The organism is Streptomyces sp. NPDC037410 (assembly GCF_055602235.1).
Genome location: NZ_JBVJWR010000007.1, coordinates 281,729 through 339,399, shown reverse-complemented (window position 1 = coordinate 339,399; position 57,671 = coordinate 281,729). Strand labels below are relative to the sequence as shown.

Sequence of the window (57,671 nt, the reverse complement as noted above, 5' to 3'; positions counted from 1 at the left end):
GGGCGGGAGGGGGTTGATCGCGTCCGTGACGGTTGAGCCGTTTTCGGCCTTCCGGCAGAGGTCAGAGGTTGTCGTGCTGGGTGAGGTGCGAGCGCCCGAGGGGCGGCCGGTCGCGCCACAGCTGGAGGCCGATGTCGACGAGTTCCACGCGGGCGAGGGAGGGCACGGAGTCGAGCGGGTGCCAGGCGGCGAGGTCGGTGGAGCCGCCCTCCTCGTTCCGCAGGTCGCCGCCCGTGATCCGGGCCTCGTACAGGACCCGCAGCCCCTGCCAGTCGCCCGGGATGCCGAGGCGGCTGAGCCAGGAGCGCCGGATGGAGTCGATGCCGAGGAGCGCGGTCGGCTCGGTCAGATAGCCGGTCTCCTCCTCGACCTCGCGGACCACGGTGTGGACGGGATCCTCGCCGTGGTCCATGCCGCCGCCCGGCAGCGTCCACCGCTTCACGCCGTCCTTCGCGACCCAGCGGGCCAGGAGTATCTCCTCGCCCCGGACACACACGGCGTAGGCCGCCACCCTCAACTCCTGCTGCATGGGAAGAGGTTAGAACCAGGAGGCGGGGTACGTCCGCCCGGTTGTCCGGCCCGCCGCGAGCCCGGCGGCGACGAGGCGGCGGGAGGCCGGGCCGAGAAGGCCGAGAAACGACCAGAACCGTTCATTTACTCTTGAGGGGTTAGTTCCTCGAGGAGGGTGTCCGCCATGACCGTCATCGACCCCCGGCCGCTCACCGGCGAGCCCGTCTCCCTTGACCTGCTCAACACCCGCTGGAACGAGGAGGGCGTCCGCCGGGACCTGCTCGCGGGCGTCGAGGGCCTCGCCGTCTGGCTCGCCGCCCACGGCCTCGCCGAGCGGTTCGGCGCCGACGCGACCACCCTGCGCCACACCCTCGCCGCCCGGGACGCGCTCGCCGCGCTCGTCGACCACCCCGGCGACCCCGCCGCCACCGCGCGCGTCGACGCCGTCCTCGGCCACGGCCGCATCCGGGCCACGCTCACCACCGAAGGCCCCGGCGAGGAGGCCGAGTTCGCCGATCAGGCCTGGGGTCCCGGCTGGACCGCCGCCCGCGACTACCTCGACCTGCTGCGCACCGCGCCCGACCGGATCCGGGCCTGCGCCCACGAGGCCTGCACCCTCCACTTCTTCGACACCTCGCGGAACGGCACCCGCCGCTGGTGCTCCATGGCGGTCTGCGGCAACCGCGCCAAGGCCTCCCGCCATTACGCCCGTACGAAGGAGAGCTGAGCCCACCCACTCAAAACCAAAAACGGAATTCAACTTTCCTCGAATATGTCGAGTCGACTTGGGGCCATAGGGACCCGGGCGTCCGCTTTCACCACCCATGAACCTCAGATCTACCTCAGGGCTGCCAGAAATCCCCATCTCCGCCCCTGAATTCGTCTAACGTTCTTCTCGTCCAGCCCACCCAGGGTCGACAAAGGGGAGGGAAATCTGATGGGAATCAACATGAGGCGCGGGCCGCTCATCGCCGCGATCGCCTTTGTCGCCGTGGCGGGGATGGCCGCCCCGGCGACCGCGTCCGCCACAGTCCTGACCGCTCCCGGTCTCGTCGCCGAGGAGCCGACTCCGGTCGACACCACCCCCGTCGAGGAGCCGGTGAACACCGCACCGCCCGCAGAGCCGGAGGAGACCGGCCTGGAAGCGCCTGTCGACCCGGAGCCTGAGCCGATCGTCACCGGCAAGCCGCCCATAGATACCACCAACAGCGAGTACTGCGGCCCCACCCAGCGGATCTACATCCCCACCAGCAAGGGCGGGACCTACCACTCGGGCGTCGGCCCCACCAACGCGAACTACAACGGGACGTCATAGATTGTCCGCTCGACCTTCACCTCGGAGGTCACCGGATCGGTGGGCGTTTCCGTCACCGCCGGCCTCGCTCCCAGCGTCGGCGTGATGCTCGCCAAGATCGAGGCCAAGTACGAGGTGAACCTGTCCGCCAGCCTGACCGCGAAGCTGGGCAACACCATCGCCATCAACACTCCGCCCCGGAGGACGACCAACGCCAAGTATGGCGTCTACCGGCTCAAGAACACCGGTACGAGCTACTCCGTCTACAGCAACTGCTCGACCAGCCCCACGAAGACCGTCACCAGCTACTCACCGCTTAAGGTCGGCTGGTACGTATGGGAGAGCTGATCTTTCCCCGCGCGGGAGCGGCTTTGCTCGCCGGAACAGCACTCCTCTTGGGAACCGTCGGCTGCACCGGCAAGGGCGGCGAGCAGGCCTCGCCTCCACCTTCCGCTTCCACGTCCGCCAAGCCCAGTAGCACCCCGAGCAGCACACGAGCGGAACACATCGAGGGAGAGAGCGTCACCCAGGCCCCCAAACCGGTGAACGGAGCCGTTCTCCTGAGCGCGGCGTCACGGACAGGGAATGCGGCACTGCCGCTCGGCAAGAAGATCGACAAGGGACGGCTGGCCGTTCAGGTCAACTGCCAAGGCAAGGGCACACTCACGGTGTCGATCACACCTGCGGGCCTCGACTTCCCGCTCAGCTGTGTCGACGGCGAGGTGAGCAGCACCTACAACGAGTTCCATCTGAAGCGTTCACGCGATGACGGGACGATTCGAATATCAGCGCCGTCGACGGTTCGCTGGGCCCTGACGGTGGAGCAGTAAGGCAGGCAGAAATCTTCCGGAGAAGACGCCTGAAAATATTCGACGATTCCCAAGCTCCTAGGACCGGCCGCGAAATCCCGCAGGTCCTATTGAATTCACGCGCTCACAGCCCCCGGCGTGCGCACTCTCATCTAGGGACGCACGCCGGGGCTTCTGTGCTCCGGACCGCAACCGAAGCGCCCGCCGCAGGTGTGCACCCTCCTACGCCGTCCCGGTCATCGTCCCGTCCCTTGGACAATGGATTGGACAAGGCGGCCCGGGACATACGCATCATGGACCGGCAACACCCTGCACATACGTACGGAGGAGTCCCCGTGAAGGTCGGAATCGTCGGAGCCACCGGTCAGGTCGGCACGGTCATGCGCAAGATCCTCGCCGAGCGGGCTGCCACATCCCCTATTGGCCCGGTCGACGAGCTGCGCCTCTTCGCGTCCGCGCGCTCCGCCGGCACGGTCGTCGACGGCATCACCGTCGAGGACGCCTCCACCGCCGACTACACCGGCCTCGACATCGTGCTCTTCTCCGCCGGTGGCGCCACCTCCAAGGCCCTCGCCGAGAAGGTCGCCTCGCAGGGCGCCGTCGTGATCGACAACTCCTCCGCCTGGCGCCGCGACCCCGAGGTCCCGCTGGTGGTCTCCGAGGTCAACCCGCACGCGGTCAAGGACCGCCCCAAGGGCATCATCGCCAACCCGAACTGCACCACGATGGCCGCCATGCCGGTCCTCAAGCCGCTCCACCAGGAGGCCGGCCTCACCGCGCTGATCGCCACCACCTACCAGGCCGTCTCCGGCTCGGGCGTGGCCGGCGTCGCCGAGCTGCGCACGCAGGCCTGCGCCGTGGCCGAGCAGGCCGACCGGCTGGCCTTCGACGGCGAGGCCGTCGCCTTCCCCGAGCCGACCGTCTACCGGCGCCCCATCGCCTTCAACGTCGTCCCGCTGGCCGGCAACCTCGTCGACGACGGCACGCACGAGACCGACGAGGAGCAGAAGCTCCGCAACGAGTCCCGCAAGATCCTGGAGATCCCGGAGCTCAAGGTCTCCGGCACCTGTGTGCGCGTCCCGGTCTTCTCCGGCCACTCGCTCCAGGTCAACGCCCGCTTCGAGCGTCCGATCAGCGTCGAGCGCGCCTACGAGCTCCTCAAGGACGCCGAGGGCGTCGAGCTCTCCGAGATCCCGACCCCGCTCCAGGCGGCCGGCAAGGACGCCTCGTACGTGGGCCGCATCCGCGTGGACGAGACCGTCGAGAACGGCCTCGCGCTGTTCCTCTCCAACGACAACCTGCGCAAGGGCGCGGCGCTGAACGCCGTGCAGATCGCGGAGCTCGTCGCGGCGGAGCTCAAGGGCTGACCCGCACGACCCCTCGGAGGGGCGGCTTCCCTTTGCGGGGAGCCGCCCCTCCGACGTGTCCGCCCGTGCCAGAGTTCCCCCATGACCCAGATATCCAGAGGGGCCGACGTCCCGGTGCCCCCGCAGGCCCTTCATGTCGCGGTCAGCTGGCGGACCGGGCCCGGGGTGCCCGACGTGGACGTCTCCGCGCTGCTCCTCGGGGCCGGGGAGCGGGTGCGGGGCGACGCCGATCTGGTCTTCTACAACCACGCCGAGCACCCCTCGGGGGCCGTCCGGCACCTGGGGAAGTCGGCCCCCGGCGCGCCCGGCAGCCCGGCCGCGGACTGGCTGTGGCTGGACCTCGCGCGCGTGGAGCCCGATGTGGGGCGCCTGGTGATCGCCGCCTCGGCCGACGGGGGCGCCTTCGGGCAGGTGCCGGGGCTCGACATCCTGGTCACGGACGCGGCCGGCACCCCCCTGGCGTACTGCCCGATCGGGAACGCGACGACGGAGACGGCGTTCGTCTTCGGCGAGTTCTACCGGCAGGACGGCGGCTGGCGGTTCCTGGCGGTCGGCCAGGGGTACGCCTCGGGACTCGCCGGGCTCGCGACGGACTTCGGCATCGTGGTGGAGTACCCGCCGCCGCCGATCCCGGGCCCCGGTTACGTCCCGCCGCCCCCGCCCCCGGCGCCCGCCGCCCCGCCCGTGCCGGTGGCCGATCCGTACGGCGGGGAGTTCCGGCCCCGCGGGTACCAGGGGCGCGGCAAGGAGACCGTGCACTGCGATGCGGGTCTTCCGGCGGGGCACTGGGTGCTCCTGGAGATCGAGTCGTACCACTCGCTGTCCACGACGATCGAGTCCTGCGACGCGTACGGGCGGGCCGAGGACTATCTGCTCACGGCGTACGAGGACGACGTGCGCGCGCGTACCGTCGCCCTCGTCCCGCGCGCCCGCCCGCTGTCCCTGCGGGTGGAGGCCGACACCCCCTGGACGCTGCGGGTGCTGCCGCTGTCCCACGCGCGCCGTTTCGACAACCACGTCGAGGGCATCGCCCACGATCTGGTGATCTACGAGGGGCCGGCCGGGGTACTCGACTTCGCGCACCACGGGGAGTCGAACTTCACCGTCCACCAGCACACCCCGCCGGCCGACCCGCTCTACGACGACGAGGAGCAGGACCTGCTGGTCAACGAGATCGGCGAGGTCCGGGTGAGCACCCCGGTGCCGGGCCCCGGGCTGCTGCGGATCAGCGGTGACGGACCGTGGAAATGTTCCGTGCGCCGCTGAGGCGGGCCGTGGAAGGATGGCCCAAACGTCACGAACCGAGGAGTTGACCGGGTGCCTGGCACGAACCTGACCCGTGAAGAGGCTCAGCAGCGGGCGGCGCTGCTGACCGTGGACGCGTACGAGGTCGAACTCGACCTCACCGGTGCGCAGGAGGGCGGCACCTACCGGTCCGTCACCACCGTCCGCTTCGATTCCGCCGAGGACGGCGCCGAGACCTTCATCGACCTCGTCGCCCCCGCCGTCCACGAGGTGGTGCTCAACGGCCGCGCGCTCGACGTCGCCGCCGCCTTCCGCGACTCGCGGATCGCGCTCGACGGCCTCGCCCTGGGCCGCAACGAGCTGAAGGTCGTCGCCGACTGCGCGTACACCAACACCGGTGAGGGCCTGCACCGCTTCGTCGACCCGGTCGACGACCAGGCCTACCTCTACACCCAGTTCGAGGTGCCGGACGCGCGCCGCGTGTTCGCCTCCTTCGAGCAGCCCGACCTCAAGGCGACCTTCCAGTTCACGGTGAAGGCGCCGAGCGGCTGGTCGGTGATCTCGAACTCGCCGACGCCGAAGCCCGAGAACGACGTGTGGGTCTTCGAGCCGACCCCGCGCATCTCCACGTACATCACGGCCCTCATCGTCGGCCCGTACCACTCGGTGCACTCGACGTACGAGAAGGACGGGCAGGTCGTCCCGCTGGGCATCTACTGCCGTCCGTCGCTCGCCGAGTTCCTCGACGCGGACCACATCTTCGACGTGACCCGCCAGGGCTTCGACTGGTTCCAGGAGAAGTTCGCGTACGACTACCCGTTCGCCAAGTACGACCAGCTGTTCGTGCCGGAGTTCAACGCGGGCGCGATGGAGAACGCGGGCGCGGTCACCATCCGCGACCAGTACGTCTTCCGCTCGAAGGTGACGGACGCGGCGTACGAGCGGCGCGCCGAGACCATCCTGCACGAGCTCGCCCACATGTGGTTCGGCGACCTCGTCGCCATGGAGTGGTGGAACGACCTGTGGCTGAACGAGTCGTTCGCCACCTTCACCTCGGTCGCGTGCCAGGCCTCGGTGCCGGGCACCCGCTGGCCGAACGCCTGGACCACCTTCGCGAACGCGGAGAAGACCTGGGCCTACCGCCAGGACCAGCTGCCGTCGACGCACCCGATCATGGCCGACATCAACGACCTGGAGGACGTGCTCGTCAACTTCGACGGCATCACGTACGCCAAGGGCGCCTCGGTCCTGAAGCAGCTCGTGGCCTACGTCGGCGAGGACGAGTTCTTCAAGGGCGTCCAGGCGTACTTCCAGGCGCACGCCTTCGGGAACACCCGCCTGTCCGACCTCCTCGGCGCGCTGGAGGAGACCTCCGGACGCGACCTGAAGACCTGGTCGAAGGCGTGGCTGGAGACGGCCGGCATCAACATCCTCCGCCCGGAGATCGAGACCGACGAGAACGGGTCCATCACCGCCTTCGCCGTCCGCCAGGAGGCCCCTGCGCTGCCCGCCGGCGCCAAGGGCGAGGCCGTGCTGCGCCCGCACCGCATCGCGATCGGCTTCTACGACCTCGACGGGGCCGGCAAGCTGGTCCGCACCGAGCGCCTCGAGCTGGACATCGAGGCCGCCGAGCTGACGGCCGTCCCGCAGCTGATCGGCAAGGCCCGCCCGGCGGTCGTCCTGCTCAACGACGACGACCTGTCGTACGCCAAGGTCCGCCTCGACGCGGTGTCCCTGGCGAACGTCACCGCGCACCTCGGCGACTTCGCCGAGTCCCTGCCGCGCGCCCTGTGCTGGGCCTCCGCCTGGGACATGACCCGCGACGGCGAGCTGGCCACCCGCGACTACCTGGACCTGGTGCTCTCGGGCATCGCCAAGGAGTCCGACATCGGCGTGGTGCAGTCCCTCCAGGGCCAGGTGAAGGCCGCGCTCGACCTGTACGCGGCGCCGGAGTGGCGCGCGACGGGCCTCGCGCGCTGGGGCGCCTTCGCCCAGGAGCAGCTGCGCGCCGCCGAGGGCGGCAGCGACCACCAGCTGGCGTGGGCGCGGGCCTTCGCGGCGACCGCCCGCGAGGACGCGGAGCTCGACGTGCTCGCCGGGCTGCTCGACGGCTCCGTGGTCGTCGAGGGCCTCGCCGTCGACACCGAGCTGCGCTGGGCGTTCGTGCAGCGACTCGCGGCCACCGGCCGCTTCGACGAGGCGGAGATCGCCGCCGAGCTGGAGCGCGACCGTACGGCGGCGGGCGAGCGGCACGCGGCGACCGCGCGCGCGGCCCGTCCGACGGAGGCGGCGAAGGCGGAGGCCTGGGCCTCGGTCGTCGAGGACGACAAGCTGGCGAACGCCGTGCAGGAGGCCGTCATCGGCGGCTTCGTGCAGGCCGACCAGCGCGAGCTGCTCGCCCCGTACACCGCGAAGTACTTCGCGTCGATCAAGCAGGTCGCGGAGACCCGCAGCCACGAGATGATCCAGCAGATCGTGGTCGGCCTCTACCCGACGCTCCAGGTGTCGCAGGAGACCCTGGACGCGACGGACGCGTGGATCGCCGAGCACGACCCGGTCCCGGCGCTGCGTCGTCTGGTGACGGAGTCCCGCGCGGGCGTCGAGCGCGCCCTGAAGGCACAGGCGGCGGACGCGGCGGCCGCGAAGTAGTCCGGTCATACGGAGAAGGGGCGCCCTCCCCCGTGGGGGCGCCCCTTCTCCGCGCTTGGAGCCCGCCCGGAGGCGGTGCTTGAAGTCCGCCCGGCGGGCGGGCGTCGGCGCGCGGCCGCGCCGCCGGGCGGAAGCGTTTCCCTTATCCGCCGAGCGCCGCGTACCGGGCGCGGAGTCCGGCCGCGCCCTGCTCCGTCAGCACGCCGTGCAGCCGCATGCGGGCGACGCCGCCGTCGGGGAAGGCGTCGAGCCGGACGTGGGTGACGACGGCCTGCGCGGGCAGCTTGAAGCGGTGCAGGGTGTCGGGCTGGAGGCGGGTGCGCGGGATGATCTCGAACCACTCTCCGTTCTCACCGTTGCGGCCCTGGAGGGCTATCCAGCCGGCCGAGTTGCCCTTGAGGTACGCGGTGTCGATCTCCACGGCGCGCACGGCGCCCTGGGCGACGAGCCGGAAACGCACCCAGTCGTTGGTGCCGCGGACCCGGCGGCGGCGGTTCTCCCAGCCGTCGTCCATCTTGCGGGAGGTGCCGGGCAGGATGATCTGCGTCGGCGAGGAGTAGAACCTGTCCGAGGCGTCCTCGTACGAGCCGCCGTTGAGCACGGCGATCAGGTCGAGGGTGCCGAGGAGCTCCAGCCACTCGGGGTCGGGCACGACCTCGCCGTGGACGCGGAGCCGGGCGACGCCGCCGTCGGGGTGCTGGCAGAGCCGGACGTGGGTGAAGCGGCGCTCGGCGGTGATCTCGAAGCCGTTGGCGGCGTGGCCGCGGACGGGGGTCGGCGGGACGAGCTCCTCCCACTTCGCGTCGAGCAGCTCGGCGGGGCTGGGCGAACCCTCGACGGCAGTAGCCTGGATGCTGACCTTCTGCGGGTAGTTGCCGCGGAAGTGGGCGGTGTCGACGACGATGCCGCGGATCACGCCGGGGGCGCCGAGGCGGACGAGCGCCCAGTCGTGGTCCTCGGGGGCGGGGAAGACGTTCTCGGCGTCGGCGCCGCGGCGGCGGCGGGTCTCCCAGCCGTCCATGATCTTGCCCTTGTGGCCGAAGTGCTCCGGGTCGAAGACGGCGCGCTCTCGGACGAGGAGGTTCTCCCGCTCGGCGAAGAACTCGTCGTTGGCGGCCACGACACCGGCGCCGAGACGGCGGTCGGCGAGATCGACGAGCTCGGTGAAGGGGAAGTCACCGGCGCGGTAGTCGGCGTACGGGTCCCCGCCGGAGTAGGGGGCGGCGTCGTTGGCGTGGGGGTCCTGGTTCGCGTCGAGGCTGCTCATGGCTCCGACTCTCCCGCGTCGGCGACTCCTCGGTCCATCGAATGTTTTCGACAGACATGTTCAGTTCTGCTGAACGATTGCGGGGTCAGTTCTGCTGAACGGTCTCGCGGGCCGCCGCCGCCTGCCGGAGCGCGGCGAGGACCCGCGCCACCGCCGGGCCCTCCTCCGCCCCGCTGCGTACCGCCGCGACGACATGGCGGCGCGGCTGGTCGGCGGAGAGGACCCGCATGACGACCCCGGTCCCGCCCCGGCGGTCCGCGGAGGCCATCCGGGGCACGAGCGCGATCCCGAGACCGGCCTCGACCATGGCGAGGATCGCGGTCCAGCCGGAGGCGCTGTGGGCCTGCTCGGGCACGAAGCCGGCGGCCTCGCAGGCGGCGGTGGTGATCTCGGACCAGGGTCCCGAGCCGCCGAAGATCCAGGGCTCGGCGGCGAGGTCGGCGAGCCGCAGGCCGGGCGCGTCGGCGAGCGGGTGGCCGGCGGGCAGGGCGACGTCGAGCGGGTCGGCGAGCAGCGGCATCCGGCTGTACTTGGGGTCGCGGGCGGACGGCGCGTGCGCGGCGAGCGAGAGCGCGAGGTCGACCTCGCCGGCGGTGAGCAGCTCGTACGCCTCCGCCGCCTCGGCCTCCCGGATGCGGACGTCGAGCCCGGGGTGGGCGGTGCGGAGCTGGCGTACGGCGGGGACGAGGAGCGCGGGCACGGACGTCGAGAAGGCCGCGACCCGCACCTGGCCGGCCTCGCCCCGCAGGTAGCCGTCGAGTTCGGCGTCGGCGCGCTCCAGCTGGGCGAAGACGAGCTCGGCGTGGCGCAGCACCAGATGGGCGGCGTCGGTGAGGCGGACCCGGCGGCCCTGGGCCTCCAGGAGCCGGACCCCGAGCTGTTTGGCGAGGTTGGTGAGCTGCTGGGAGACGGCCGAGGGGGTCATGAGCAGGGCCTCCGCGGTCGCGGTGACGGTGCCGCGGTCGCGGAGGGTGCGGAGGATCTGGAGCTTCTTGATGTCCCACTCGGTCATGGGGCGCAACATATCGGGCCTCGTTCCCGTGGGCCTCGCCCTGTCGGTTTCACCGGGCCTCGCCCTATCGGGAGGAGCTCATGGCGACCCCGCCGAGGATGAGGACCATGCTCGCGCCGCCGAGGAGGCCGAGCTGTTCGCCGAGGAGGGCGTACGAGAGGAGGGCGACGCAGACGGGCTGGAGGTAGTAGACGATCCCGGCGCGGGCGGCGCCGATCAGGGTGACGGCCTTGTTCCAGGCGAGGAAGGCGACGGCGGAGGAGAGCACGCCGACGTAGACGAGGGGGCCGACGGTGCCGGTGGTGGGCTCGAAGCCGCCCTGGACGGCGAGGCTGATCCCGTACGCCGGGAGGAGCATGAGCGCGCCGAGCGCGAAGGTGGTGAAGAGGAAGGCGAGGCCGCCGAGTTCGGCGGGGCGGCGCTTGAGCAGGGCGCTGTAGGAGGCGAAGCAGACGGCCGCGGCCATGACCCAGAGGTCGCCGGTGGCGAGGTCGGGGGCGAGCGAGCCCTTGCTGACGAGGAGCAGGACGCCGGCGCAGGCGATGAGCATGCCGGTGGTGCGGCGCGGGCCGAGGCGGTTGCCGCCGAGGCGGGCGAAGAGGGCCATGAGGACCGGGGACGCGGCCATGACCATGCCCATGTTGCCGGCGGAGGTGGCGGTCCCGGCCTGGTTGACCAGGGTGTTGTAGACGGTGATGCCGAGCAGCGCGGCGAGGGTGAGGAAGCGGAGGTGGCGGCGGATCAGGTGCCGCTGCCGCCAGGTCGCGCGGGCGGCGAGCGGGGCGACGGCGACGAGGGCGACGATCCAGCGCCAGAAGGCGGCCTGGACCGGGGGGACGGTGTCGTGGAGGGCACGGGCGGCGACGAAGCTGCCGGACCAGACGACGGTGGCGAGGAGGGCGAGGAACACGCCGAGGCCGGCGCCCTTGGCGGGTGCCGGCCTCTCGGTGACTGCGGTGGCGGTGCTGTCGGTGGCGGTGTCGGTCGGGTTGCGTGCGGTGTCCAGGCTCATGTCCGTCACCGTCGCACTGCCGAAACCTCCAGGTCCATCGAAACTTCCTGACCGTTCTTTTCAGCAGCGCTGAACGATTCGGCCTTGGGCGCGGTCTTGGCGGTCTTGGCGGTACGGGGGCTCAGCTGGCCGGCCAGGGTGGCGCCGAAGGCGACCAGCATGCCGAGGACCTGCACCGGGCCGAGGGCCTGGCCGAGCGCCGCCCAGCCGATGACGGCCGCGGTGATCGGGGAGAGCGGGCCGAGGAGGGTGGCCGAGGAGGCGCTGAGCCGCTCGATGCCGCGGAACCAGAGGAAGTACGAGATCGCGGTGTTGCCGAAGGCGAGGTAGGCGTAGCCGGCCAGGTTGGTGCCGGTCAGGGCCGGCGGGGCGCCCTCGATCAGGAAGGCGATGGGCAGGATGACCAGGCCGCCCGCGGTGAGCTGCCAGCCGGTGAGCGCGAGGGCGCCGACGCCCTCGGGGCGGCCCCAGCGCTTGGTGAAGACGACGCCGGCGGACATCGAGAGCGAGGAGAGCAGTCCGGCGCCCACGCCGACCAGGTCGAAGGCGGCTCCGGCCTTGAGGACCACGAGGCTGACGCCGAAGGCGGCGGTGACGGCGGTGAGGAGGGACTTCACCGTGGGCTTCTCGGCGAGGAAGAGGGCCGCGAGGCCGACGACGAAGAGCGGGCCGACGGAGCCGACGACCGCGGCGACTCCGCCGGGCAGGCGGTAGGCGGCGAGGAAGAGCAGCGGGAAGAAGGCGCCGATGTTGAGGGCTCCGAGGACCGCGGACTTCCACCACCAGGCGCCCTGCGGGAGCTTGCGGGTGAGGGCGAGGAGCGCGAGGCCGGCGGGCAGGGCGCGCAGGAGGCCGGTGAGGAGCGGCCGGTCGGGCGGCAGGAACTCGGTGGTGACGTAGTAGGTGGAGCCCCAGGAGATCGGGGCGATCGCGGTGAGTGCGACGGTTGCGGCCTTGCGGGACATGACGGTTCCCCCCTGCTGTGACGTTCCGGACTCCGTGGAGTGCCGGACTGGCTTGGCGGTAATTAACTTACCACTAAGCTACTTACTTGCAAGAGGCTTTCTTGCGATCGAGTCATGCGGAAGAGGAGACTGGCCCCATGGAGACGAACAACCCCGGCCCCGCCCATGACGCCGTCGACGCCATCGCCGATCAGTGGGCGGCCGTCCGCCCCGACCTGGACACGGTGCCGATGGCCGTCTTCGGGCGCATCTACCGGCTGTCGAACGCCATGCGCGGCAAGGTGGACAAGGCGTACGCGCCCTACGGCATGGCGCTCGGGGAGTTCGACGTGCTCGCGACGCTGCGCAGGTCAGGAGAGCCGTACACGCTCTCGCCGCGCGAGCTGACCGCCACCCTGATGATCACCACCGGGGGCATGACGGGCCGCCTGGACAAGCTGGAGAAGGCCGGGCTGCTCACCCGCAGCCCCGACCCGAACGACCGGCGCGGACTGCGGGTCACCCTCAGCGAGCGCGGCAGGGAACTGGTGGACCAGGCCGTCGAGGCCGGGCTCGGGGAGCAGCGGGCGGCCCTGGAGTCCGCGCTCACCCCGGAGGAGGCGGACCAGCTGACGGGGCTGCTGCGCAAGCTGCTGGCCACGACCGTCTAGTCGTGGGGGCCTCCACGCATGCGAGGGCGCCGCGCGGTACCTCGTACCGTGCGGCGCCCTCGACGGAGACCTATGAGGCGGTGACGCCTGGAAGGCAGTTACACCTTGGAGGCGGTTACGCCTTCTTCTTGGACTTGTCGAGCACCATCACCAGACCGGCGATCACCAGGAACAGACCCAGCGGCGCCGCCACGTACAGGCCGAGGGTCTCGATGACACTCAGCTTGGGGGCCGGGTCGTCGCCGTCGTCGCGGGTGAGCGCGAGCGCGGGGGACGACATGAGCAGCATCATCAGCGTCGTACCGGCCGCGAGCGAGCCGGCGCGCAGAGCGTTCTTCTTGTCCACAGGCCCAAAGTAGCGAACACCTAAACGGGCCGCGCGCCCGGGGGTGCCGTATGGGCATCGGAGGCTTCCGTACCCGCCCTCAGCTCGCTCAGCAGGGCGTGTGCCCGGGGCGAGGCGGCGAGGTCCTCCAGGGTGAGCGGCTGGCCGTCCGGACCCGCGAGCGGCAGCCGCCAGTTGGGGTACTGGTCCCAGGTGCCCGGCAGGTTCTGCGGTCTGCGGTCCCCCACCGCGTCCGGCAGCCAGGCGCCGGCCATCCGGGCCGGGGTGGCGAGCAGGAACCGGTGGACGGCCCTGATCTCGGCCTCCTCGTCCCCCGGGCCCTCCGGGAGCAGCCCCTTCCGCTCGAACACGTCCAGCCACTCGGCGGTCTCCGCCGCGTCCGCCGCCCGCTCGCGCTCCAGGTCGCCGGAGAGCAGCCCGAGCCGGTGCCGCAGGGTGACGTGCTCGCCGGAGAGCCGGGCGGCGGTGGACGGCAGGTCGTGGGTGGTGGCGGTGGCGACGCACTCCGCGCGCCATTCCCCCGCCGGCAGCGGCTGGCCGGTGCCCTCCCAGTCCCGCTCGAACCAGAGCACGGAGGTCCCGAACACCCCGCGCCGGGCCAGCTCCCCCCGTACGCCCGGCTCGACCGTCCCGAGGTCCTCGCCGATGACGAGGGCGCCGGCGCGGTGCGCCTCCAGGACGAGCACCGCGAGCATCGCCTCGGCGTCGTACCGGACGTACGTGCCCTCGGTGGGCTCGTGCCCCTCGGGCACCCACCACAGCCGGAACAGGCCCATCACGTGGTCGATGCGCAGCGCGCCCGCGTGGCGCAGGAGTTCGCGGAGGAGTCCGCGGTACGGGGCGTACCCGGCGGCGGCGAGGGCGTCGGGCCGCCAGGGCGGCAGGCCCCAGTCCTGGCCCCGGGCGTTGAAGGCGTCGGGCGGGGCGCCGACCGACATGCCGGCCGCGAAGGCCTCCTGCTGGGCCCAGGCGTCCGAGCCCTCGGGGTGGACGCCGACCGCCAGGTCGTGGACGATCCCGACCTCCATGCCGGCCTCGCGGGCGGCCGCGGCGGCGGCGGCGAGCTGCCGGTCCGTCAGCCAGGCGAGCCGGCAGTGGAAGTCGACCCGGGCGGCCAGGGCGGGGTCGGCGCGCACGGCGGTCTCCGCGGCGCGCGGCGCGCGGAGCTCCTCGGGCCAGGTCCGCCAGTGCGGGCCGTGCCGCTCGGCGAGGGCCTGGTAGGTGGCGTGGTCCTCCAGGGCGCGGCCGCGTTCGGCGAGGAAGTCGTGGAAGTCGGCGCGGCGGCCCGGACCGGGCTCCACGGCGGCGAGCACGAGCTCCAGGGCCCGCCGCTTGACCTCCCAGACGGCGTCCCGGTCGATCAGGGCGCCCTTGCAGAGGACCCGTTCGCGCAGTTCGGCCGCCTCGGCGAGGATCCGGTCGAGCTCCTCGCGCCGCTCGGGACCCACCAGGGCGTACTCGGGGATCTCCTCGATCCGCAGATGGACGGGGTCCGGGAAGCGGCGGGAGGACGGCCGGTACGGGGAGGGGTCGCTCGGCGCCCCGGGCACGCCCGCGTGGAGCGGATTGACCTGGACGAACCCGGCGCCGTGCACGCGGCCCGCCCAGCTGACGAGCTCCCGCAGGTCGCCGAGGTCGCCCATGCCCCAGGAGCGGGTGGAGAGCAGCGAGTACAGCTGGACGAGGAGTCCGTACGAGCGCCGCCCGGGGCCCGGCACGCGCGCGGGGCTCACGATCAGGGTGCCGGTGGCCGCGCGCCCGTCAGGGGCCTGCGCCTCGACGGTGTGGACGCCGAGCGGCAGCCCGGACCAGTCCGGGCCGGTGACGAGGCCGCCGTCCTCGGTGGTGACCCGCAGCCGGGTGCCGGGCGGCAGGTCCTCCGGCGGGCGGAGCTCCTCGCCGTGCCGCAGGACCAGGGTCGGCGGCAGCAGGCGCTCCCGGTCGGCCCGTTCGGCCGCGTCGAGGGCGGCGGCGACCGCCTCGGGGGTGGCCGCGTCGACGCCCAGGGCGGCGAGGACGGCCACCACGGTGGCGTCCGGCACGGGCACGGTGACGCCTTCTGACGGGCTGTGGGCGGTGGCGACGCCGTGACGGGCGGCGAGACGGGCCAGGGTCACTTCACACTCCGGGGGACTCCGGGCCGCCCGCGCTGCCGGGGGCGGTGGGTTCGCTGGTCAGGGGGGCCGCCAGGGCCAGCGGCGGCTCGCTGGTGAGGGGTGACGCGGCGGGCAGGGGCGGCTCGCTGGTCAGCGGCTCGCCGGCCGGCGCCGACTGCTGGGGAACGCGTATCCGTCCGAGGTGGTGGGCGGTCGTGGTCACGGGGGTCTCCCGATTCGTCTCGACAGGTTTGACCTGGGCAACGACAGAGCCCTACCCAGCGCACCTCGTTTTACCGGCGGAACGTGGCGAAGTGACGTCACCTCGCCGACGGCTCGCCGGGCAAAGCCGACACATCGGCCACGCGCATTGACACCCCCGTGCGACGGGTGGTGGGCTCGTGACCTACTCGTGACCAACCGGCGGAGCCGCCGGGCCTGCCGAAGGGAGACGCGCGTGCACCTCGGGCGCAGGAAGCGCACCGCGACGGCCGTCGCCGCCGCCGTCATCGGCGGCCTCCTCGGCGGCGCGGCCCCGGGCTCGGCGTCGGCGTTCCCGAAGGCGCCCTCGATCCCGGCGGCTCCCGTGATCCCGGCGGCTCCCGTGATCCCGACGACTCCCGTGATCCCGGCTGCTCCCGCGATCCCGACTGCTCCCGCCGCTCCCCCTGCTCCCGCCTCCCCGACATCCCCCGCGGCCCCCGCCACGTCCCCGCACGCCCCCTCCACCGCGCGCGTGCCCGCCGTCTGGCCCCGGCCGCAGTCCCTGACGGCCGCCGGGTCCTCCGTACGCCTCGGGGCCGAGGTGACGCTGCTCGCGGACACCGACGCCGATCCGTACGCCCTCGCCGCCCTGCGCGAGCTGCTCCGGGCCGCCGGGGTACGGACCGTCCACACCGGCCTGCCGGGCCGGGGCCCGGTCCTGCGGGCCGCCGGGCCCTCCGGCGAGGGCGCCGAGCGGGCCCTGACCGCCCTGCGCGTCCCCGAGCGGCTCGATCTGCCGCGCGGCGGCTACCGGCTCGCGACGGGCCGCTTCCAGGGGCGGGACACCGTCGTCCTGGACGGGGTCGGCGAGGACGGCCTGTTCCATGCGGTCCAGACGCTGCGTCAGCTCCTCGGCGCGGGCGGGGAGGTCCCCGGCGTCGTCGTCCGCGACTGGCCCGGCACGGCCGAGCGCGGCATCACCGAAGGCTTCTACGGCCGCCCCTGGACGCTGGAACAGCGGCTCGCGCAGCTGGACTTCCTGGGCCGGACCAAGCAGAACCGCTATCTGTACGCGCCCGGGGACGACCCGTACCGCCAGGCGCAGTGGCGCGAGCCCTACCCGGCCGCGCAGCAGGAGGAGTTCCGCGCGCTCGCCGGGCGGGCCCGCGCGAACCACGTGACGCTCGGCTGGGCCGTGGCGCCCGCCCAGTCCATGTGCCTGGCCTCGTCCGGCGACGTGACGGCGCTGACGCGGAAGCTGGACGCGATGTGGGAGCTCGGGGTGCGCTCCTTCCAGCTCCAGTTCCAGGACGCCTCCTACGACGAGTGGCACTGCGACAAGGACGCGGACACCTTCGGGCGCGGACCGGAGGCCGCGGCCGGCGCCCACGCGCGCGTGGCGAACGCCGTCGCCCGCCGCCTCGCCGAGGAGCACCCGGACGCCGAGCCGCTGACGGTGATGCCGACGGAGTACTACCAGGACGGCGCGACCGCGTACCGGACGAAGCTCGCCGCGGAGCTCGACCCGGAGGTGCGGGTCGCGTGGACGGGCGTCGGCGTCGTCCCGCGCACGATCACCGGCGGCGAACTGGCGGGCGCGCGCAGGGCCCTGGGCGACCACCCGCTGGTCACCATGGACAACTACCCGGTCAACGACTACGCCCAGGACCGGCTGTTCCTCGGTCCCGCCACGGGCCGGGAGCCGGCCGTGGCCGCCGGTTCGGCCGCCTTCCTCGCGCACGCCATGGAACAGCCCGCCGCCTCCCGCCTCCCGCTCTTCACCACCGCCGACTACGCCTGGAACCCGCGGGGCTACCGGCCCAGGGAGTCCTGGCGGGCGGCCGTCGACGACCTCGCCGGGCCGGACCCGGCCGCCCGCGAGGCGCTCGGCGCGCTCGCCGGGAACGGCTCCTCGTCGATCCTCGACCCGGCGGGCGAATCGGCCTATCTGAAACCGCTCCTCGCGGCGTTCTGGGCGTCCCGCACGGGCACCGGCACGGCCGGCACCGCCGCCCGGGACGAGGCGGCGCGCGAACTGCGGGCCGCGTTCACGGTGATGCGCCGGGCGCCCGAGCCGCTCACGGCCACGGCCGGCGGCACCCTCGACGACGAGACGGGACCCTGGCTCGAACAGCTGTCCCGGTACGGGCGGGCGGGCGAGACGGCCGTCGACATGCTCCTCGCCCAGGCGCGCGGCGACGGCGCGGCGGCCTGGCGGGCGCAGCTGGACCTGGAAGCGCAGCGGAAGGAACTCAAGGCGGCCCGGGTGACGGTCGGCCCGGGGGTCCTCGATCCGTTCCTCACGCGCGCGGTGGCCGAGTCGGCGGCCTGGACCGGCGCCGACCGCACCCCGCAGGACCGCGCCGACCGCGCCCCCGGTTCGTACACGGTGCGGCTCGACCGGGCCCGGCCCGTGGAGGCGCTGACGGTGCTGACCGAGCCGGACAAGGCCGGCGACGCGCGCGTGGAGGCGTACGTCCCGGGTGAGGGCTGGCGGCCGCTCGGCCCGCTGTCGGCGTCCGGCTGGACGCAGACCGAGCTGAACGGGCTGCGGGCGGACGCGCTGCGGGTCGTGTGGAGCGGCGACGGTCCCTCGCCCGGGGTGCGCTCGCTGGTGCCGTGGTTCGCGGACGGGCCGCGGGCCGGTCTCGCCCTCGCCCGGACCGAGACGGACGCGGAGATCGGCGGCCCGGCGCAGCGGGTGGACGTGGAGCTGACGGGCCGGCGCGCGGGCGAGGTGCGCGGGGCGCTGACGGCGAAGGCCCCGAAGGGGATCGCGGTACGGCTGCCGGAGCAGGCCGCGGTCGAGCGGGGCGCGCGGACGACCGTGCCCCTGGAGGTGTCGGTGGCCGCGGGCGTGCCGGCCGGGTCGTACCGGGTACCGGTGTCCTTCGCGGGCGAGGAGCGGGTCCTGACGGTCCGGGCCTTCCCCCGGACGGCCGGCCCGGACCTGGCGCGGGCGGCGACGGCCTCCTCCTCGGGCGACGAGACCCCGGACTTCCCGGCCGCGTCGGCGGTGGACGGCGACCCGGCGACCCGCTGGTCCTCGCCGGCGGACGACGGCGCCTGGTGGCAGCTGGAGCTGCCCGAGCCGGCCCGGATAGGGCAGGTGGTGCTGCACTGGCAGGACGCGTACGCCTCGCGCTACCGGGTCCAGGTCTCGGCCGACGGCCGGGTCTGGCGGACGGCGGCGACGGTCGCGGACGGCAGGGGCGGCCGGGAGTCGGTCCGGATGGACGCGGCGGACACCCGCTTCCTGCGGGTCCAGGGGGAGACGCGGGCGACGCGCTTCGGGTACTCGCTCTGGTCGGTGGAGACGTATGCGGTGGCGGCTCCCGGGGGCACGGCGGAGGAGCGGCCCGCACCCTGAGGTGCGCGCCGCCGCGTTCCGTACCGGAAAGGCCCCCGCGTACGCGAAAGGCCCGGCTCAACCCGTCGTCAGCGCCCTCACGGGGGTCTCTGCGACGGAGTCGATCCGGGCCATCACGTCCACGGCGCCGTACGGTTCCAGGTACGGCAGCCAGCGGGGGTCCCGGTGTCCGGTCCCGATGATCCGCCAGGCCAGGCCGGTCGGCGGGGCGGGTTGGTGGCGCAGCCGCCAGCCGATCTCCCGCAGGTGCTTGTCGGCCTTGACGTGGTTGCAGCGGCGGCAGGCCGCCACCACGTTCTCCCAGGCGTGCGTGCCCCCGCGGCTGCGCGGGATGACGTGGTCGACGCTGGTGGCGACGGCCCCGCAGTAGGCACAGCGCCCGCCGTCGCGCGCGAAGAGCGCTCTGCGGGTCAAGGGAACGGGCCCCCGGTAGGGGACCCGCACGAAGCGCTTCAGTCGCACCACACTGGGGGCGGGGAGGACTTGGGTCTCGCTGTGCAGGAAGGCGCCGGACTCCTCGAGACAGAGGGCCTTGTTCTCCAGTACGAGGACGAGTGCGCGGCGGAGCGGTACGACGCCGAGCGGCTCGTACGACGCGTTGAGGACCAGGACATGCGGCACGGATGCCTCCTATGACGCCGGCGGCGCGTGGCTCGCGCCGGGACGAACTGCTCTCAGTCTCTCCTCATGCCTGGTCGCGGCGCCACCACGTACCGGAATCGGGGTGGTGGCCCCGGAGTGTTCTCGACCACATCGGCATCTCTCCCCGGTATGTGCCCAGGTGAGGTCCGTCTCTCCCTCGAACAGGGCTACGGGAGCACGTCCGACGCCCCGTTACTGTGGATGGCCTGCGTACGCGATGCCTGGAGGTTGTCCCGTGTCCTGGTCCGCCCTGGCGGCTGCCACCGAACCCGAACCCATGCCGGTGACCCTGGACGAGGCCGCGGAGAGGGCCACCAGCGCGGCCAGCTGGGTGGAGGAGAACTGGTCCACCTGGCTGAACACGGGCCTGCGGATCGTGCTGATCCTGGTCGTCGCGCTGCTGCTCCGGATGGCCGTGCGGCGGGCGCTGACGAAGCTGATCGAGCGGATGAACCGCTCGGCGCAGGCGGTGGAGGGGACGACGCTCGGCGGTCTCCTGGTCAACACCGAGCGGCGGCGGCAGCGCTCGGAGGCGATCGGGTCGGTGCTCCGCTCGGTGGCGTCGTTCCTGATCCTGGGCACGGCCGCGCTGATGATCCTCGGCGCGTTCAAGATCGACCTGGCGCCGCTGCTCGCCTCGGCGGGTGTGGCCGGTGTGGCGATCGGTTTCGGCGCGCGGAACCTGGTGACGGACTTCCTGTCCGGTGTCTTCATGATCCTGGAGGACCAGTACGGCGTCGGGGACTCGATCGACGCGGGCGTGGCCTCCGGCGAGGTCGTCGAGGTGGGCCTGCGGGTGACCAAGCTGCGCGGGGTGGACGGCGAGATCTGGTACGTGCGCAACGGCGAGATCAAGCGGATAGGGAACCTCAGCCAGGGCTGGGCGACGGCGGGCGTGGACGTGACCGTCCGGCCGACGGAGGACCTGGACACGGTGAAGGCCGTGATCACCGAGGCGGCGAACGCCATGGCGAAGGAAGAGCCCTGGGACGAGCGCCTGTGGGGCCCGGTGGAGGTGCTGGGTCTGAGCGAGGTGCTGCTCGACTCGATGACGATCCGGGTCTCGGCGAAGACGATGCCGGGCAAGAAGCTGGGCGTGGAGCGCGAGCTGCGCTGGCGCATCAAGCGGGGCCTGGACGAGGCCGGCATCCGGATCGTGGGCGGGATCCCGCCCCAGACGGAGGAGAAGCCGTCCGACCCGACGGCCGGCATGTCGGCCCCGTCGGCCTTCGCCTCGTCCACCTCCCCGCAGTCGGCGGCGGCGACACCCCTGCCGAAGCCGGACCTCTCGAAGTAGCGCCTTCCCGGCCTACGAGAAGGGGCGCCCCGCCACACCGGCGGGGCGCCCCTTCGTCATACGGTGCCGGTCAGCCGCGCACCCCGGCTCTCGGCCACCCGGAGGACGTCCCGTAGCGCTTCAGTCAGCCGAACGGAGAGAAAGCGCAGCTCCCCGACGTCCGCGCTCGGCTCCCCGAGCAGTGCCTCGGCGTGACCGATCAGGTCGGCACCCATGCCGAGCTGAATGGATTCGATCTGATCGGCGAGGCGCGAGACACATCCCCCGTGACTGTCCGTGATCACATAGCAGGGGTTGTCCTCGGGTCCGGCCCACGGCAGCAGACGGACCAGGTGCTCCGGGTTCACGCGGCAGCCTCCCTCGCGTGGCCGGACGCCCTCGGCGACTGTTCGAAGACGTGGGCGATACTCTGCGGCATGTCGACCTGCTTTCTCCAGGTGGACCACGCCCCCGGGCCGTGTCCGCGGTCGCGGGGGTCTGAGTGGCGAACGAACCACCGACCGTAGACGCGCCGCGGCAGCGGAAGGGGCAGAGTTCCTGCCCCTTCGCTCAAACAGCCAGCATGCCGAGTCTCACCGCCAGCTCGCCCGCCCTGCGCCGCTGAGCCGGGCTCTTCGACTCAGCCTCCTCCAGGAGGATCCGGCGGGCGTAGCCGTTGTAGCGGACGGTCTCGGGAGCCGACTCGTACGCCTTGTGCAACGCAGCCAGCGCGGCCTCGGGCTGTCCGTCCAGTTGATATCCGCGTGCCTCCTCGATGCGGTGGCGTGCCTTCCGGGGGCGCGACGGAATCGTCGTGGCATCCGCCGCTGCCACCTGGCGCACGCTTTCGGCACCGGCGTGCAGTTCCACCGCGATGGTGACCGCGTGCGCGCTGATGATCGACTGCGAGAAGGACGTGACGGGATGGAAATACTCGGCAGGCAGCCTCTCGGCCACGGCACGCGCGGCATCCCAGTAGCCCCATGCCTCTCCGGCATCGCCCCGCCGGGCCGCCGTGTATCCCGCCTCGAACCGCAGGGCACCGGCGATGGCTCGTACGTCATCGTTCGCCTCTGGCAGCAGGGGCTCCAGATAGCGAAGTGTTTCCAGCGTCACCGTGTCCGCCGCTTCGAAGTGCCCCGGGCCGCTGTCGCGATGCGCCTGCGCGGCAAGCCAGGCCGCTACACCGAGGGTGTGCGGATCCTCGGACTCCAGCGCCGCCACCATGCCACGCTCGACGGCTCGCCACAGCAATGGGGCATCGGGCTGGTAGGCGATGAAGAACTGGCAGAGGCTGTACGTCTGCGACAGCACCGCCTGTGCGGCACGTCGCGCATCCCCCGTCTCGGCCTGCTGAACGGCGAGTTGAGCATCCTGGATGAGACCCGGCAGCAACGCGCCCACCACCTCCCGGTGATCGGGCGACGCATGGCGCGCCCGCCAGGCCCGCGTGAGCCTCGCCTCCAGATGGACGGCAGACGGAGCCTCTTGGTCACGCCTGAACGGGTAGGCATCGATGGCAGCTCTCACCTGGGGAAGACGAGCATGCCCTGGTCCCACGAACAGAGCGACCTTTCGCGATTGGTCTCCCGTCAGTTCGGAAAGATCCCTCACCCGCAATGCCTCGGCGACGCGCAGCACCATCGGCAGCTTGGGCATCTGCAACTGCCCACCCTCGACCTGCTTCACCCAGCTCGCGGACTTCCCCACCAGCCCGGCGAGGACCGTGCGACTCATCCCGCGCCGGGTGCGCAGGACCTGCATGCGCTGCCCGAAGGCGATGGGCTCGAGAATCGGACCGGGGACGGCATCGGACGGCATGGCAATGCCTCTCTCGTTGGGACCCGTGTCAGTGGCAGCGTACGGCGCCCCCTACTCCTCGAGCAGAAGTTCTGCCGAGTGCGCCCGCGCAAACAACTTCGCGCCACAATCCCGGCCAGACCCAGCCCGTTGTCAGTCCAGACGGGCTGACACCTGGCACGGAGCGGCACCGCACAATGACGGCGATCCCTACAAGGTGGCGGCAAGGGGCTATGCGCCACGAGCATCCCGCATTACCGCACCTTGACCTTCGCTTGACCCAGCCGCGAACGAGCTCTTCTAGGCTCGGGATTTGCAATCGGTAAACAGGCGGCGACGAGCCACGGGGGGACGTCGAAGTGGGCACAGGCGGCGGGGATGACGGCAAGGTCCTGGACATCAAGACGGCCGATCTGAAGGCGTCGGCTCCAGTCTTCGGTGAGCAGGCACGGAATCTGACCTCGGCGCTGACGACCCTCGTCACCACCCTGGACGGCTTGGGTAAACCGTGGGGCGACGACGAGCAGGGCACACAGTTCGGTGACGCGTACACCCCTCAGCAGAAGAGCATTGAACAGGCGGCTGGCATCCTCGCCCTGGGGCTGGTCAGCATCCATGAGGCGATGGTCGACATGGCGGACGGTACGGTCGACAACGACGAGCTGATCGCCGGGATGTTCACCAAGCTCAAGAGTGGCGCGGACAGCTCCGACGAGCAGGGCCCTGGCGGTGCCCGGTGAGTCTTGAGGACGAGGCCAAGGACATCCTGCTCAAGCTCGGGATGTGGTGGCCGGACGCCAACTCGGGCACGCTGCGCAGTGCGGCCGGCGCCTGGCGGGCATTCGCCGACGCCGTCGACGACGTGCGCACCCCGGTCAACAACACCGCCATGTCGATCATCAGCAACAACAAGGGTGAGGCGATCGAGGCCTTCAAGGTCTTCTGGGGCCGCTACGCCCAGGGCCAGGACGCGGGTTGGCTGAGCGACCTCGCCAAGTCCGCCCGCAAGATGGCCGAAGCCCTGGAGAAGTTCGCCGACGCCGTCGACGACGCCATCAACAAGCTCTGGACGCAGATCGCCATCGACGCGGCCGTCATCGCTGGCGGTATCGCGCTGGCGATCGTCACAGCAGGTCTGGCCTCCGGCGCCGCGGTCGCGGCCGCCGACGTCATCATCGAACTCGGCGCCGGTCTGGGCATCGCCGTGAGCACCACCGTGGCGGAAATCGCGGCGGGCACGCTGGTCGCCGCCGCCTTCGGCGGCATCGAATCGGTGACAGTGGACCTCGCCGTCGCCCAGCCACTGAAGATAGCCACCGGGCTGCAGGACGGCTTCAGTCTGGACGAAGTCAACCAGGCGGCCAAGGACGGCATGATCTTCGGCGGTGCGCTGGGCGCCGGTGGCGGAGTCTTGAAGGCCGGAGTCGACGGTGCCTTCAGCAGCACGACCCCGTTGATGCTCCGGCCGCCTTCCCTCCGGCCCAACCTGATCGAGTTGGGCCCGGCGTCCCGCCGGGCGGAGACCACACCGTGCGTCGGCGAGCCGATCGACGTGGCCACCGGCGCGATGCTGATGACGCAGACCGACCTCAGCCTCCCAGCCTCCCTGCCCCTGGTCTTCGCCCGCACCCATCTGTCCACGTATCGCGCGGGACTCTGCTTCGGCCCCACCTGGGTGTCGATGCTGGACGAGTGCGTACAGATCGACGGTGAGGGCGTGGTGTTCGCCGCGGCCGACGGCATGCGGCTGGTCTATCCGGTGCCCCAGCCCGGAGCGCCGGCGCTTCCGGTCAAGGGAGCGCGCTGGCCCCTGGAGTGGGATGGCAAGGCCGACGGGGTCATGACCATCACGGATCCGTCCACCGGCGTCGTCCACACCTTCAGCACCCCACTGCCCTCGGGCACCCCCGGCATATTCCGGCTCCCTGTGGACAGCTGGTCCGACCGCAACGGCGCCCGCATCGACGTCGAGCGCGACGGCCAGGGCCTTCCTGTCGGGCTGCGTCACTCGGGCGGCTACTACCTCGCCGTGGACACCGACGGCCCACGGGTCACGGCCCTTCGGCTCCTGGATCGGGCGCCCTCCCGCTACGAGCCGCAAGAGGACGCCCGCCAGGGCGGCACGGTGGTGACGCGGTACGGCTACGACGAGGCGGGCAACCTCACCGAGGTCGTCAACTCGAGCGGCCGGCCGCTGCGCTTCGCCTACGACGAGCAGGGTCGTATGACGAGGTGGACGGATCGCAACGGCACTTGGTTCTCCTACGTCTACGACGCGCGCGGCCGGGTCGTGCGTACCGAGGGCGTCGACGGCATCCTGTCCGGTGTGCTCGCCTACGACGATGAGGCACGCACCACCACGTACACCGACTCCCTCGGCCGCGCGTCCACCCACCGCTACAACTCCGAGGGTTTGGTCGTCGAGGAGACCGATCCTCTCGGCCACACTACCCGCACCGAGTGGGACGCATACGGTGACAAGCCCCTCGGTGTCACAGACGCGCAGGGCCGCACCACGAGATATGTCTACGACGACGCGCATCGGCTGACCCGTGTCACGCTGCCCGACGGTTCAACCGCGCACGCGGAGTACAACCCACTGGGCAGACCGACGAAGGTCGTAGAGCCGGGTGGCGCGACCTGGCACCACATCTACGACGAGGCGGGGAACGTGCTCGGCACGCTCGACCCGCTGGGCGCCGAGACGTGCTTCGCCTATGACGGTTCGGGTCATCTGGTCTCCGTGACGGACGCCGTCGGCGCGACCCGCACCATCACGCCGAACGCGGCCGGCCTGCCCGTCGCCGTGACCGACGAGCTCGGTCACACCACCGTGGCGGTCCGGGACTCCTTCGGTCGGGTGGCCGAGGTGACCGACCCTCTCGGTCATGTCACCCGGACGGGCTGGACGACCGAGGGCAGGCCCACGTGGAGCGAGTACCCCGACGGCACCCGGGAATCGTGGACCTGGGACGGCGAAGGCAACCAGCTGACCCACGTCGACCAGGCCGGACACACGACCCGCCACACCGCCACGCACTTCGACGTACCCGCCACCCGCACCGACCCTGACGGGACCACGTACGCCTTCACGTACGACACCGAACGACGGCTGACGGGGGTCACCAATCCCCAGGGCCTGACCTGGTCGTACACCTATGACGAGGCGGGCCGCCTGTCGGCGGAGACCGACTTCGGCGGCCGGACGGTGACGTACACCCACGATGCGTCGGGCGGGCTGACGTCCCGTACGAACAGCGCCGGTGAGACGCTGCGCTTCACGCGGGACGCGCTCGGTCGTGTGGTGGAGCAACGCACCGATGCGGGCCACCTCACCACGTACGCGTACGGGCCAGCAGGCCTCCTTACCCACGCGGCCAACGCCGACGCCGAGGTCTCCATCGAGCGGGACGTGCTCGGCCGTACGCTCGCCGAGACCATCGACGGGCGGACCACCACGTACGTCTTCGACGCCGCGGGCCGCCGCATCCGGCGAGTCACCCCGGCCGGACTGGGTTCGGAGTGGAGTTACGACAGTGCGGGCCACCCGGCTGAACTCCGCTCGGACGCCGGTTCATTGTCGTTCGCCCACGACGCCGCGGGCCGAGAGACGGAGCGCCGGCTCGGAGACACCGTCACCTTCAGCCAGACCTGGGATGCCATGGCCCGGGTGACCACCCAGTCTCTGACGGCACACGCAAAGGACTCGGACCGGCTTCTCCAGCACCGGGCTTTCACCTATCGCGAGGACGGATACCTCACCGAGATACGCGAACTCGCCACCGGCACCCGCAGGTTCGCCCTCGACCCGATGGGCCGGGTCACAAGTGTCCGGGCCCACGGCTGGACGGAGACCTACACCTACGACACGGCGGGCAACCTCACCCATGCCTCTGCCCCCGAGCACGTCGCAGCCGGTGACCGCCACGTCGACGGGACCCTCATCCGCCGCGCGGGCCGCACGTCATACGATCACGACGCGCAAGGGCGCCTCATACGAAAGACCCGCAAGCTCCTCAACGGGAAGCGGCTCACCTGGACCTACGCCTGGAACGCCGAGGACCAGCTGACTGAGGCGGTGACGTCGAGCGGCGAGCACTGGAGGTACACCTACGACCCGCTGGGCCGCCGTACAGCCAAGCTGCTCCTGGCGGACGACGGCTCGGTCGCCGAGCGCACGGACTTCACCTGGGACGACACCCGCCTGGCCGAGCAGAGGAGGCCGGACGGCACCGTCACCACGTGGGAATACGCCCCCGGCACCCACCTTCCGCTCACCCAGACCGACCACCGGCCACTCGTCCGCGAGCCCGGCGGATCACTCCTCACCAAGCTCGCCCAGGACACCTCGGCCGACTTCCGCACCCGCTTCCACGCCATCGTCACGGACGCCGTCGGGACCCCCGTCGAACTCGTCACGCTCGATGCCGAGCTGGCCTGGCAGCGCCGTACCACCCTGTGGGGCACCGACCTTCCCGCCCCGACGTCCGCCTCGTCCGTGGACTGTCCGCTCCGCTTCCCGGGCCAGTACGCGGACGCCGAAACAGGGCTGAACTACAACTACTTCCGCTACTACGACCCAGAGATCGCCCACTACCTGTCATCGGACCCCCTGGGCCTGGAACCGGCCCCGAATCCCCATGCGTACGTTCCGAACGCCCTTTCCTGGAGCGACGCCCTCGGACTCGCCGCACGGGGCCCGAAGGACCCGCTGGATCTCGGCTCGGGATACCGAGGACGGCTGGACATGTGGCAGGAGGGAACGAAGGGTACTGATTTCGAGATCCACGTCTACGACAAATCGGGTCGCGAAGTCGGCATCTTCGGCAGCGACGGCTGGTTCAACAAGCACGGCACGACGGCGGCGGAAGTTCAGGTGCCGCCAAGCGTGGAGAACGCCCTCAAGGGAAGGGCTGTCGATACCTTGCGGAAGACTGGTCGTATCGGCCCGAAGGGGACCGAGGACATTTCCGGCGACAAGTGGCGGCGCCCCCGCCTCGCATCCGAAGGTTGTAAATGAAATTCGTCAAGGCCGCTTGGGATGACGACCTGCACGGCTATCTCCTGGACGCGAGCGTCTACTTGGCCGAGCTCCCCCGCATCGAGCAGAGCCTGCCCCCGGGCGCGCGGGCTTTCGTCATGGACCCCGCGCACTACAGCACGGGTGCGAGCCGGTGTGTGAAGGACCTGGAGCTCAGCGGCGTCCAGTTGGCGACGGACAAGAGCGGAACGCTGGTACTCGACTTCGCGCCGAACCAGTGGAAGCACGAGGAAGGGTTGCGGATCCGCTACGCGGGTGTCACCCGGTTCTCGGTCGGCTACGAGCATTCCATCGACTGGATGCAGGTCGACACCGTGCTGTTCGACGAGATCCTTCCGGACCCGGCGGGATGCATGCACGAAATCGCACTGACCGATGGCACCATCACGGTCCACTGCAAGGATCTGGAAGCCGAGTGGATCGCCCCGGAGCGGCCTGCGTAAGCGCCGTCGCCTGACTTCCCTCCATGCGAAGCCCCTCCGAGCGGGCGGCCGTTACAGCGGCCGCCCGCTCCTTCGTCGCCCTGACCCTTGACGCCCCCCTGGTGTGCGCCCTACCTTCCTCCCAACCCAATAGGAAACTTTCCTAACAGACTGCTTCACCGTACGAGGGCAGGTGCCAGTTCCATGGCCGGTACACCCCCGGGAACCCCCGGTACGCCGCGTGTCCTGCGGGCCATGAACGATCGGGCCGCGCTCGACCTGCTCCTGGAGCACGGGCCCCTCTCGCGGACCCGGATCGGGAAGCTCACCGGGCTTTCCAAGCCGACCGCCTCCCAGTTGCTCGCCCGGCTCGAAGCGGCCGGGCTCGTCGTCGCCACCGGCACCACCGAGGGCAGGCCCGGGCCGAACGCGCAGCTGTACGCGGTGAACGCGCGGGCCGCGTACGCCGCCGGGCTCGACGTCGACCAGCACCGCATCCACGCCGCCGTCGCCGACATCACCGGCGAGATCGCCGGCGCGTACGAGCTCCGCACCCCCGGCCGCTCCGCCTCCGGTGTCGTCCACCAGGTCACCGAGGCCCTCGACGGGGCCGTCGCGGCGGCCGGGATCACCCGCGAGGACGTGCGGCGCCTGGTCATCGGCACCCCCGGCGCCTTCGACCCGGCCACCGGACGGCTGCGGTACGCCTCCCACCTGCCCGGCTGGCACTCCCCCACCCTCCTGGAGGAGCTGGCCGCCGCCCTGCCCATGCCGTTCGAGTACGAGAACGACGTCAACCTCGTCGCCCTCGCCGAGCGGAGCCTGGGCGCGGCCCGGGGCCACGACGACTTCGTCCTGCTGTGGAACGAGGGCGGCCTCGGCGGCGCCCTCGTCCTCGGCGGACGGCTGCACCGCGGCTTCACCGGCGGCGCCGGCGAACTCGGCTTCCTGCCCGTGCCCGGCACCCCGCTCGTCCGGCAGGTCACCAAGGCCAACTCCGGCGGATTCCAGGAGCTCGCGGGCATCCAGGCCGTGCCGCGGATCGCCCGCGAGGCCGGGATCGACACCCCCGACCACCCCTACGTGCCGGTGGTGAGCGGGCTGCTCTCCCGGGCCGCCGAGACCCATGCGGACGACCCCCGGTACGCGGAGCTGCTCGACCGCTACGCCGAGCGCCTCGCCACCGGACTCGCCGCCCTCGTCACCGTCCTCGACCCCGAGCTGATCGTGCTGTCCGGAGAGGCCCTCGTCCCCGGCGGCGAGCCCCTCCGCGCGCGCGTGCAGTCCGAACTCGCCGACCTCGCCCCGTCCCGGCCCCGGCTCGTCCTCTCCGCCGTGCGCCGGAGCCCCGTGCTGCGCGGCGCCCTCGAAAGCGCCCTCGCCACCACCCGCGACGAGGTCTTCGACACCTCGCGCTGACCGACCACGCCCCGTCAAGCCCGTAACCCCTCCGCCAGCCCTCCGCCACAGGGAGACTCCGTCATGCCCGTACGTCCCCGCCGAGCCGCCGCCGCGCTCGCCGCCACCGCCTCGCTCGCCCTGTTCGCCTCCGCCTGTACCGGTTCCGCGAACAACGCGGCCACCGACGACCCCAAGGCCGAGACCACCATCACCTTCTGGCACGGCTGGAACGCGCCCGCCGAGGTCAAGGCGATCGAGGACAACGTCGCCCGCTTCGAGAAGGCCCACCCGAACATCAAGGTGAAGGTCGTCGGCGACATCAACGACGAGAAGCTCGGCCAGGCCCTGCGCGCGGGCGGTTCGAACGGGCCGGACGTCGTCTCCTCGTTCACCACCTCGAACGTCGGCAAGTTCTGCTCCTCCGGCGCGCTCGCCGACCTCAAGCCCTTCATAGAGAAGTCGAAGATCGACCTGGACAAGACCTTCCCGAAGGTCCTCCAGAAGTACACCCAGTTCGAGGGCAGGCGCTGCTCCCTGCCGCTGCTCTCCGACGCGTACGGGCTGTACTACAACAAGGACGCCTTCAAGGCGGCCGGCCTCGACCCCGAGGCCCCGCCGAAGACCTGGTCCGAGTTCGCCAAGGTCGCCAAGGCGCTGACGAAGCCCAAGGGCGACTCGTACGAGCAGCTCGGCTTCATGCCGAACTACCTCGGCTACGAGACCGTCGTCGAGCACTACATGTCGCAGTGGGACCACACGTACTTCGACAAGGACGGCAAGTCGAACGTCGCCAAGGACCCGGCCTTCGCCGAGATGATGACGTACCAGAAGTCCCTGGTGGACTCCCTCGGCGGCTTCAAGAAGCTCGACACGTACCGCACCACCTTCGGCGACGAGTGGGGCGCCAAGCACCCCTTCCAGACCGGGCAGGTCGCCATGCAGCTGGACGGCGAGTGGCGGCTGAACTTCATCAAGCAGGCCAAGGTCGGCTTCGACGTCGGCGTCGCGCCGCTGCCCGTCGCGGACGACGAGATCGCCGAGTACGGCAAGGGCTACCTCTCCGGCACGATCATGGGCATCGCGCCGCAGAGCAGGAAGCAGAACGCCGCCTGGGAGCTGGTCAAGTACATGACCACGGACACGGACGCCGTGGTGAGCTTCGCGAACGCCATCGGGAACGTACCCTCCACCTTCGAGGCGCTGAAGTCCCCGAACCTGAAGTTCGACGCCCGCTTCAAGACCTTCCTCGACATCGCCCGGCACCCGCGGTCCACCACCATGGACGGCGCGGTGAACGGCCCCGCCTACCAGGAGACCCTCTCCGACCTCGCCCACAAGTACGAGAGCGGCAAGGTCACGGACCTGAAGGCGGGCCTCGCCGACGCCGCGGCCCAGATCGACCGCGACATCGCGGCGGCGAAGTAACCGACCATGACCACGTACACGCTCCGGTCGAAGCACCGGCGCAACGCGCTGCGCACCGCGCTGTTCATGTCGCCCTGGCTGATCGGCTTCGGCTTCTTCTTCGCCTATCCGCTGGTCTCCACGCTGTACTTCTCGTTCATGCGCTACGACGGCCTCAACGCGCCGACCTGGCGGGGCCTGGAGAACTGGACGTACGTCTTCTCCGACATGCCGAAGTTCTGGCCGGCGATGCAGAACACCCTCTGGCTGGCGGTCGTCATGGTGACCTGCCGGGTCGTCTTCGGCCTCGGCGTCGGCATGCTGATCACCAAGATCAAGAGGGGCGCCGGGATCTACCGCACCCTCTTCTACCTGCCGTACCTGGCCCCGCCGGTGGCCGCCACACTCGCCTTCGTCTTCCTGCTCAACCCCGGCACCGGACCGGTCAACTCGTTCCTGGAGGCGGTCGGCATCCCCGCCCCCTCCTGGTTCAACGACGCGGACTGGGCGAAGCCGGCCCTCACGGTCCTCGCCGTGTGGGGCGTCGGCGACCTCATGGTCATCTTCATGGCCGCGCTGCTCGACGTACCGAAGGAGCAGTACGAGGCCGCCGAGCTGGACGGCGCGTCCCGCTGGCAGCGCTTCCGGTACATCACCCTGCCGAACATCTCGCCGATCGTGCTCTTCGCGGTCGTGACCGGGATCATCGGCGCGATGCAGTACTACACCCAGCCGATCGTGGCCGCCAAGGTCGCCTCGGGAAAGATGGGCGGATCCGGGGCCGCCTTCCAGCCCGGCTACCCGGACGACTCCACGCTGACCCTCCCGCAGCTGATCTACAGCCTCGGCTTCAACCAGTTCAACTACGGCGCGGCCTGTGTGGTGGCGCTCGTGCTCTTCGCCTTCTCCATGGCCTTCACCGCGCTCCTCATGCGCCGGCGCGGCGGCCTGATCGGCTCGGGTGACTGAACCATGACGACCGCAACCGCCCCCGCCGCCACCGTGCGGGCCGAGGCGAGCCCCGCCGAGAAGCAGGCCCGCCGCAAGGCGCTGCTGCACTGGATCGCCGTGCACGCGCTCGGCATCGCCGCCGCCCTGTTCTTCGTCCTCCCGTTCGTCTTCGTCTTCCTGACCTCCCTGATGAGCGACGAGCAGGCGCTCACCCGGGACCTGACGCCGAACTCCTGGCACTGGGACAACTACGTCCGGGTCTTCCAGACCGAGGGCTTCCTGACCTGGTGGCGGAACTCCCTGCTGTACGCGGGGCTCGGCACCGTCCTCGTGGTGGTGTCCTCGATCCCCGTGGCCTACGCGCTCGCGAAGTTCCGCTTCCGCGGCCGGCATCTGTCGCTGCTGCTCGTCATCGCGATGATGATGCTGCCGCCGCAGGTCGTGATCATCCCCATGTACCTGTTCTGGGCGAAGCAGATGGACCTCTCCGGCACGCTGTGGCCGCTGATCATCCCGATGGCGTTCGGCGACGCCTTCGCCATCTTCCTGCTGCGCCAGTTCCTGCTGACCATCCCGAACGAGTACGTCGAAGCGGCGCGGATCGACGGGTGCGGCGAATTCCGCACCCTGCTGCGGGTCGTCCTCCCGATGGCGAAGCCCGGCATCGCCGCCGTCGCCCTCTTCCAGTTCTTCTACTGCTGGAACGACTACTTCGGGCCGCAGATCTACGCCTCCGAGAACGCGGCCGCCTGGACGCTCAGTTACGGCCTGGAGTCCTTCAAGGGCGCGCACCACACCGACTGGAATCTGACCATGGCCGCGACCGTCCTGGTCATGGCCCCCGTGATCCTCGTGTTCTTCTTCGCGCAGAAGGCGTTCGTCGAGGGAGTCACACTGACCGGAGTGAAGGGCTGAGTCACCAATGCTGCAATCCATCGGGGGACAACCCCCGAACCCCCGGGCGAAAAAGATTGCTGTCGTGGGGGGCGGGTCCACCTACACCCCCGAACTGATCGACGGATTCGCGCGGCTGCGCGACACCCTGCCCATCACCGAACTCGTCCTCGTCGACCCGGCCGCCGAGCGCCTGGAGCTCGTCGGCGGCCTGGCCCGGCGGATCTTCGCCAAGCAGGGCCACGACGGGAAGGTCGTCACCACGAGCGACCTCGACGCCGGGGTCGAGGGCGCCGACGCCGTCCTGCTCCAGCTGCGGGTCGGCGGGCAGGCCGCCCGCGAGCGGGACGAGACCTGGCCGCTGGAGTGCGGCTGCGTCGGCCAGGAGACGACGGGCGCCGGCGGCCTGGCGAAGGCGCTGCGGACCGTGCCGGTGGTGCTCGACATCGCCGAGCGGGTCCGCCGCGCCAACCCCGACGCCTGGATCATCGACTTCACCAACCCCGTCGGCATCGTCACGCGCGCGCTGCTCCAGGCCGGGCACAAGGCCGTCGGCCTGTGCAACGTGGCCATCGGCTTCCAGCGGAAGTTCGCGAAGCTCCTCGGCGTGACCCCGTCCGAGGTCCACCTCGACCACGTCGGGCTCAACCACCTGACCTGGGAGCGCTCGGTACGGCTCGGGGGCCCCGAGGGCGAGAACGTGCTGCCCCGGCTGCTCGCCGAGCACGGCGACGCGATCGCCGACGACCTCCGCCTGCCGCGCCCGGTCCTGGACCGGCTCGGCGTCGTCCCCTCGTACTACCTGCGGTACTTCTACGCGCACGACGAGGTGGTGCGCGAGCTCGGCACGAAGCCCTCGCGGGCCGCCGAGGTCGCCGCGATGGAGCGGGAGCTCCTGGAGATGTACGGGGACCCGGCGCTCGACGAGAAGCCGGCCCTGCTCGCCAAGCGCGGCGGCGCCTTCTACTCGGAGGCGGCCGTGGACCTGGCGGCCTCGCTGCTCGGCGGGGGCGGTTCGCCGTACCAGGTGGTGAACACGTACAACAACGGCACGCTGCCGTTCCTGCCGGACGACGCCGTCATCGAGACGCAGGCGGTGGTCGGCCCGCACGGCGCCACGCCGCTGCCGGTCACGCCGGTGGACCCGCTGTACGCCGGTCTGATCGCGAACGTCACCGCCTACGAGGAGCTGGCCCTGGAGGCGGCGCTGCGCGGCGGCCGGGACCGGGTCTTCAAGGCGCTGCTCGCGCACCCGCTGGTCGGGCAGTACGCGTACGCCGACGGGCTCACCGACCGGCTGATCGCGCACAACCGGGAGCACCTCGCGTGGGTGTGAACCTGAACGGGACGCTTCTCGCGATCGACGCGGGGAACAGCAAGACCGACGCCGCGGTGCTCTCCCGGGGCGGAACCGTCCTGGGGTCGGCGCGCGGCGGCGGGTTCCAGCCTCCCGTGGTGGGGGTGGAGGCGGCGGTCGACGGACTCGCGGAGATCGTCGGGAGGGCGTGGGAAGAGGCCGGCGGTGCCGGGCTCCCCCCGGCGTTCGCGCATGTCACCGCCTGTCTCGCCAATGCCGACCTGCCCGTCGAGGAGGCCGCGCTCCAGGCCGAGTTGCTCGGCCGGGGCATGAGCCGTGACGTACGGGTGCACAACGACACCTTCGCGATCCTGCGGGCCGGGCTCGACGAGCCGCGGGGTGTGGCCGTGGTGTGCGGGGCGGGGATCAACTGCGTCGGGATGACCCCGGACGGGCGGACCGCGCGCTTCCCTGCGATCGGGAAGATCTCCGGGGACTGGGGCGGGGGCGGCGGACTCGCCGACGAGGCCCTGTGGTTCGCGGCCCGCGCCGAGGACGGGCGGGGCCTGCCCACCGCCCTCGCCGACGCGCTGCCCGCGCACTTCGGCCTGGAGTCGGTGTACGCGCTGATCGAGGCCCTGCACCTGGGCCGGATCACGATGGCGCGGCGGCACGAACTGACGCCGGTGCTGTTCGCGGTCGCGGCCGCGGGCGATCCGGTGGCGCTCTCGCTGGTGCACCGGCTGGCCGAGGAGGTCGTCGCCATGTCGACGGTCGCGCTGCGCCGGCTCGGGCTGCACCGCGAGGAGGCGCCGGTGATGCTGGGCGGCAGCGTGCTCGCCGCCCGCCATCCGCAGCTGGAGGAGCGGATCCGGGAACTCCTCGCGGAGCGGGCGCCGCAGGCCGTGATCGGCTTCGTGACGGCGCCGCCGGTCCTCGGGGCGGGGCTGCTCGCCCTGGACGCGGTGGCGGCGGCTCCGGAGGCCAAGGCCCGGCTGCGGGAGCGGTACGAGGGCTGAGGAGTCCGGGGTTGGTACAGGGCGTCTCGTCGTGTGCGCACGGGGCGCCCCGTGCGCATGGGGGGCGACCGTGCGCATGGCGGGGCGCCCCGCACGCATGTTCACCTGTTCGAGCGATGGCCGATACGGAACCGATCACAGCCGGGGGACGTATTCCTTTCGTAGGGGGTTCGCCCACGGAAGGCCCGTGGGCATGCGGCAGGATAAGAACAAGATCGCGCCATTTCCGGTGTGCGGGTGGGGCCCTGCGGCCATACTGCTCGCCAGGCGAGCGATCGACGTCGAGACCGAGGGGGAGGTCACGTGACACATCCGCATCCGCCGAGCGCACCGTCCGCCTCGGCCGCGCCGGGGACGGCGCCCGCGCCCGTACGCCCGGGCGGAGTGCCGGCGCAGCAGTCGGCGGGCGCCGTTCCCGCGCCCCCGCCCGCGGGGCGCGGCGCCTGGGCCGTGGGGCGGGAGCGGCTGCGGGAGGCCGCGACCACCGAGCCCGGCCGGCTGCAGATCCTCGGGGCGGTTCTGACGCTGCTCGTCGTCGCGTTCGGCGCGGTCACCGCCCTGGAGGTCACCGGCAGGTCCTCCGCCGCCGACGACGTCGTCAGCCGCAGCCAGCCGCTGAGCGCCGACGCCGCCGCGATCTACCGCTCCCTCGCCGACGCCGACACCACCGCCGCCGGCGGCTTCCTGGCGGGCACCCTGGAGCCCGCCGAGTCCCGCGCGCGCTACACCCGGGACATCACCACCGCCTCCCGGCTCCTCGTCAAGGCCGCGGCGAACACGGACGGTTCGTCGGCGTCGGCCCGCGAGATCGCCACCCTCAACGAGCAGCTCCCCCGCTACACGGGCCTCATAGAGCGCGCCCGGGCGGCCAACCGGCAGGGCCTGCCGCTCGGCGGGGCCTATCTGCGGTACGCCAACCAGCAGATGACCAGCGCGCTGCTGCCGGCCGCCGAGCGGCTGTACGCGGCGGAGACGGCGCGGCTGCACGACGACGACGACTCGGCCCGCGCCTGGCCCTCCCTCTCGCTCGCGCTCGGCCTGCTCGCGCTCGGCGTCCTCGTCTGGGCCCAGCGCCGCGACTACGCCAGGACCAACCGGGTCTTCAACCAGGGGCTGCTCGCCGCCACCGCCGCCACCGTGGTCGTCCTGCTCTGGCTCGCCGTCGCGCACACCGTGACGCGGACCGAGCTGAACACCGCGCGGGCGCACGGGCAGGAGTCCCTCCAGGTCCTCAACACGGCCCGGATCAGCTCGCTCACCGCCCGAGCCAACGAGAACCTGACCCTGGTCGCCCGGGGCGCCGTCCTCACCGAGGACGGCAAGAGCGACAAGTACGAGGCGGACTACACGGCGAGCATGAGCGCCCTGACGGCGGCGCTCGGCCAGGCCCGTGCGCTCGCCGACGACGACGCCGGGCGCGGCCCGGTCGACGACTCCGCGGCGCGCGCGGCGGACTGGCGCGAGCGCCACAAGGACGCCCGCGCGAAGGACGAGGCAGGCGACTACGAGGGCGCCCTGCTCCGGGTCGTGGGCGCCAAGGACTCGACCGGGCAGTCCTTCGACCAGGTCGACGCGGCCCTGGAGCGGGCCCTGGCGCACGAGCAGAACGAGTTCACCCGCTCCGCCGGGAAGGCCAGGGACGCGCTGACCGCGCTGCCCCTCGGCGCGGCGGCCCTCGGGATCCTGGGCGCGGCGGGCGCCGTGCTCGGCATCAACCGCAGACTGTCGGAGTACCGGTGAGAGGGGGCGGGATGCCGAACGGGACGGACCCGCTGGCGCGGTCTTCGGCAAGCGGCCCGGACGGGCTGACCGGGCGCACGCCGGGCGGCGCGGACTCGGGGGCGCGGCGCATGCCGGACGGCGCGGGCTCGGGGGCGCGGCGCATGCCGGGCGGCGCGGGCTCGGGGGCGCGGCGCATGCCAGACGGCCAGGACCCGCTGAACCGGCGCGAGCCGGACGGCGCGGGCCTCCTCGTGCGGCGCCTGCCGGGCGGCGGCGCGGGCGCGCGTGTGCGGCGGGTCGCGGGGCGGATGCGGGGGTGGGGCGGGGTGGCCGCCATGGGTGTGGCCTGCGCGCTCACCGCGTCCCTCGTCACCCTGCTGCCCCTCGCGTCGCACGACGAGGACGGCGCGGCGGCCGTGCCCCGGACGGCCGGCACCGGCGTGGGCGCCGGCGTCCAGATCAAGGCCGACACCTGCGAGCACCCCGAGGCCTCCGTCACGCCCTCCTCGGCGGACGGCCCGTCGATCCAGGCGATCAAGGACCGCGGGAAGCTGATCGTCGGCGTCGACCAGTCCAGCTACCGCTGGGGCTACCGGAACCCGGAGAAGGGCGTCCTGGAGGGCTTCGACATCGACCTGGCCCGGGCCATCGCCAAGGACATCCTCGGCGACCCGGCGGCGATCATCTTCCGCACGATCCCGACCAACCAGCGGATCGCCGCGCTCAACAGCGGCAAGGTCGACCTCGTCGTGCGCACCATGACGATCAACTGCAAGCGGATCGAGCAGGTCGCCTTCTCCACCGCCTACTTCCAGGCCGGACAGCAGGTCCTCGCGCCCAAGCTCGCTACGGGGATCACCGGCTACGACTCCTCGCTGCGCGGCAAGCGGATCTGCACCGCCGAGGGCTCCACGGCCTACGACGCGCTGGCGGAGAACTCCTTCGGCGCGATCATCAAGGACGAGGGCGACGGCACCAAGGACGACCCGGACCTGCTGACCGTACCCAACCAGCTGGACTGCCTGGTCCGGCTCCAGCTGGGCGAGGTCGACGCCGTCGTCACCGACAACGCCCTCGCGGCCGGCCAGGCCGCGCAGGATCCGGCGGTCGAGCTCAAGGGCAAGCCGTTCACCCAGGAGTACTACGGGGTCGCGGCCAAGCTGGGCAACGACGACCTGGTGCGCCGGGTCAACCAGGTCCTGGTGGGCTACCGGCAGGGCCCCTGGCAGAAGGCGTACAAGGAGTGGCTGGAGAAGGACCTGCCCGGGATAACCGGGCCACCGGCCCCGCTGTACAAGTAGCAGCCCCGTACCCGCCCCCGCGGGCAACCCAGTACACGAAGCGGAAGAGGTGACCGATGGGCGTCACGGGACCCCCCGGGCCGGTGATGGACCGGGACGAGGTGGACCGTGCGCTGGCGCGGCTCGGCGCCGAGCACAAGGCGGTCGAGGACTCGCTCCTCGCGCTCCAGGACCACGCCGGCCGCAGGCTGCTCGAAGGGGCCGAGCTGACCGGCACGACCCGGGACCGGTGGGCGGCCGCCGAGCGGACCATCACCCTGCTCTGGACCTGCTTCGACGTGTACACCGGCGCCCTGCGGGACGCCCGTGAGCTGCGGGCGCGGCGCCGCTGGCCCGGCCGGGAGGAGCTCGTGGAGCTCACCGACCGGCTGCGCGGCGACACCGTGCTCGTCCCGGGCGGGGCCGCCGAGGGCGCGCTGCTCACCGAGCGGTTCAGCCTGGAGGGTCTCGTCCGGCGGATGAACGAGCTGTACGCCTCCTCGCTCGACCTGGTCGTCACGGCCGACGCCGTCTGGTCGGCGCTGCCGGCCCGGATAGACCTGCTCGCGGCCGAGCTGGGCCGGACGCGTTCGCTGGCGCACTCGGTCGGCGTGCGGCCCGGGGAGCACCCGGGCGGGGACGAGCTGGAGGCGATCACCGCCGAGCTGACCGCGCTGCGCTCCCAGGTCGTGACCGATCCGCTGGCGTTCTGGCGCCCGGCGGCGGGGAGTTCGGCGCCCGGCGGCGGCCGCCCCGACACCGAGCGGTACGACCGGGCCGCCCTGGCCCTGGAGGACGTCCGGCGGGAGATCGAGGCGGTCCTCGCGGTCCGGCAGGACTCCGAGGACCGGCTGCTCCGGCTGCGGGACGTGCTCTCGCGGGCGGACCGGACGCTCGCCGAGGCGCGGTCGGCGCGCGGCGAGGTCCTCGCGAAGATCGCCGCCTCCGAGGTGCCGGCCGTCAGCGGGCCGCCGATCGTGCTCCAGGAGCGGCTCGCGGCCGCCGCCGAGTACCGCCGGCACGCCCAGTGGCACCGGCTCTCCCCGCTCCTGGAGTCCCTGGAGCGGGAGGCGGAGGACGAACTGCTGCGGGCCCGCGAGTCGTTGACGGCCGTGACCGCGCCGCTCGCGGTCCGGGCCGAGCTGCGCGGCCGGCTCGACGCGTACAAGGCGAAGGCGGCGCGGCTCGGCGCGGCGGAGGACCCGCTGCTCGTCGAGCGGTACGACGCGGCGCGCCGGATGCTGTGGAGCGCGCCCTGCGATCTGCGGGTCGCCGAGCAGGCGGTGCTGCGCTATCAGCGGGCGGTCGCGGACGTACTGTCCGGGCCGAGGGACACGAGGGACGCGGGAGACACGGGAGGACACCGGTGAGCGGGGAGACGGGCGTGGGGAGCTGTCAGCGTCCTTCGTGCGAGGGCTCGTACGAGGACATGGGAGGCGGCGAGCTGTACTGCGACACCTGCGGGCTCGCCCCGGTCGTCGCGCCCGGAGGGATGATCGGGTCGACGCCGACCGGGATGGCCGTGCCCGGCAAGGGGACGGGCGGCGTCGGCGGGCCGGACTCCGGCTCCTCGCGGAGCAGTTCGCGCGCCTCCTCCCGTGCCTCGTCCCGCTCCTCGACCTCGCGCCGTTCGGTCTCCGGCCGGCTCTCGCGCTCGCTCTCCGGTGCCTCGACCGGCCGCTCGGTGTCGGTGCGCAGCTCGGGCTCGTCGTCCGGGCAGTCCGCCCGGAACCGGCTGGGCGCGGGCCTGGTGGCGATCCCCGAGGTGCCGCGCCCGGATCCGCGGGCCGCGGTGATGGAGAACGCCGAGGTTCCCGAGCGGAAGCGTTTCTGCTCCCGCTCGGACTGCGGGGCCCCGGTGGGCCGCTCGCGCGGCGACCGGCCGGGCCGCACGGAGGGCTTCTGCACCACGTGCGGGCACCCGTACTCCTTCGTGCCGAAGCTGCGCGCCGGGGACATCGTCCACGGCCAGTACGAGGTCGCGGGCTGCCTCGCGCACGGCGGGCTCGGCTGGATCTACCTCGCCGTCGACCGGGCCGTCTCCGACCGGTGGGTGGTCCTCAAGGGCCTGCTCGACACCGGCGACCAGGACGCCATGGCCGCGGCGATCTCCGAGCGCCGCTTCCTCGCCGAGATCGAGCACTCCAACATCGTCCGCATCTACAACTTCGTCGAGCACCTCGACCAGCGCACCGGCTCCCTGGACGGCTACATCGTCATGGAGTACGTCGGCGGCAAGTCGCTCAAGGAGATCGCCAACGACCTGCGCACCCCGGAGGGCCGCCGCGACCCGCTGCCGGTCGAGCAGGCCTGCGCGTACGGGATCGAGGCCCTGGAGGCGCTCGGCCATCTGCACAGCAGGAACCTGCTGTACTGCGACTTCAAGGTCGACAACGCCATACAGACCGAGGACCAGCTGAAGCTCATCGACATGGGCGCGGTCCGCCGGATGGACGACGCCGAGTCCGCGATCTACGGCACGGTCGGCTACCAGGCGCCGGAGGTGGCCGAGGTCGGCCCGTCGGTGGCGAGCGACCTGTACACGGTGGCGCGCACGCTCGCCGTGATGACCTTCGACTTCCAGGGCTACACGAACGTCTTCGTGGACTCTCTGCCCGACCCCGAGCACATCGAGGTCTTCCGGACGTACGAGTCGTACTACCGCTTCCTGGTCCGCGCCACCGACCCGGACCCGGCCCGCCGGTTCGCCTCCGCGCAGGAGATGGCGGAGCAGCTGACGGGCGTGCTGCGCGAGGTCGTGGCGCTCCAGTCGGGGCGGCCGCGGCCGGCGCTGTCGACGCTGTTCGGCACGGAGGTGCGGGTCACGGACACGGAGCTGTTCGCCGAGCTCACGCAGGACGTGTCGCTGCTCGGCGCCCGCCGGTCGCACAAGCGACGGGGGGCGGCGGCCGCCGGGGCGCTGGGGACGGGGGCGGTTCCGGGTCAGGCGCCGGGTGCCGTTCCGGGCCAGGCGCTGCCCGCCGGGGCTGGTGCGGTGCCGGGGCAGCTGCCTGGTGCGGTTCCGGGGCAGGCGCTGCCCGCCGGGGCTGGTGCGGTGCCGGGGCAGCTGCCTGGTGCGGTTCCGGGGCACGCCCTGCCCGCCGAGGTGCCCTCGGCCGCCGGGTCCTCGGTCGCCGCGCCCTCGCCCGCCGGGTCCTCGGTCGCCGCGCCCTCGCCCGCCGCCGCGTCCTCGTTCGCCGGGCCCGGGCTCGCCGTGGTGCTCGCGCCGCTCGACGCGCCCGCCACCGCGCTCGCGCTGCCCGTGCCGCGCGTCGACACCGGCGACCCCAACGCCGGTTTCCTCGCCGGGCTCGCGGCCGCCGCCCCCGGCGAGCTGCTCGGGGCGCTCCAGGGCGCGCCCGCCCCCTCCACCGAGCTGCGGCTCCGCACCCTGCGGGCCCAGCTGGAGCTGGGCGACCTGCCCGCCGCCGCACGGACCCTCACGGGTCTTGAGGAGCGGGACCCGGACGACTGGCGGATCGTCTGGTACCGGGGCGTCGCCTCCCTGGTGACCGGGGACCACGAGCACGCGGCCCTCGCCTTCGACGCGGTCTACGACGCCTTCCCGGGCGAGCCGGCGCCGAAGCTGGCCCTCGGGATCTGCGCCGAGGTCCTCGGCCAGCTGGACAACGCCGCCGAGTACTACCGCCTGGTGTGGGCCACGGACCCCGGCTTCGTCAGCGCGGCCTTCGGACTCGCCCGGGTGCGGCTCGCGGCGGGCGACCGCGGCGGAGCCGTACAGGCCCTGGAGTCCGTACCGGAGGCGTCGATCCACTACACGGCGGCGCGGGTCGCGGCCGTGCGGGCGCGGCTGCGGCGGCGCCCGGCGCACGAGCCGCTCGGCGCCGATCTGACGGCGGCCGCGGCGCAGGTCTCCGCGCTCCAGGGCTTCGGTCTCGACGCGGTGCGCCGGGAGCGGTTGTCGACGGAGGTCCTCGGGACGGCCCTCGACTGGGTACTCTCCGGGAGTCCCGGTGCGGCACCGGGCGGCGGCGCGCTGCTGCTCGGCAGTGAACTGGACGAGCGCGGACTGCGCTTCGGCCTCGAACGCTCGTACCGGGTGCTCGCCCGGCTCGCCCAGCGCGGCGAGGAGAGGATCGAACTGGTGGAGCGGGCCAACCGCTTCCGCCCCCGGACGTGGGTGTGAGGATGTCCCAGAAGCCGAAGCCGTCGCACGGACTCGCCGCCTGCCCGGGCTGCGCGGAACCGCTGGAGTCGGGTGACCGGTTCTGCGGGGTGTGCGGCTACGACCTGTCGGCCGTGCCCGCCGCCGAGACCGGTGCCGACCGCCCGACCGTGGCGATCGGGACCCCCGTGAGCTGGCCGGACGCCCCGCCCCGCGACCCCGGTTCGCTGTCGACCCTGACCCAGCATCCGGGCGACCTCCCGGGCACCGACTCCGGCGGCCGCGACCTGCCGACAGGTAGTAGCCGCTCGGACGGCCCCACGCCGCCCGAGCCCGCCTCCACTCGGCCCGCCTCCGCTCAGCCCGCCTCCGCCGTGCCCGGCGGGGACTTCGAGCTGGCCGCGCCCGACCCCCGCGCCGCCGTACGCGTCGACGCGGCCCCGGCCGCCGAGCCGGCGGCTCCCGCGCCCGCGGCCGCCCTGTGCGTGGCCTGCCGGGCCGGGCGGGTGGACACCGACGGGTACTGCGAGAACTGCGGGCACGCCCAGCCGCGCGAGCGCGACCACGTGGAGCGGGAGCTCTCCGGCGTCGCCGCCGTCAGCGACCGCGGGCTGCGCCACCACCGCAACGAGGACGCGTTCGCCGTCGCGACGACCACCCTGCCCGACGGCTCCCCCGCCACCCTCGCGATCGTCTGCGACGGCGTCTCCTCGGCGACCCGCCCCGACGAGGCCTCCGCCGCCGCCGCCGAGGCCGCCGGCGCCTCGCTGCTCGCGGCGCTGCCCCGGGGCACGCACCCGCAGCAGGCGATGCACGAGGCGATCGTGGCCGCCGCCGAGGCCGTCAACTCCCTTGCGGAGGAGCCCGGCCAGGACGGCGCGGAGCACGACCCGCACCGCCACCGCAACGCCCCGGCGTGCACCCTCGTCGGCTCCGTGGTCGCCGCGGGCCTGCTCGTCGTGGGCTGGGTCGGCGACAGCCGGGTCTACTGGGTGCCGGACGACCGCAGCACCCCGCCGGCCCGGCTCACCGAGGACGACTCGTGGGCGGCGCAGATGGTCGCGGCGGGCCTGATGAACGAGGCCGAGGCGTACGCGGACGAGCGCGCCCACGCGATCACCGGCTGGCTCGGCGCCGACTCGTACGAACTGGACCCGCACACGGCCGCGTTCAAGCCGGATCGTTCCGGCGTGGTGGTGGTCTGCACGGACGGGCTGTGGAACTACGCGGAGGCCGCGGAGGACATGGCCCGGGCCGTCCCGGCGGACGCGGCGGACCGGCTGCTGCACGGCGCCCAGGTCCTGGTCGGCCACGCCCTGGACGGCGGAGGCCACGACAACATCACGGTCGCGCTCGTCCCGTTCGCCGTCACTCCACAAGGGGCAGGATCCGCCTGAGAGCGGTCGCCGATCCCCGTCCCCTTCACCGTTGTTGCGTCTGTCGCGTAGGAGCCGAAAACAGATGGCGAACTTCTCCAAGCCGACCGTGCCCCAGTTCTCGGTGGACGTCTACCAGAACGAGTTCCTGCCGGAGGGCGGCCGGGACGTCAGCGCGATCGTCACGGTCACCTCGACCGGGGGCGGCACCACCGGCGCGTTCACGGGCGGCGGCACGGCCGGTGTCGTGATCATGGTCGACTGCTCCGGCTCGATGGACTACCCCGCGACCAAGATGCGCGGCGCGCGGGAGGCGACCGCCGCCGCCGTCGACACCCTGCGCGACGGCACGCACTTCGCCGTCGTCGCCGGGACGCACGTGGCGAAGGAGGTCTACCCGGGGAACGGCGGACTCGCCGTCGCCGACGCCCGGACCCGCGCCGAGGCCAAGGACGCGCTGCGCCGGCTCTCCGCGGGCGGCGGCACGGCGATCGGCACCTGGCTGCGCCTCGCGGACCGGCTGCTCTCCTCCGCCGCGCTCACCATCCGGCACGGCATCCTGCTCACCGACGGCCGCAACGAGCACGAGTCGCCGGAGGAGCTGCGGGCCGCGCTCGACGCCTGCGCGGGCCGGTTCACCTGCGACGCGCGCGGGGTCGGCACGGACTGGGAGGTCAAGGAGGTCACCGCGATCGCCTCGGCGCTCCTCGGCACCGCCGACATCGTCGCCGACCCGGCCGGGCTCGCCGCCGACTTCACGGCGATGATGGAGCACGCGATGGGCAAGGGCGTGGCGGACGTCGCGCTGCGCCTGTGGACCCCGGTGGGGGTCGAGATCATGTTCGTGAAGCAGGTGGCGCCCGCCGTCGAGGACCTGACGGGACGGCGTACGGAGGCCGGGCCGCGCGCCGGGGACTACCCGACGGGCTCGTGGGGCGACGAGTCCCGCGACTACCACGTGAGCGTGCGGGTCCCGCAGGCCGCGGTCGGCCAGGAGATGCTGGCCGCCCGGGTCTCCCTGCTCGCCCCGGACCCGGCGGGCGGCGATCCCCGCCCGCTGTCTCAGGGACTGGTACGGGCGGTGTGGACGGACGACGTCGCGATGTCGACGTCGATCAATCCGCAGGTCGCGCACTACACGGGCCAGGCCGAGCTGGCGGACGCCATCCAGCAGGGCCTGGATGCCCGCAAATCGGGCGATCGCGACGGCGCGACGGCCAAATTGGGCCGTGCCGTGCAGCTCGCGGCGGCCTCCGGCAACGCGGATACCGCGAAACTGCTTTCGAAGGTGGTCGACGTCGTCGACGCGGCGACCGGTACTGTGCGTTTGAAGGCGAAGGTCGCGGAAGCGGACGAGATGACACTCGAGACCCGCTCCACCAAGACCGTTCGCGTCAAGAGGTAGCCCGGCCACCGGGCCGGACGACGAGAGGGGGAAGCACCGACATGCCGACCTGCCCGAACGGACACCAGTCGGTCTCCGACGACTGGTGCGAGGTCTGCGGCCATCGCATGGCCGGAGCGGGTGCGCCGACGGGTGCCGTACCGCCGCCTCCCCCGCCGCCGCCCCCCGCGTACGGATACCCGGGCCCCGCCGGCCCCGGTCCGGGCCAGCCGCCGATGGGCCCGCCGCCGGGTGCCCCGGGTGGTTACGGCCCCGGAGGCCCTGGTGCTCCCGGCGCCCCCGCCGCCCCCGGTGGTTTCGGCCCCGGTGGCGACCCGAACGCCACCGCCCAGGCGGAGCTGTGCCCGCAGTGCCGTACGCCGCGCGAGCCCATGGCGCCGTTCTGCGAGGAGTGCCGCTGGAACTTCCTCACGAACACGGCCACCTCGTACACGCCGCTGGCCCCGCACAACGCACCGCACAGCGCCCCGCACAACGCCCCGCCGCAGCAGCCCGGGCCGCCGCCCGGCCTGAACCTGCCGCCGGGCTTCCAGTCCCCGCCGCCCGCGCCGCCGCAGCAGCAGGACCCGTTCGGCTACCAGGGCTCGCGGCCCTCGCAGGTGAACCGGCCGGCCGAGCCGCTGGGCGCCGAGCCCACGCACCACCAGGCCCCGCCGCAGCGCCAGGCGGCGCATCAGCAGCAGCCGCCCGCCCCGCCCGGGTACGTCCAGGCCCCGGCGCAGGCTCCGGCCCCGCCCGCGCCGCCGCAGCCGCGCGCGGACGACGACTGGGTCCTGTCGCCGCCGTCGCAGCACCAGCCGCCCCAGGCGCCGCCCGCCCCGCCGCGGCACCAGGCGCCGCAGGCCCCGCCGCACCAGGCCCCGCCGCACCAGGCCCCGCCGCCGCCTCCGCAGGAGTTCCAGGCCCCGCCGCCTCCGCAGGAGTACCAGCCCCCGCAGCCTCCGCCGCACCAGGGGCCCCCGCAGCACCAGGGTCAGCAGCCTCCGCACCAGGGTCAGCAGCCTCCTCAGCAGTTCCAGCCGCCGAGGCCGCAGCAGCCGCTGACCTGGACCGCGGTCATCGGTCCCGACCGTGAGTACTTCATGGCGATGATGCAGCGCAGCGGTCCGGAGGCGACGGGCCTGAACCTGCCCGCGTACTCGCCGGACAAGCACCTGCCGCTCCAGGGCAACCAGGTCTCCATCGGCCGCCGCCGGCACTCCACCGGCGAGTCCCCCGACATCGACCTGTCGGTGCCGCCGGAGGACCCGGGCGTCTCGCACCAGCACGCCGTGCTCGTGCAGCAGCCGGACGGCTCGTGGGCGGTGGTGGACCAGAACTCCACCAACGGCACCACGGTCAACGGCGGCGAGGAGCCGATCCAGCCCTACGTCCCGATCCAGCTCCAGGACGGCGACCGGGTGCACGTCGGCGCCTGGACCACGATCACGATCCGGCTCTCCTGACCGTCAGGCGGTCCCCGGCAGGGGCCAGGCGTACGGCCCTCCGGGGTCGTCAAGCCAGGCCCACTGCCGGCCGCCGCTGACCGTCACCCCGAAGCGCTCCCGCCCCGGCCGCCGCTCGCGCAGCCAGAGCGAGAGCGCTTCGCGCCGGTCGAGGGTCCCGCCGACCAGGCCCCGCAGGAAGAGGAAGCGCTCGTGCCCGGACGGCCCGGGGTACGGGTTGTCCCGCTCCGGGACCTGGGCGGCGACGCCCCGGAGCGCCACGAAGTACGCGGAGGTCGCGAGGAACCGTCCCTCCGCGTGCTCGGCGTCGCGCACCCGCAGCAGGATGAGACCGGTGGAGAGCGGGGCGAGCACGAGCGCGCCGGGCCGGCACTGGGCGAGCCAGGGGTACGGGACGGAGGGCACCGCGCAGGTCGCGACGATCCGGTCGTACGGGGCGCGCTCGGGGCAGCCGCGGGCGCCGTCGGCGGCGAGCACCGCGGGCCGGTACCCGGCGGCCGCGAGGTGGGACCTGGCGGACTCGGCGATCTCCTCGTCCAGGTCGACGGTGGTGACGTGCTCCTCGCCGAGGCGGTGGCAGAGCAGGGCCGCGTGGTAGCCGCTGCCCGCGCCGATCTCCAGGACGTCGTGCCCGTCGCGTACGTCCAGGGCGTCGAGCATCAGGGCCATCAGGGAGGGCTGGCTGGCGGAGGAGACCAGTTCCCCGTCCCGTATCCGGGTGGCGATCGCCGTGTCCGCGTACGCGCCGCGCAGCCAGCGGTCCCGCCGCTCCGGCTCGGGGGCGCCGGACCAGAGCCGCTCGTAGCCGCCGGTCGCGGAGACGTAGTAGTACGGGACGAAGAGATGGCGCGGCACCTCGGCGAAGGCCGCCCGCCAGGCGGGATCGGCGAGCAGGCCGTCCGCCTCGATCTCCCGCACGAGCGCGCGCCGCTCCCGCGCGCCGGCCTGGGCGAACTCGTCCATGCCCCTACTCTCCCGCCCCGCGCGGCCCCCGGGCGAGCGGCCGTACGGGCGGTCCTAAGTCTCGGGACCTCGGCCGGGCATCTGAGACGATGGAACGGTGAACGAGATTCCCGGGGAAACAGTGCAGGAGCAGACCTTCTACGAGCAGGTCGGCGGCGAGGAGACGTTCCGCCGCCTGGTCCACCGCTTCTACGAGGGCGTCGCGGCCGACCCGCTGCTGCGCCCGATGTACCCCGAGGAGGACCTCGGCCCGGCCGAGGAGCGCCTCGCCCTCTTCCTGATGCAGTACTGGGGCGGCCCCCGCACCTACAGCGACCACCGCGGCCACCCCCGCCTCCGCATGCGCCACGCGCCGTTCACCGTGGACCAGGCCGCGCACGACGCCTGGCTGCGCCACATGCGCGACGCCCTCGACTCCCTCGGCCTCGCACCGGAGCACGAGGCCGAGCTGTGGCGGTACCTGACGTACGCGGCGGCCTCGATGGTGAACAGCGCGAACTAGCGCGTCGCCGCCCGGCGGCACGGACTGAAATCGAGCCGTCCGGCGCGGCGGGCGGTGACCGCGGCAGGCTGCGGCCCGTCGACCTGGAGGTCGGTCACCGCGGGGTGAGACCCATCCCGATGGGTACGGTGCGCAGCGCGATCGAGCCGTACGGGGTACGCAGCCGCAGCCACGGCCCGGAGGCGAAGAGGGCCACCGGGGCGTCCCCGGGCGGCAGGAAGCCGAGCGACTGGGCCGCGTGGACGGCGCGCAGCGGCAGGCCGGTGGTGCCCAGGGTGCGGGACCAGATCTCGCGGCCGAGGACGTCGCGCTCGGCGCGGGTGCGCCGCTCCTCCGGCAGCTCCTCGTCCCGCGTACGGAACTCGCGGACGGCGGCCGCGACGGCGCCCCGCATCCCGGCGGCGTCGGGCAGGCCGGGGACCGGCTCCCAGCCGCCGCGCGGCGGGAGCACCCCGGTCCACGGCGGGCCGGTCACGGAGTCCGGGACGACCGCCTTGCCGGCCGACTCCTCGATGCCGTCGAGGAGTTCACCGGCGGAGACGGTGACGTCGAGGTCCACGGCGTCGACGAGCCGGGCGGTGCGGATCGCGAGCACCTCGAACGACGGCGGCCGCCCGAAGACGGCGAGCGCCCCGCCGCCGGCCTGGAGGCGGACGGCGGCGGCCCGGTCGTAGTGGACGAGCCGGGTGAGGAAGGCGGCGAGGGCCGCCGCCTCCCTGGCGTCGGCGAAGTGCAGCGGAGCGAGCACGGTCATGCGGCGGACGACATCCCGTCGTCGACGTACTCCTCCAGGAAGCTGCGCTCCTCGGCGGAGATCCGCCGGGGTCGCTGTGCCTCCAGGTCGAAGGGCACGACGACCGTCGAGGCCCGTACGTACGTGACGTCCGGGTCCTTGATCTCATAGGCGATCGTCAGGGACGCGGCGCCTATCTTCGTGACCCACGACTCGATGGTCACCGGCTCGTGCCGGTGGACCAGCGGCCGCACGTAGTCGATCTCGTGCCGGGCCACGACGGACCCGCCGGAGAACGAGGGGGAACCGTCCCCCGGCGCCAGCCGGAACATGAAGTCGATCCGCGCCTCTTCCAGGTACCGCAGGAAGACGACGTTGTTGACGTGCCCGAAGGCGTCCATGTCCGACCAGCGCAGGGGACAGCTGTAGATGTGCCGAGCCATGAGCTGATCAGCCCCGGGTCAGCTTCTTGTAGGTGGCGCGGTGCGGACGGGCCGCGTCCGGGCCGAGGCGCTCGATCTTGTTCTTCTCGTACGACTCGAAGTTGCCCTCGAACCAGAACCACTTCGAGTCGCCCTCGTAGGCGAGGATGTGGGTGGCCACTCGGTCCAGGAACCAGCGGTCGTGGGAGATGACCACGGCCGCACCCGGGAACTCGAGGAGAGCGTTCTCCAGGGAGGACAGGGTCTCGACGTCGAGGTCGTTGGTGGGCTCGTCGAGGAGCAGCAGGTTGCCGCCCTGCTTGAGGGTGAGCGCGAGGTTCAGGCGGTTGCGCTCACCGCCGGAGAGCACACCGGCCGGCTTCTGCTGGTCCGGGCCCTTGAAGCCGAACGCGGAGACGTACGCCCGGGAGGGCATCTCGACGTGGCCGACGTTGATGTAGTCGAGCTCGTCGGAGACGACGGCCCACAGCGTCTTCTTCGGGTCGATGTTGGCGCGGCTCTGGTCGACGTACGAGATCTTGACGGTCTCGCCGACCTTGACGGAGCCGGAGTCCGGGGTCTCCAGACCCTGGAGCATCTTGAAGAGCGTGGTCTTGCCGGCGCCGTTCGGGCCGATGACGCCGACGATGCCGTTACGCGGCAGCGTGAAGCTGAGGTCGTCGATGAGGACCTTGTCGCCGAAGGCCTTCGAGAGGTTCTCGACCTCGACGACGATGGAGCCCAGACGCGGGCCCGGCGGGATCTGGATCTCCTCGAAGTCCAGCTTCCGCATCTTGTCGGCCTCGGCCGCCATCTCCTCGTACCGCGCGAGACGGGCCTTGGACTTGGCCTGGCGGCCCTTGGCGTTCGACCGCACCCACTCGAGCTCTTCCTTGAGCCGCTTGGCGCGCTTGGCGTCCTTCTGGCCCTCGACCTTGAGGCGGGTGGCCTTGGTGTCGAGGTAGGTGGAGTAGTTGCCCTCGTAGGGGTGGGCGCGACCGCGGTCGAGCTCCAGGATCCACTCGGCGACGTTGTCGAGGAAGTACCGGTCGTGGGTGACGGCGACGACGGTGCCGGGGTACTTGGCGAGGTGCTGCTCCAGCCAGTTCACCGACTCGGCGTCGAGGTGGTTGGTGGGCTCGTCGAGGAGGAGCAGGTCGGGCGCCTCGATGAGGAGCTTGCAGAGCGCGACGCGGCGCTTCTCGCCACCGGAGAGGTTGGTGACCGGCCAGTCGCTGGGCGGGCAGCCGAGGGCGTCCATGGCCTGCTCGAGCTGCGCGTCGAGGTCCCAGGCGTTGGCGTGGTCCAGGTCCTCCTGGAGCTTGCCCATCTCGTCCATGAGCGCGTCCGAGTAGTCGGTCGCCATGAGCTCGGCGACCTCGTTGAAGCGCTTCAGCTTCGCCATGACGTCGGCGGCGCCGTCCTGGACGTTCTCGAGGACGGTCTTGGTCTCGTCGAGCGGCGGCTCCTGGAGGAGCATGCCGACGGTGAAGCCGGGCGACAGGAACGCGTCACCGTTGGACGGCTGCTCGAGGCCCGCCATGATCTTCAGAACGGTGGACTTACCGGCACCGTTCGGGCCGACCACACCGATCTTCGCGCCCGGCAGGAAGCTCAGCGTCACGTCATCCAGGATGACCTTGTCGCCGTGCGCCTTGCGCGTCTTGCGCATCGTGTAGATGTACTCAGCCAAGAGAAACCGTCCGGCAAGGAGTGAGTGGGCAGATACACCCCATCTTGCCTGACCGCCACCCCCGGGAGCCAACCAGTAGGCACGGGCCCCCCTGACCTGCGGGTTCCCGGACCCCCTGGGTAGCGGTCCCGTCACCGTTCGTCGCGGACGTGCGACGACCCCGGGCGCGGGTGCGGCCGGGGTCGTGCGGGGTCACGCTGGGTCGAGCGGTGGGGCCGGGGTCACCGGCCGCCGGGGTTACTGGCCGGCGGGGTTACCGGCCGGCGGGGTTACTGGCCGGCGGTCTTCTTCTTGCGGAGGAAGAACACCGCGCCGCCACCGATCACGACGAGGACGGCGGCGATGCCGGCGATCATCGGCGTGGCGCTGGAGCTGCCGGTCTCGGCGAGGTCGCCGCCACCGGTCGTGGTGCCGCCCGTGGTGTCACCGGTGGTACCGCCGGTGGTCGACGGGGTGGAAGGCGTGGCCGAGGGGGTGGTGGAGGGGGTCTCCGACGGCTTCGGGCCGGGGGTGGCCGTCTTGCAGTCCAGGACGCCCTCGAAGGTCTCCTCGAAGCCGTTCGGGCCGGTGATCGTGAACTTGTACGCCTCGTCCTCGGCGAGCGGGACGGCGATGTTCTTCGTCTCACCGGCGGCGACCGTGTACGAGGTGCCCTTCAGGTCGAAGGTCCAGGCCTCGTCGCCCTTGTTGGAGGCGATGACCTCCAGGCCGCCCTTGGCGCAGTCCTTGGCGACCGAGACGGACGGGACGGCACCCTTCTTGGCCCACGTGGCGGAGGCCTTGGCGGTGACGGTGGAGTCGCTGGAGCCGGCCAGGATCAGGGTCTGCGAAGGGCCGTCGATGGAGACGAAGGCGCGGCCGAGGGAGACCTTGGTGGTGGCCTCGGCGGTCAGCTCGGCGGTGCCGTCGCCGGTGCCGGCCGGGACGTCGAAGTAGACCTGGTCACCGTTCTTGGCCTCGGTGACCGGCTTGCCGTCCTTGCCGACGATCTGGACGCCGGCGGGAGCGCCCGCGGCGGTCGCGAGCTTGGCGGTGGCGTTGGTGGTGACGGTGATCGGGCCGAGCTTCTCGCCGGCCTTGCCCGCCACGGTGGCCGGGGAGAGGCTCAGGGAGGCCGTCGGCTCGTCGAGCTCGACCGCCTTCTCCAGGAGGTACTCCTTCAGCTTCTCGGCGTCCTCGTCCTTCGGCGTCGCGACGACGTTGTCGGAGAGGGTCCAGATCGCGGCCTGGGTGCCGGCGGCGGCCTCGCCCTTGGAGAGGTCGGCGCCCACCTTGCCGCCGAGGGTCTCGGCGGACAGCTTCGGGTAGGAGTTCTCCAGGATCCAGAGGATCTTGCCCGCGTTGCCGTTGTTGTGCAGGGAGGACTCGTCCCAGCCGACTTCCTTGTAGTCGAAGTCGCGCTTCGCCCCGGTGCGGAGGTCGATGCAGTAGGTGAAGAGCGTGCCCCCGCCGTCGACCTCCATCTTGAACAGACCGCCACCGACGGACCACTTGGTGCCGTTCTTCTCGGTGATCTCGACGGAGCCCTTGTCCTCCGTGAAACCGCCGAACTTCGCCGTGACACCGCCGGCACCCGGGGCACCTTCATCGGCCAGGGCCGGACCGGCGGTCGCTATCGCACCGGTCGCGACGAGGCCGGACACCAGGATCGTGGCTGCCAGGCGGGCAATGCCACGCCCACGAACTGAAAACATCGGATTCCCCTCCGGGCGCGCCGCTCCGCGAACTTGGTCGATTCGCGTGGGGGGAGCGCACGCCAGCAGAACTCACAGACTCGATGGGCTCATGTGCCGCATGAGTATTCGGGAATCCTAGGGACGTAAAAGCCCCCTGTGCCCTGTCGTGCGGTCAGATAACCATTCCGACTCGGAATCGTTACCACCCAGGCGAGTTGGTCGACAAATCACCACCACGCAAGGTCAGGAAGCGGTTACCAGCTGGGGTTTCACCGCCGTCGCCTCCTCCGCCGTCACCGCCCACGGGTCCTGCTCCGGCTGCGTCCCGGGCTCGGACCCGGGACCGGACCCGGGACCGGACCGGCTCTCGGGCTGGAGCCTGGGCTCCGCCCGTGGGGCGCGCCGGAAGGCGGCCGTCCCCCGGCTCAGGTCGTGCCCCACGGCCACGGCGTCCACGTCCACGAAGGTCTTGCGCTGCCCGTCCCGCTCCTCCTCACGGACCTTCAGGCGGCCGTGCACCACAAGGGGTTCGCCGACGGAGACCGAGGCCGCGAGGTTGGCGCCGAGCGAGCGCCAGGCCGACACCGTGTAGAAGCTGGTGTTCCCGTCGGTCCAGAGCCCCCGCTCCCGGTCCCAGCGGCGCGCGGTCACCGCGAACCGGAAGCGGGCCACCCCGCCGGTCACCGTGTCCCGGTACTCCACCGCCGTCGCCACGTTCCCGACGAGCGTCACGGTCGTGTCGTTCATGGTTCCGCCCCCACTCTCCCGGTGTCCTGCTGCGTGGACACCCCGTGGGAACCATGCTGGGGCGACGGGGCGCATCCCGCTCGGGCCTGTGGACCGCCCCGCACCTGTGGACAACTCCCCCACCCGGAAGGGTGATACCGCCCCCTTCCCCTCCCCCTCCCCCTTCCCCTCCCCCTTCCCCGCTACCTTCCCCGAGACCCCGCCCGCGTCGCGCCCAGCCGGTTCGTACGGGAGCGGCTGCCGCCCACGATCCGGGCGGCCGCCGACGGGCGTGAGCCCACGACCGTGGCGTACTGCTCGCGGACCTCCCGGTAGCGCATCAGCTCCGCCGCCACCGGGTCGAGGACCCGGGCCCGGCCGCAGGCGGCGGCCGCCTCCCGCAGGCGGCGCTCGGCCTCCTGCCCGTACCGCCGGGCCGGGCCCTTCACGGCGCCCTCGCAGGCCCATTCGACGAGCGGGCCGCCGATGATCCCGCCGAGCATCACGAGGACCGGCGGCAGCAGGCCCGGCTGGACGACGCCGACGATCTGCCCCACCAGCCAGAGCGCGCCGAAGATCTGCAGGAGCGTCATCGCCGCCTGGGCCAGGACGGCCGCGGGCCACCAGGCGGGCCGGGGCGGCCGGGCCGCCGGGTCCCCGAGGGAGACCGTCAGCTCGTCGAGGGCCTCCGGCAGCCCGTCGGCCCCGCGCGCCGCGGCCTCGCGCACCGCCTGCGCCCAGGGTGCCGGGAGCCCGCGCGAGGCGTCGTCGGCGACGATCCGCACGGCCTGCTCGACGCGCTGGCGGGCCGTCAGCTCGTCCTCGGCGGGGGCGGCGAGGTGCGGGTCGGCGGAGCCGTGCGCGCGCATCCGCTCGTACCAGCGGTAGAGCCGCAGCCAGGGGGTGCCGCAGGCGCGGATGGCGCCGCGGCGCCAGACCCGCTCGGCGGCCTCGCCCGCGGCCTGGGCGCCGACGGCGGCGGCGAGCCGGTCCGTGAAGGCGTCACGGGCCCGTTCGTCGAGGCCGGGTCGTCCGTCGGCGACGTACGCCTGGCGCAGCCGGGCCGCGGCGGAGTCGACGTCGGCGGCGAGGCGGCGCTCGGGGGCGGTGCGTTCCTGGACGAACCGGGCGATGAGCTCGCGCAGTTCGGGCACGCCCTCGCCGGTCAGCGCGGAGAGCGCGAGGACCGTGGCCCCCGGCTCCCCGTGCTCGCCGAGCGCCACGCCGTCCTCGTCGAGGAGGCGGCGCAGGTCGTCGAGGACGAGGTCGGCGGCCTCGGTGCCGAGCCGGTCGATCTGGTTGAGGACGACGAAGGTGACCTCGGCGTGCCCGGCGAGCGGCCGCAGGTAGCGCTCGTGGAGGGCGGCGTCGGCGTACTTCTCGGGGTCGACGACCCAGATCACGGCGTCGACGAGGCCGAGGACCCGGTCGACCTGGTCGCGGTGGGCGGTGACGGCCGAGTCGTGGTCGGGCAGGTCGACGAGGACGAGGCCCTGGAGCCCGGTGTCGGCGGCGCCGCCCGCGAGGGGGCGGCGGCGCAGCCTGCTGGGGACCGCGAGCCGGTCGAGGAGCCCGGCGGCGCCCTCGGACCAGCTGAGCGCGATGGGCGCGCTGGTGGTGGGGCGGCGCAGCCCGGTCTCGGAGACGGGGACGCCGGCGAGGGCGTTGAAGAGCGTGGACTTCCCGCTTCCGGTGGCTCCGGCGAGGGCGATCACGGTGTGCCGGGAGGAGAGCCGCTGACGGGCGGCGGCCTCGTCGAGGACCCGCCCGGCCTCGGCGAGGGCCTCGCTCTCCACCCGGGTACGGGAGAGCCCGACGAGCTCGTGGAGGGCGTCGAGACGGCTGCGCAGGGGCCCGCCGTAGCTGCCGCCGAGGGCGGGCGGGGAGAAGTCCTCGTCGGCCGTCCCCTCCACAGCTCCGCCTTCGCTCCTGCCTTCGACACCGTGATCGGCTCGGTGATCGGCTCCGTGACCGGCTGTGAGATCGGCTGTGAGATCGGATGAACGCCCGGCCTTGTCGGCGGCGCGTCGCGCGATCAGCCCGTCGTCCCAGCGCTCGCGGCCGCGCTCCCGCTCGTCGTCCACCACGTCACTTCTCCTTCTTGAGTACGGAGAGCGCGGCGATCAGCTCCGCCTGCGGCTCGGGGGTCACGTCGAGCGCGTCGAGGGGGGCGAGGCGGCGGTCGCGCTCGGCGTGCAGGACGCGGTCGACGTACGAGAGGACGAGTTCGCCGCCCTTGTCGCGCAGCCGCAGGGCGGCCTGGGCGCCGAGGAGTTCGGCGAGGCGTTCGCCGGCGGCGCGGGCGCGGCGGCCGCCGAGGAGGGAGGCGGCGAGGAGCGCGGCGACGGTGTCGGGCTCGGGGACGGCGCCACGGGACCCGGTGGCTCGGGACCCGGAGGGGCGGTCGACACCCCGTACCTCCTCCTCGGCCAGCTCCTCGAGGACGCGGCGCCAGCGGCGTACCTCCACACCGGTCCGCTCGGCCGCCTCCCGGTCGCCGCCGGTCCGCGGCGGGCCGAGGACCTCGGAGGCGGGTTCGCGGCGCCAGGTGTCCCGGACGCGTTCCTCGGCGGCGGCGACCGCGCAGTGCAGGAGGGCGGCGAGGGACTCGGCGAGGGCATCGAGGAGCTCCTCGGCGGTGCTGTCGCGGGGGTAGCCGCGCCAGCGGGTGCGGGCGTCCCCGGCGAGGACGGCGCCGCGGCCGAGCTCCTTGCGTACGCGGCGGCCCTGCTCGCCGTACGCGGCCTCGACGACGCCGCCGAGGCGGACGGCGGCGGCGTACTGGGCGGCGACCGCGCCGGCCAGCTCGGGCAGCCGTGCGTCGAGGGAGTCGATGACCCCGGCGGCGGTACGGTCGGCGGCCTGCTGGCGGGCGGCCGGGTCCTGGGCGCGGTGGGCGAACCAGGCGCGGAGCGCGGCGACGGCGCTCTCGGGCAGCAGCCCGCTGCCGCCGCCGGCGGACTCGGGCAGTTCGGGGATGGTGAACCGGGGTACGTCCGCGAGGCCGGCCTTGTCGAGCAGGGCCTCGTACTGCCGGGAGACCTCGCCGATGACCTGGTGGGGGACGCGGTCGAGGACGGTGACGAGGGTGGCGTCGTACTCCTTCGCGGTACGGAGCAGGTGCCAGGGCACGGCGTCGGCGTACCGCGAGGCGGTGGTGACCATGACCCAGATGTCGGCGGCGCACATCAACTCGGCGGCCAGGAGCCGGTTCTCGACGACGAGGGAGTCGATGTCGGGGGCGTCGAGGAGGGCGAGCCCGCGGGGCAGCGAGGCGGCCGTCTCGACGCGCAGCGCGTTCTCCTCGGGGGCGGGCTCGTCGACGGGATGGTCCTCGTCGGCCTGGGGCAGCCAGACGCGGGTCAGCTGCGGGAGGACGCGCATCCCGGCGAACCAGTGGTGGTCCTCGGGGTGGCAGACGAGCACGGGCGTCCGGGTCGTCGGCCGGAGCACCCCGGCCTCGCTGACGCGGCGCCCGACAAGGGAGTTGACGAGGGTGGACTTCCCGGCCCCGGTGGACCCGCCGACGACGGCGAGGAGCGGGGCGTCGGGATCTTTCAGGCGGGGCACCAGGTAGTCGTCGAGCTGGGCGAGCAACTCGGCCCGGGTCTGGCGGGCGCGGGGTGTGTCGGGGAGGGGCAGTGGGAGACGCACGGCGGCGACTCGGTCGCGCAGGGCGGAGAGTGCGTCGATCAGCTGAGGCCGTTCGTACAAGGTCACCACATGCGAAGAATGCCCAATTTATGAGTGTTTTTGAAGCGTATTGCGGCCCTGCGCGCCGAAGAGAAGGGTGGTGGCCGGAAGGTCGGGCATAACGAGTGCACAACACCCGCCCCGAGCGGCGCGAAAAGCGCTGCGCGAATCGCACCTGCCTGCGATTATCGGTTCGCTTCACCGAACCTCCACATCGTGCCACGCAGGTGAAGCAACCGGGCCAAGGCGATCGGAGCCCTATCCTTGTCCCGGCAGGCACACCCCACCCACCAGGGGCTCCTGGCCACACGGCCACCACCCGGCCCCCGTAGCTCAGTGGATAGAGCAGGTGCCTTCTAAGCACTTGGCCGCAGGTTCGAGTCCTGCCGGGGGCGCAGCACCGGGACCCTCCTTCGGGAGGGTCCTTTTTGCTGGTCAGGGGATGTTTTCAGCCGGGGGCGGGGGTGCCGAAGAGGGAGCGTCGGATGGCTGAATCCGTCCGGCTGAAACCGGTCAGAGGCAGCCTCTGGCGGCTGGTTTTCCCGAAAACTTCCCGAAGTTTGGGCCGACCCGCAGCCACGCCTCAGTCCGACCGGCGGGCTCTCCTGTGGCGATCACCCCCCCCGGCCGGACGACGGTGAGCCACCCCTCCGCACCGGCCGACAGGGTGGAGCGGGGCACGGGGTGGGGCGAGACGACCGAAGAAGCGAAGATCGCAACCAAGTCGTGCGGCACGCTGGCGCTGAAGCTGGCGCACCACAGGTACGGATCCCCGACGACAGGCTCGGCCCACGCCTGCCAGCCGAGTCGGCCGGGCCGCGGATCGGTATCACGGAGGAGCGGCGGCACCTCCTCCAGGAATCTACGGGGGCAGGCCGATGGCAGGGCGTTACAGTCCGAGAGCAGGAGAGGGGGCCTGATGGCGCTGAACAAGAAGGGTTCTCGGCGGATCACCGTCGACGGGGC

Annotated in this window: 47 protein-coding genes, 1 tRNA gene and 1 pseudogene (1 of these 49 cut by a window edge); 29 read left to right on the top strand and 20 right to left on the bottom strand. The window is 72.5% G+C overall.

Annotated features, from left to right (window positions below; all coding sequences use genetic code 11):
• Positions 1-61: 61 nt before the first annotated feature.
• Positions 62-529 carry an NUDIX hydrolase gene (locus ACZ7HT_RS14795; protein WP_471164793.1) on the bottom strand — a complete coding sequence of 156 codons (468 nt, stop codon included), beginning with the start codon at positions 527-529 and terminating at the stop codon, positions 62-64.
• 165 nt (positions 530-694) lie between these two features.
• Between ACZ7HT_RS14795 and ACZ7HT_RS14790 the strand changes: the two genes are divergently transcribed.
• From ACZ7HT_RS14790 to pepN, 7 genes are all read left to right on the top strand, one after another.
• Entirely contained in the window at positions 695-1,237 is a 543-nt protein-coding gene (locus tag ACZ7HT_RS14790; RefSeq protein ID WP_471164790.1) for a CGNR zinc finger domain-containing protein, read from the top strand.
• Between the two features lie 210 nt (positions 1,238-1,447).
• Positions 1,448-1,825, top strand: coding sequence for a hypothetical protein (locus ACZ7HT_RS14785; RefSeq protein ID WP_471164788.1), 378 nt, complete (start codon positions 1,448-1,450; stop codon positions 1,823-1,825).
• Positions 1,826-1,864: 39 nt separating this feature from the next.
• Positions 1,865-2,152: a hypothetical protein gene (locus tag ACZ7HT_RS14780; protein WP_471164785.1), complete on the top strand. Its 288-nt coding sequence runs from the start codon at positions 1,865-1,867 to the stop codon at positions 2,150-2,152.
• On the top strand, positions 2,140-2,634 hold the full coding sequence (locus tag ACZ7HT_RS14775) for a hypothetical protein (RefSeq protein WP_471164783.1): 495 nt from the start codon (positions 2,140-2,142) through the stop codon (positions 2,632-2,634). The genes ACZ7HT_RS14780 and ACZ7HT_RS14775 overlap by 13 nt, the downstream gene beginning before the upstream one ends.
• 314 nt (positions 2,635-2,948) lie before the next feature.
• The gene (locus ACZ7HT_RS14770) at positions 2,949-3,980 is read left to right on the top strand and encodes an aspartate-semialdehyde dehydrogenase (RefSeq protein ID WP_471164780.1); all 1,032 of its coding nucleotides are present in this window, start codon (positions 2,949-2,951) and stop codon (positions 3,978-3,980) included.
• Between the two features lie 81 nt (positions 3,981-4,061).
• The gene (locus ACZ7HT_RS14765; protein WP_471164777.1) at positions 4,062-5,246 is read left to right on the top strand and encodes a TerD family protein; all 1,185 of its coding nucleotides are present in this window, start codon (positions 4,062-4,064) and stop codon (positions 5,244-5,246) included.
• 51 nt (positions 5,247-5,297) lie between these two features.
• The gene (gene pepN / locus ACZ7HT_RS14760; RefSeq protein WP_471164775.1) at positions 5,298-7,874 is read left to right on the top strand and encodes an aminopeptidase N; all 2,577 of its coding nucleotides are present in this window, start codon (positions 5,298-5,300) and stop codon (positions 7,872-7,874) included.
• A 142-nt stretch (positions 7,875-8,016) separates the two neighbouring features.
• Here pepN and alc read toward each other — a convergent pair whose 3' ends face one another.
• The 4 genes from alc to ACZ7HT_RS14740 all read right to left on the bottom strand — a co-directional run bounded on the left by alc (position 8,017) and on the right by ACZ7HT_RS14740 (position 12,130).
• Positions 8,017-9,141 (bottom strand): allantoicase, encoded by a 1,125-nt coding sequence (gene alc / locus ACZ7HT_RS14755; protein ID WP_471164773.1) that lies wholly within the window; start codon positions 9,139-9,141, stop codon positions 8,017-8,019.
• 85 nt (positions 9,142-9,226) lie between these two features.
• Positions 9,227-10,153 carry a LysR family transcriptional regulator gene (locus tag ACZ7HT_RS14750; protein ID WP_471164770.1) on the bottom strand — a complete coding sequence of 309 codons (927 nt, stop codon included), beginning with the start codon at positions 10,151-10,153 and terminating at the stop codon, positions 9,227-9,229.
• Positions 10,154-10,217: 64 nt separating this feature from the next.
• Positions 10,218-11,165: a DMT family transporter gene (locus tag ACZ7HT_RS14745; protein WP_471164767.1), complete on the bottom strand. Its 948-nt coding sequence runs from the start codon at positions 11,163-11,165 to the stop codon at positions 10,218-10,220.
• 5 nt (positions 11,166-11,170) lie between these two features.
• Positions 11,171-12,130, bottom strand: a complete 960-nt coding sequence (locus ACZ7HT_RS14740) for an EamA family transporter (RefSeq protein ID WP_471164765.1) — start codon at positions 12,128-12,130, stop codon at positions 11,171-11,173.
• Positions 12,131-12,267: 137 nt separating this feature from the next.
• Between ACZ7HT_RS14740 and ACZ7HT_RS14735 the strand changes: the two genes are divergently transcribed.
• The gene (locus tag ACZ7HT_RS14735) at positions 12,268-12,780 is read left to right on the top strand and encodes a MarR family winged helix-turn-helix transcriptional regulator (RefSeq protein WP_471164763.1); all 513 of its coding nucleotides are present in this window, start codon (positions 12,268-12,270) and stop codon (positions 12,778-12,780) included.
• Between the two features lie 115 nt (positions 12,781-12,895).
• Here ACZ7HT_RS14735 and ACZ7HT_RS14730 read toward each other — a convergent pair whose 3' ends face one another.
• The 3 genes from ACZ7HT_RS14730 to ACZ7HT_RS14720 are packed head-to-tail and all read right to left on the bottom strand — an operon-like array spanning position 12,896 to position 15,445.
• The gene (locus tag ACZ7HT_RS14730) at positions 12,896-13,126 is read right to left on the bottom strand and encodes a hypothetical protein (RefSeq protein WP_116160977.1); all 231 of its coding nucleotides are present in this window, start codon (positions 13,124-13,126) and stop codon (positions 12,896-12,898) included.
• A 20-nt stretch (positions 13,127-13,146) separates the two neighbouring features.
• On the bottom strand, positions 13,147-15,243 hold the full coding sequence (malQ, locus tag ACZ7HT_RS14725; RefSeq protein WP_471164760.1) for a 4-alpha-glucanotransferase: 2,097 nt from the start codon (positions 15,241-15,243) through the stop codon (positions 13,147-13,149).
• A 1-nt stretch (position 15,244) separates the two neighbouring features.
• Positions 15,245-15,445, bottom strand: a complete 201-nt coding sequence (locus ACZ7HT_RS14720; protein ID WP_471164757.1) for a hypothetical protein — start codon at positions 15,443-15,445, stop codon at positions 15,245-15,247.
• Between the two features lie 234 nt (positions 15,446-15,679).
• Between ACZ7HT_RS14720 and ACZ7HT_RS14715 the strand changes: the two genes are divergently transcribed.
• Positions 15,680-18,796, top strand: a complete 3,117-nt coding sequence (locus tag ACZ7HT_RS14715; protein ID WP_471164754.1) for a beta-N-acetylglucosaminidase domain-containing protein — start codon at positions 15,680-15,682, stop codon at positions 18,794-18,796.
• A gap of 57 nt (positions 18,797-18,853) precedes the next feature.
• On the opposite strand, the gene ACZ7HT_RS14710 is transcribed toward ACZ7HT_RS14715, so the two are convergent.
• The gene (locus ACZ7HT_RS14710) at positions 18,854-19,417 is read right to left on the bottom strand and encodes an HNH endonuclease (RefSeq protein ID WP_116160974.1); all 564 of its coding nucleotides are present in this window, start codon (positions 19,415-19,417) and stop codon (positions 18,854-18,856) included.
• Positions 19,418-19,655: 238 nt separating this feature from the next.
• Here ACZ7HT_RS14710 and ACZ7HT_RS14705 point away from each other — a divergent pair, with 238 nt between their 5' ends.
• A complete protein-coding gene (locus tag ACZ7HT_RS14705; RefSeq protein ID WP_471164750.1) occupies positions 19,656-20,735 on the top strand; it encodes a mechanosensitive ion channel family protein in 1,080 nt (359 codons plus the stop codon).
• A gap of 56 nt (positions 20,736-20,791) precedes the next feature.
• On the opposite strand, the gene ACZ7HT_RS14700 is transcribed toward ACZ7HT_RS14705, so the two are convergent.
• On the bottom strand, positions 20,792-21,082 hold the full coding sequence (locus ACZ7HT_RS14700; RefSeq protein WP_471164748.1) for a hypothetical protein: 291 nt from the start codon (positions 21,080-21,082) through the stop codon (positions 20,792-20,794).
• 202 nt (positions 21,083-21,284) lie between these two features.
• The gene (locus tag ACZ7HT_RS14695) at positions 21,285-22,535 is read right to left on the bottom strand and encodes a helix-turn-helix domain-containing protein (protein WP_471164745.1); all 1,251 of its coding nucleotides are present in this window, start codon (positions 22,533-22,535) and stop codon (positions 21,285-21,287) included.
• Between the two features lie 338 nt (positions 22,536-22,873).
• Here ACZ7HT_RS14695 and ACZ7HT_RS14690 point away from each other — a divergent pair, with 338 nt between their 5' ends.
• From ACZ7HT_RS14690 to ACZ7HT_RS14615, 16 genes are all read left to right on the top strand, one after another.
• Positions 22,874-23,254 carry a WXG100 family type VII secretion target gene (locus ACZ7HT_RS14690; protein ID WP_471164742.1) on the top strand — a complete coding sequence of 127 codons (381 nt, stop codon included), beginning with the start codon at positions 22,874-22,876 and terminating at the stop codon, positions 23,252-23,254.
• On the top strand, positions 23,251-27,534 hold the full coding sequence (locus ACZ7HT_RS14685) for a DUF6531 domain-containing protein (RefSeq protein ID WP_471164739.1): 4,284 nt from the start codon (positions 23,251-23,253) through the stop codon (positions 27,532-27,534). Before ACZ7HT_RS14690 ends, ACZ7HT_RS14685 begins: the two co-directional genes overlap by 4 nt.
• Positions 27,531-27,998, top strand: a complete 468-nt coding sequence (locus tag ACZ7HT_RS14680; protein ID WP_471164736.1) for a hypothetical protein — start codon at positions 27,531-27,533, stop codon at positions 27,996-27,998. Before ACZ7HT_RS14685 ends, ACZ7HT_RS14680 begins: the two co-directional genes overlap by 4 nt.
• 183 nt (positions 27,999-28,181) lie before the next feature.
• Complete coding sequence (locus tag ACZ7HT_RS14675; RefSeq protein WP_471164733.1) at positions 28,182-29,396, top strand: ROK family transcriptional regulator; 1,215 nt, start codon at positions 28,182-28,184, stop codon at positions 29,394-29,396.
• A 63-nt stretch (positions 29,397-29,459) separates the two neighbouring features.
• Positions 29,460-30,803, top strand: coding sequence for an ABC transporter substrate-binding protein (locus ACZ7HT_RS14670; protein WP_471164731.1), 1,344 nt, complete (start codon positions 29,460-29,462; stop codon positions 30,801-30,803).
• A 6-nt stretch (positions 30,804-30,809) separates the two neighbouring features.
• A complete protein-coding gene (locus ACZ7HT_RS14665; protein WP_471164729.1) occupies positions 30,810-31,751 on the top strand; it encodes a carbohydrate ABC transporter permease in 942 nt (313 codons plus the stop codon).
• 3 nt (positions 31,752-31,754) lie between these two features.
• Positions 31,755-32,648 (top strand): carbohydrate ABC transporter permease, encoded by an 894-nt coding sequence (locus ACZ7HT_RS14660; protein ID WP_471164726.1) that lies wholly within the window; start codon positions 31,755-31,757, stop codon positions 32,646-32,648.
• A gap of 7 nt (positions 32,649-32,655) precedes the next feature.
• Positions 32,656-33,963, top strand: coding sequence for a 6-phospho-beta-glucosidase (locus tag ACZ7HT_RS14655; protein ID WP_471164723.1), 1,308 nt, complete (start codon positions 32,656-32,658; stop codon positions 33,961-33,963).
• Positions 33,960-34,943, top strand: coding sequence for an N-acetylglucosamine kinase (locus ACZ7HT_RS14650; protein WP_471164869.1), 984 nt, complete (start codon positions 33,960-33,962; stop codon positions 34,941-34,943). Before ACZ7HT_RS14655 ends, ACZ7HT_RS14650 begins: the two co-directional genes overlap by 4 nt.
• Before the next feature lie 303 nt (positions 34,944-35,246).
• Complete coding sequence (locus ACZ7HT_RS14645; RefSeq protein ID WP_471164720.1) at positions 35,247-36,683, top strand: hypothetical protein; 1,437 nt, start codon at positions 35,247-35,249, stop codon at positions 36,681-36,683.
• A 290-nt stretch (positions 36,684-36,973) separates the two neighbouring features.
• Positions 36,974-37,966, top strand: coding sequence for a glutamate ABC transporter substrate-binding protein (locus ACZ7HT_RS14640; protein ID WP_471164866.1), 993 nt, complete (start codon positions 36,974-36,976; stop codon positions 37,964-37,966).
• A 56-nt stretch (positions 37,967-38,022) separates the two neighbouring features.
• The gene (locus ACZ7HT_RS14635) at positions 38,023-39,315 is read left to right on the top strand and encodes a hypothetical protein (protein WP_471164717.1); all 1,293 of its coding nucleotides are present in this window, start codon (positions 38,023-38,025) and stop codon (positions 39,313-39,315) included.
• 59 nt (positions 39,316-39,374) lie between these two features.
• A complete protein-coding gene (locus ACZ7HT_RS14630; RefSeq protein ID WP_471164863.1) occupies positions 39,375-42,092 on the top strand; it encodes a serine/threonine-protein kinase in 2,718 nt (905 codons plus the stop codon).
• Positions 42,093-42,094: 2 nt separating this feature from the next.
• Positions 42,095-43,468, top strand: coding sequence for a protein phosphatase 2C domain-containing protein (locus tag ACZ7HT_RS14625; RefSeq protein ID WP_471164714.1), 1,374 nt, complete (start codon positions 42,095-42,097; stop codon positions 43,466-43,468).
• Positions 43,469-43,532: 64 nt separating this feature from the next.
• A complete protein-coding gene (locus tag ACZ7HT_RS14620) occupies positions 43,533-44,852 on the top strand; it encodes a vWA domain-containing protein (protein ID WP_471164711.1) in 1,320 nt (439 codons plus the stop codon).
• A 41-nt stretch (positions 44,853-44,893) separates the two neighbouring features.
• Positions 44,894-46,297 carry an FHA domain-containing protein gene (locus ACZ7HT_RS14615; protein WP_471164708.1) on the top strand — a complete coding sequence of 468 codons (1,404 nt, stop codon included), beginning with the start codon at positions 44,894-44,896 and terminating at the stop codon, positions 46,295-46,297.
• Positions 46,298-46,300: 3 nt separating this feature from the next.
• Here ACZ7HT_RS14615 and ACZ7HT_RS14610 read toward each other — a convergent pair whose 3' ends face one another.
• Positions 46,301-47,260, bottom strand: coding sequence for a methyltransferase domain-containing protein (locus ACZ7HT_RS14610; RefSeq protein ID WP_471164705.1), 960 nt, complete (start codon positions 47,258-47,260; stop codon positions 46,301-46,303).
• A 97-nt stretch (positions 47,261-47,357) separates the two neighbouring features.
• Between ACZ7HT_RS14610 and ACZ7HT_RS14605 the strand changes: the two genes are divergently transcribed.
• A complete protein-coding gene (locus tag ACZ7HT_RS14605) occupies positions 47,358-47,762 on the top strand; it encodes a globin (RefSeq protein WP_471164701.1) in 405 nt (134 codons plus the stop codon).
• A 94-nt stretch (positions 47,763-47,856) separates the two neighbouring features.
• Here the strand turns inward: ACZ7HT_RS14605 and ACZ7HT_RS14600 are convergent, their stop codons facing one another.
• From ACZ7HT_RS14600 to ACZ7HT_RS14570, 7 genes are all read right to left on the bottom strand, one after another.
• Positions 47,857-48,516, bottom strand: coding sequence for a DUF8010 domain-containing protein (locus ACZ7HT_RS14600; RefSeq protein ID WP_471164699.1), 660 nt, complete (start codon positions 48,514-48,516; stop codon positions 47,857-47,859).
• Complete coding sequence (locus tag ACZ7HT_RS14595; protein WP_093876056.1) at positions 48,513-48,938, bottom strand: acyl-CoA thioesterase; 426 nt, start codon at positions 48,936-48,938, stop codon at positions 48,513-48,515. Before ACZ7HT_RS14595 ends, ACZ7HT_RS14600 begins: the two co-directional genes overlap by 4 nt.
• Before the next feature lie 7 nt (positions 48,939-48,945).
• Positions 48,946-50,610, bottom strand: a complete 1,665-nt coding sequence (ettA, locus tag ACZ7HT_RS14590; protein WP_471164696.1) for an energy-dependent translational throttle protein EttA — start codon at positions 50,608-50,610, stop codon at positions 48,946-48,948.
• A gap of 269 nt (positions 50,611-50,879) precedes the next feature.
• Complete coding sequence (locus ACZ7HT_RS14585; protein WP_471164691.1) at positions 50,880-52,304, bottom strand: LAETG motif-containing sortase-dependent surface protein; 1,425 nt, start codon at positions 52,302-52,304, stop codon at positions 50,880-50,882.
• Between the two features lie 225 nt (positions 52,305-52,529).
• Positions 52,530-53,033 carry a single-stranded DNA-binding protein gene (locus ACZ7HT_RS14580; RefSeq protein WP_471164688.1) on the bottom strand — a complete coding sequence of 168 codons (504 nt, stop codon included), beginning with the start codon at positions 53,031-53,033 and terminating at the stop codon, positions 52,530-52,532.
• 182 nt (positions 53,034-53,215) lie between these two features.
• Complete coding sequence (locus ACZ7HT_RS14575; RefSeq protein ID WP_471164685.1) at positions 53,216-55,099, bottom strand: GTPase; 1,884 nt, start codon at positions 55,097-55,099, stop codon at positions 53,216-53,218.
• 1 nt (position 55,100) lies between these two features.
• Positions 55,101-56,735 carry a dynamin family protein gene (locus ACZ7HT_RS14570; protein WP_471164681.1) on the bottom strand — a complete coding sequence of 545 codons (1,635 nt, stop codon included), beginning with the start codon at positions 56,733-56,735 and terminating at the stop codon, positions 55,101-55,103.
• 292 nt (positions 56,736-57,027) lie between these two features.
• Between ACZ7HT_RS14570 and ACZ7HT_RS14565 the strand changes: the two genes are divergently transcribed.
• Positions 57,028-57,100, top strand: a tRNA-Arg gene (locus ACZ7HT_RS14565).
• A 232-nt stretch (positions 57,101-57,332) separates the two neighbouring features.
• On the opposite strand, the pseudogene ACZ7HT_RS14560 reads toward ACZ7HT_RS14565, so the two are convergent.
• Positions 57,333-57,563 (bottom strand): annotated as a pseudogene (locus tag ACZ7HT_RS14560) (SPDY domain-containing protein); the annotation flags it as partial.
• A gap of 61 nt (positions 57,564-57,624) precedes the next feature.
• Between ACZ7HT_RS14560 and ACZ7HT_RS14555 the strand changes: the two are divergent.
• Positions 57,625-57,671: the beginning of a hypothetical protein gene (locus tag ACZ7HT_RS14555; protein ID WP_471164679.1), read on the top strand. The gene runs 289 nt beyond the window's last position; only the first 47 of its 336 coding nucleotides appear in the window; the start codon lies at positions 57,625-57,627; the stop codon falls past the right edge of the window.

Coding starts and splice junctions, on each gene's coding strand:
- ACZ7HT_RS14795 (WP_471164793.1), bottom strand. CDS start 529: ATGCAGCAGGAGTTGAGGGTGGCGGCCTACGCCGTGTGTGTCCGGGGC.
- ACZ7HT_RS14790 (WP_471164790.1), top strand. CDS start 695: ATGACCGTCATCGACCCCCGGCCGCTCACCGGCGAGCCCGTCTCCCTT.
- ACZ7HT_RS14785 (WP_471164788.1), top strand. CDS start 1,448: ATGGGAATCAACATGAGGCGCGGGCCGCTCATCGCCGCGATCGCCTTT.
- ACZ7HT_RS14775 (WP_471164783.1), top strand. CDS start 2,140: ATGGGAGAGCTGATCTTTCCCCGCGCGGGAGCGGCTTTGCTCGCCGGA.
- ACZ7HT_RS14765 (WP_471164777.1), top strand. CDS start 4,062: ATGACCCAGATATCCAGAGGGGCCGACGTCCCGGTGCCCCCGCAGGCC.
- alc (WP_471164773.1), bottom strand. CDS start 9,141: ATGAGCAGCCTCGACGCGAACCAGGACCCCCACGCCAACGACGCCGCC.
- ACZ7HT_RS14750 (WP_471164770.1), bottom strand. CDS start 10,153: ATGACCGAGTGGGACATCAAGAAGCTCCAGATCCTCCGCACCCTCCGC.
- ACZ7HT_RS14745 (WP_471164767.1), bottom strand. CDS start 11,165: ATGAGCCTGGACACCGCACGCAACCCGACCGACACCGCCACCGACAGC.
- ACZ7HT_RS14740 (WP_471164765.1), bottom strand. CDS start 12,130: ATGTCCCGCAAGGCCGCAACCGTCGCACTCACCGCGATCGCCCCGATC.
- ACZ7HT_RS14735 (WP_471164763.1), top strand. CDS start 12,268: ATGGAGACGAACAACCCCGGCCCCGCCCATGACGCCGTCGACGCCATC.
- ACZ7HT_RS14705 (WP_471164750.1), top strand. CDS start 19,656: ATGCCTGGAGGTTGTCCCGTGTCCTGGTCCGCCCTGGCGGCTGCCACC.
- ACZ7HT_RS14695 (WP_471164745.1), bottom strand. CDS start 22,535: ATGCCGTCCGATGCCGTCCCCGGTCCGATTCTCGAGCCCATCGCCTTC.
- ACZ7HT_RS14680 (WP_471164736.1), top strand. CDS start 27,531: ATGAAATTCGTCAAGGCCGCTTGGGATGACGACCTGCACGGCTATCTC.
- ACZ7HT_RS14675 (WP_471164733.1), top strand. CDS start 28,182: ATGGCCGGTACACCCCCGGGAACCCCCGGTACGCCGCGTGTCCTGCGG.
- ACZ7HT_RS14670 (WP_471164731.1), top strand. CDS start 29,460: ATGCCCGTACGTCCCCGCCGAGCCGCCGCCGCGCTCGCCGCCACCGCC.
- ACZ7HT_RS14665 (WP_471164729.1), top strand. CDS start 30,810: ATGACCACGTACACGCTCCGGTCGAAGCACCGGCGCAACGCGCTGCGC.
- ACZ7HT_RS14660 (WP_471164726.1), top strand. CDS start 31,755: ATGACGACCGCAACCGCCCCCGCCGCCACCGTGCGGGCCGAGGCGAGC.
- ACZ7HT_RS14655 (WP_471164723.1), top strand. CDS start 32,656: ATGCTGCAATCCATCGGGGGACAACCCCCGAACCCCCGGGCGAAAAAG.
- ACZ7HT_RS14640 (WP_471164866.1), top strand. CDS start 36,974: ATGCGGGGGTGGGGCGGGGTGGCCGCCATGGGTGTGGCCTGCGCGCTC.
- ACZ7HT_RS14635 (WP_471164717.1), top strand. CDS start 38,023: ATGGGCGTCACGGGACCCCCCGGGCCGGTGATGGACCGGGACGAGGTG.
- ACZ7HT_RS14630 (WP_471164863.1), top strand. CDS start 39,375: ATGGGAGGCGGCGAGCTGTACTGCGACACCTGCGGGCTCGCCCCGGTC.
- ACZ7HT_RS14625 (WP_471164714.1), top strand. CDS start 42,095: ATGTCCCAGAAGCCGAAGCCGTCGCACGGACTCGCCGCCTGCCCGGGC.
- ACZ7HT_RS14620 (WP_471164711.1), top strand. CDS start 43,533: ATGGCGAACTTCTCCAAGCCGACCGTGCCCCAGTTCTCGGTGGACGTC.
- ACZ7HT_RS14615 (WP_471164708.1), top strand. CDS start 44,894: ATGCCGACCTGCCCGAACGGACACCAGTCGGTCTCCGACGACTGGTGC.
- ACZ7HT_RS14610 (WP_471164705.1), bottom strand. CDS start 47,260: ATGGACGAGTTCGCCCAGGCCGGCGCGCGGGAGCGGCGCGCGCTCGTG.
- ACZ7HT_RS14600 (WP_471164699.1), bottom strand. CDS start 48,516: ATGACCGTGCTCGCTCCGCTGCACTTCGCCGACGCCAGGGAGGCGGCG.
- ACZ7HT_RS14595 (WP_093876056.1), bottom strand. CDS start 48,938: ATGGCTCGGCACATCTACAGCTGTCCCCTGCGCTGGTCGGACATGGAC.
- ACZ7HT_RS14585 (WP_471164691.1), bottom strand. CDS start 52,304: ATGTTTTCAGTTCGTGGGCGTGGCATTGCCCGCCTGGCAGCCACGATC.
- ACZ7HT_RS14580 (WP_471164688.1), bottom strand. CDS start 53,033: ATGAACGACACGACCGTGACGCTCGTCGGGAACGTGGCGACGGCGGTG.